The organism is Thioalkalivibrio sp. AKL9, from assembly GCF_000377825.1.
GTDB classification, from domain to species: domain Bacteria; phylum Pseudomonadota; class Gammaproteobacteria; order Ectothiorhodospirales; family Ectothiorhodospiraceae; genus Thioalkalivibrio; species Thioalkalivibrio versutus.
In genome coordinates, this window is record NZ_KB905109.1 from 1 (window position 1) to 55,818 (window position 55,818).

At 67.1% G+C, this 55,818-nt stretch carries 52 protein-coding genes, 1 other RNA gene, 2 pseudogenes and 2 riboswitches (1 of these 57 only partly in view); of the genes and pseudogenes, 27 read left to right on the top strand and 28 right to left on the bottom strand.

Features of this window, described 5'->3' with window-relative positions:
• Together D573_RS14970 and D573_RS0107690 are read right to left on the bottom strand one after the other, a co-directional pair.
• On the bottom strand, nt 1-185 hold a 185-nt coding region (locus D573_RS14970), incomplete at its 3' end, for a DUF4372 domain-containing protein (protein ID WP_038039778.1).
• Between the two features lie 363 nt (nt 186-548).
• Nucleotides 549-1,133 carry an ion transporter gene (locus D573_RS0107690; RefSeq protein ID WP_018176430.1) on the bottom strand — a complete coding sequence of 195 codons (585 nt, stop codon included), beginning with the start codon at nt 1,131-1,133 and terminating at the stop codon, nt 549-551.
• 476 nt (nt 1,134-1,609) lie between these two features.
• On the opposite strand from D573_RS0107690, the gene D573_RS0107695 reads away from it, so the two are divergent.
• On the top strand, nt 1,610-2,257 hold the full coding sequence (locus tag D573_RS0107695) for an HD domain-containing protein (protein WP_018938424.1): 648 nt from the start codon (nt 1,610-1,612) through the stop codon (nt 2,255-2,257).
• A gap of 430 nt (nt 2,258-2,687) precedes the next feature.
• Here D573_RS0107695 and D573_RS0107700 read toward each other — a convergent pair whose 3' ends face one another.
• Both D573_RS0107700 and D573_RS0107705 read right to left on the bottom strand, forming a co-directional pair.
• Nucleotides 2,688-3,794 (bottom strand): SEL1-like repeat protein, encoded by a 1,107-nt coding sequence (locus D573_RS0107700; protein WP_018938425.1) that lies wholly within the window; start codon nt 3,792-3,794, stop codon nt 2,688-2,690.
• Nucleotides 3,795-4,061: 267 nt separating this feature from the next.
• Entirely contained in the window at nt 4,062-5,858 is a 1,797-nt protein-coding gene (locus tag D573_RS0107705) for an SLC13 family permease (protein ID WP_038039781.1), read from the bottom strand.
• A gap of 94 nt (nt 5,859-5,952) precedes the next feature.
• On the opposite strand from D573_RS0107705, the gene D573_RS14205 reads away from it, so the two are divergent.
• Complete coding sequence (locus D573_RS14205) at nt 5,953-6,102, top strand: integrase core domain-containing protein (RefSeq protein ID WP_081618745.1); 150 nt, start codon at nt 5,953-5,955, stop codon at nt 6,100-6,102.
• A gap of 48 nt (nt 6,103-6,150) precedes the next feature.
• Here the strand turns inward: D573_RS14205 and modC are convergent, their stop codons facing one another.
• The 11 genes from modC to D573_RS0107760 all read right to left on the bottom strand — a co-directional run bounded on the left by modC (nt 6,151) and on the right by D573_RS0107760 (nt 18,790).
• Entirely contained in the window at nt 6,151-7,257 is a 1,107-nt protein-coding gene (modC, locus tag D573_RS0107710; RefSeq protein WP_018938427.1) for a molybdenum ABC transporter ATP-binding protein, read from the bottom strand.
• The gene (gene modB, locus D573_RS0107715; RefSeq protein ID WP_018146161.1) at nt 7,254-7,946 is read right to left on the bottom strand and encodes a molybdate ABC transporter permease subunit; all 693 of its coding nucleotides are present in this window, start codon (nt 7,944-7,946) and stop codon (nt 7,254-7,256) included. The genes modC and modB overlap by 4 nt, the downstream gene beginning before the upstream one ends.
• 6 nt (nt 7,947-7,952) lie before the next feature.
• Nucleotides 7,953-8,732 carry a molybdate ABC transporter substrate-binding protein gene (gene modA, locus D573_RS0107720; protein WP_018938428.1) on the bottom strand — a complete coding sequence of 260 codons (780 nt, stop codon included), beginning with the start codon at nt 8,730-8,732 and terminating at the stop codon, nt 7,953-7,955.
• Between the two features lie 192 nt (nt 8,733-8,924).
• A complete protein-coding gene (locus tag D573_RS0107725; RefSeq protein WP_018169352.1) occupies nt 8,925-9,311 on the bottom strand; it encodes a winged helix-turn-helix domain-containing protein in 387 nt (128 codons plus the stop codon).
• 309 nt (nt 9,312-9,620) lie between these two features.
• Nucleotides 9,621-11,579: an acetate--CoA ligase gene (acs, locus tag D573_RS0107730; protein ID WP_018938429.1), complete on the bottom strand. Its 1,959-nt coding sequence runs from the start codon at nt 11,577-11,579 to the stop codon at nt 9,621-9,623.
• Between the two features lie 102 nt (nt 11,580-11,681).
• Complete coding sequence (locus D573_RS0107735; protein WP_018938430.1) at nt 11,682-12,293, bottom strand: 3'-5' exonuclease; 612 nt, start codon at nt 12,291-12,293, stop codon at nt 11,682-11,684.
• A 125-nt stretch (nt 12,294-12,418) separates the two neighbouring features.
• Nucleotides 12,419-14,245, bottom strand: a complete 1,827-nt coding sequence (locus D573_RS0107740) for a putative nucleotidyltransferase substrate binding domain-containing protein (RefSeq protein WP_018938431.1) — start codon at nt 14,243-14,245, stop codon at nt 12,419-12,421.
• A gap of 195 nt (nt 14,246-14,440) precedes the next feature.
• Nucleotides 14,441-16,210, bottom strand: a complete 1,770-nt coding sequence (locus tag D573_RS0107745; protein ID WP_018169356.1) for a sodium:solute symporter family protein — start codon at nt 16,208-16,210, stop codon at nt 14,441-14,443.
• 7 nt (nt 16,211-16,217) lie between these two features.
• Entirely contained in the window at nt 16,218-16,481 is a 264-nt protein-coding gene (locus D573_RS0107750; RefSeq protein WP_018146154.1) for a DUF4212 domain-containing protein, read from the bottom strand.
• A 43-nt stretch (nt 16,482-16,524) separates the two neighbouring features.
• Nucleotides 16,525-18,399, bottom strand: coding sequence for a DUF294 nucleotidyltransferase-like domain-containing protein (locus D573_RS0107755; protein WP_018938432.1), 1,875 nt, complete (start codon nt 18,397-18,399; stop codon nt 16,525-16,527).
• A 211-nt stretch (nt 18,400-18,610) separates the two neighbouring features.
• A complete protein-coding gene (locus D573_RS0107760) occupies nt 18,611-18,790 on the bottom strand; it encodes a DUF1328 domain-containing protein (RefSeq protein WP_018938433.1) in 180 nt (59 codons plus the stop codon).
• A 369-nt stretch (nt 18,791-19,159) separates the two neighbouring features.
• On the opposite strand from D573_RS0107760, the gene D573_RS13795 reads away from it, so the two are divergent.
• Nucleotides 19,160-19,384 carry a hypothetical protein gene (locus tag D573_RS13795; protein ID WP_038039782.1) on the top strand — a complete coding sequence of 75 codons (225 nt, stop codon included), beginning with the start codon at nt 19,160-19,162 and terminating at the stop codon, nt 19,382-19,384.
• Nucleotides 19,385-19,829: 445 nt separating this feature from the next.
• Here the strand turns inward: D573_RS13795 and gorA are convergent, their stop codons facing one another.
• Together gorA and D573_RS0107775 are read right to left on the bottom strand one after the other, a co-directional pair.
• Nucleotides 19,830-21,224 carry a glutathione-disulfide reductase gene (gene gorA / locus D573_RS0107770; protein WP_018938435.1) on the bottom strand — a complete coding sequence of 465 codons (1,395 nt, stop codon included), beginning with the start codon at nt 21,222-21,224 and terminating at the stop codon, nt 19,830-19,832.
• 195 nt (nt 21,225-21,419) lie between these two features.
• Entirely contained in the window at nt 21,420-22,169 is a 750-nt protein-coding gene (locus D573_RS0107775; RefSeq protein ID WP_018938436.1) for a glutathione peroxidase, read from the bottom strand.
• A gap of 264 nt (nt 22,170-22,433) precedes the next feature.
• On the opposite strand from D573_RS0107775, the gene ffs reads away from it, so the two are divergent.
• From ffs to D573_RS0107800, 6 genes are all read left to right on the top strand, one after another.
• An RNA gene (ffs, locus tag D573_RS14210) (signal recognition particle sRNA small type) lies at nt 22,434-22,530 on the top strand.
• 86 nt (nt 22,531-22,616) lie between these two features.
• Complete coding sequence (gene dnaX, locus D573_RS0107780) at nt 22,617-24,461, top strand: DNA polymerase III subunit gamma/tau (protein ID WP_018938437.1); 1,845 nt, start codon at nt 22,617-22,619, stop codon at nt 24,459-24,461.
• A gap of 51 nt (nt 24,462-24,512) precedes the next feature.
• Entirely contained in the window at nt 24,513-24,839 is a 327-nt protein-coding gene (locus D573_RS0107785) for a YbaB/EbfC family nucleoid-associated protein (protein WP_018146146.1), read from the top strand.
• Between the two features lie 22 nt (nt 24,840-24,861).
• A complete protein-coding gene (recR, locus tag D573_RS0107790; RefSeq protein WP_018146145.1) occupies nt 24,862-25,452 on the top strand; it encodes a recombination mediator RecR in 591 nt (196 codons plus the stop codon).
• Nucleotides 25,453-25,485: 33 nt separating this feature from the next.
• Nucleotides 25,486-25,830 (top strand): histidine triad nucleotide-binding protein, encoded by a 345-nt coding sequence (locus tag D573_RS0107795; RefSeq protein WP_018938438.1) that lies wholly within the window; start codon nt 25,486-25,488, stop codon nt 25,828-25,830.
• 30 nt (nt 25,831-25,860) lie between these two features.
• Nucleotides 25,861-26,655, top strand: coding sequence for a hypothetical protein (locus tag D573_RS0107800; protein WP_018938439.1), 795 nt, complete (start codon nt 25,861-25,863; stop codon nt 26,653-26,655).
• A gap of 310 nt (nt 26,656-26,965) precedes the next feature.
• Here the strand turns inward: D573_RS0107800 and rsgA are convergent, their stop codons facing one another.
• From rsgA to D573_RS0107815, 3 genes are read right to left on the bottom strand one after another with little or no spacing between them, the layout of a single operon-like run.
• Nucleotides 26,966-27,862 carry a ribosome small subunit-dependent GTPase A gene (gene rsgA, locus D573_RS0107805; protein WP_018938440.1) on the bottom strand — a complete coding sequence of 299 codons (897 nt, stop codon included), beginning with the start codon at nt 27,860-27,862 and terminating at the stop codon, nt 26,966-26,968.
• A 27-nt stretch (nt 27,863-27,889) separates the two neighbouring features.
• Nucleotides 27,890-28,225, bottom strand: coding sequence for a 4a-hydroxytetrahydrobiopterin dehydratase (locus D573_RS0107810; RefSeq protein WP_018169366.1), 336 nt, complete (start codon nt 28,223-28,225; stop codon nt 27,890-27,892).
• On the bottom strand, nt 28,218-28,538 hold the full coding sequence (locus tag D573_RS0107815) for a cytochrome c (RefSeq protein WP_018169367.1): 321 nt from the start codon (nt 28,536-28,538) through the stop codon (nt 28,218-28,220). Before D573_RS0107815 ends, D573_RS0107810 begins: the two co-directional genes overlap by 8 nt.
• 128 nt (nt 28,539-28,666) lie before the next feature.
• Between D573_RS0107815 and orn the strand changes: the two genes are divergently transcribed.
• Nucleotides 28,667-29,230: an oligoribonuclease gene (gene orn / locus D573_RS0107820; protein ID WP_018938441.1), complete on the top strand. Its 564-nt coding sequence runs from the start codon at nt 28,667-28,669 to the stop codon at nt 29,228-29,230.
• Nucleotides 29,231-29,679: 449 nt separating this feature from the next.
• Nucleotides 29,680-29,933 (top strand): annotated as a pseudogene (locus tag D573_RS14975) (hypothetical protein).
• Between the two features lie 310 nt (nt 29,934-30,243).
• Here the strand turns inward: D573_RS14975 and nadC are convergent.
• Nucleotides 30,244-31,077, bottom strand: a complete 834-nt coding sequence (nadC, locus tag D573_RS0107825) for a carboxylating nicotinate-nucleotide diphosphorylase (RefSeq protein WP_155984861.1) — start codon at nt 31,075-31,077, stop codon at nt 30,244-30,246.
• A gap of 64 nt (nt 31,078-31,141) precedes the next feature.
• Nucleotides 31,142-32,533, bottom strand: coding sequence for a sodium:alanine symporter family protein (locus D573_RS0107830; protein ID WP_018938443.1), 1,392 nt, complete (start codon nt 32,531-32,533; stop codon nt 31,142-31,144).
• A gap of 158 nt (nt 32,534-32,691) precedes the next feature.
• Between D573_RS0107830 and D573_RS0107835 the strand changes: the two genes are divergently transcribed.
• The 8 genes from D573_RS0107835 to D573_RS0107870 all read left to right on the top strand — a co-directional run bounded on the left by D573_RS0107835 (nt 32,692) and on the right by D573_RS0107870 (nt 42,515).
• Nucleotides 32,692-33,612, top strand: coding sequence for a ZIP family metal transporter (locus D573_RS0107835; protein WP_018938444.1), 921 nt, complete (start codon nt 32,692-32,694; stop codon nt 33,610-33,612).
• Between the two features lie 360 nt (nt 33,613-33,972).
• A riboswitch (glycine riboswitch) is annotated at nt 33,973-34,074 on the top strand.
• A gap of 1 nt (nt 34,075) precedes the next feature.
• Nucleotides 34,076-34,187, top strand: a riboswitch (glycine riboswitch).
• A gap of 120 nt (nt 34,188-34,307) precedes the next feature.
• A complete protein-coding gene (gene gcvT / locus D573_RS0107840; protein WP_018938445.1) occupies nt 34,308-35,411 on the top strand; it encodes a glycine cleavage system aminomethyltransferase GcvT in 1,104 nt (367 codons plus the stop codon).
• A 75-nt stretch (nt 35,412-35,486) separates the two neighbouring features.
• Nucleotides 35,487-35,879: a glycine cleavage system protein GcvH gene (gene gcvH / locus D573_RS0107845; RefSeq protein WP_018176402.1), complete on the top strand. Its 393-nt coding sequence runs from the start codon at nt 35,487-35,489 to the stop codon at nt 35,877-35,879.
• Nucleotides 35,880-35,963: 84 nt separating this feature from the next.
• Nucleotides 35,964-37,316: an aminomethyl-transferring glycine dehydrogenase subunit GcvPA gene (gcvPA, locus tag D573_RS0107850; RefSeq protein ID WP_018938446.1), complete on the top strand. Its 1,353-nt coding sequence runs from the start codon at nt 35,964-35,966 to the stop codon at nt 37,314-37,316.
• 65 nt (nt 37,317-37,381) lie between these two features.
• Nucleotides 37,382-37,909: a thiol peroxidase gene (tpx, locus tag D573_RS0107855; protein ID WP_018938447.1), complete on the top strand. Its 528-nt coding sequence runs from the start codon at nt 37,382-37,384 to the stop codon at nt 37,907-37,909.
• 81 nt (nt 37,910-37,990) lie between these two features.
• Nucleotides 37,991-39,499, top strand: coding sequence for an aminomethyl-transferring glycine dehydrogenase subunit GcvPB (gene gcvPB / locus D573_RS0107860; protein WP_018938448.1), 1,509 nt, complete (start codon nt 37,991-37,993; stop codon nt 39,497-39,499).
• A gap of 247 nt (nt 39,500-39,746) precedes the next feature.
• Complete coding sequence (locus D573_RS0107865; RefSeq protein WP_018938449.1) at nt 39,747-42,119, top strand: PAS domain S-box protein; 2,373 nt, start codon at nt 39,747-39,749, stop codon at nt 42,117-42,119.
• 36 nt (nt 42,120-42,155) lie between these two features.
• A complete protein-coding gene (locus D573_RS0107870; RefSeq protein WP_026287962.1) occupies nt 42,156-42,515 on the top strand; it encodes a diacylglycerol kinase in 360 nt (119 codons plus the stop codon).
• Nucleotides 42,516-42,705: 190 nt separating this feature from the next.
• On the opposite strand, the gene D573_RS0107875 is transcribed toward D573_RS0107870, so the two are convergent.
• Complete coding sequence (locus D573_RS0107875; RefSeq protein ID WP_018938451.1) at nt 42,706-43,806, bottom strand: zinc ABC transporter substrate-binding protein; 1,101 nt, start codon at nt 43,804-43,806, stop codon at nt 42,706-42,708.
• A gap of 44 nt (nt 43,807-43,850) precedes the next feature.
• Here D573_RS0107875 and znuC point away from each other — a divergent pair, with 44 nt between their 5' ends.
• Both znuC and znuB read left to right on the top strand, forming a co-directional pair.
• The gene (gene znuC / locus D573_RS0107880; RefSeq protein ID WP_018146126.1) at nt 43,851-44,684 is read left to right on the top strand and encodes a zinc ABC transporter ATP-binding protein ZnuC; all 834 of its coding nucleotides are present in this window, start codon (nt 43,851-43,853) and stop codon (nt 44,682-44,684) included.
• Entirely contained in the window at nt 44,681-45,502 is an 822-nt protein-coding gene (gene znuB / locus D573_RS0107885; protein WP_026287963.1) for a zinc ABC transporter permease subunit ZnuB, read from the top strand. The genes znuC and znuB overlap by 4 nt, the downstream gene beginning before the upstream one ends.
• A 429-nt stretch (nt 45,503-45,931) precedes the next feature.
• Here the strand turns inward: znuB and D573_RS0107890 are convergent, their stop codons facing one another.
• From D573_RS0107890 to lgt, 3 genes are read right to left on the bottom strand one after another with little or no spacing between them, the layout of a single operon-like run.
• The gene (locus D573_RS0107890) at nt 45,932-46,426 is read right to left on the bottom strand and encodes a dihydrofolate reductase (protein WP_018938452.1); all 495 of its coding nucleotides are present in this window, start codon (nt 46,424-46,426) and stop codon (nt 45,932-45,934) included.
• Nucleotides 46,427-46,443: 17 nt separating this feature from the next.
• On the bottom strand, nt 46,444-47,262 hold the full coding sequence (locus D573_RS0107895) for a thymidylate synthase (protein ID WP_018146123.1): 819 nt from the start codon (nt 47,260-47,262) through the stop codon (nt 46,444-46,446).
• 1 nt (nt 47,263) lies between these two features.
• A complete protein-coding gene (gene lgt / locus D573_RS0107900; protein ID WP_018146122.1) occupies nt 47,264-48,079 on the bottom strand; it encodes a prolipoprotein diacylglyceryl transferase in 816 nt (271 codons plus the stop codon).
• A gap of 101 nt (nt 48,080-48,180) precedes the next feature.
• On the opposite strand from lgt, the gene D573_RS0107905 reads away from it, so the two are divergent.
• The 6 genes and pseudogenes from D573_RS0107905 (at nt 48,181) to D573_RS0107930 (ending at nt 54,213) form a co-directional block, all read left to right on the top strand.
• Nucleotides 48,181-50,214 (top strand): thioredoxin domain-containing protein, encoded by a 2,034-nt coding sequence (locus D573_RS0107905; RefSeq protein WP_018938453.1) that lies wholly within the window; start codon nt 48,181-48,183, stop codon nt 50,212-50,214.
• 105 nt (nt 50,215-50,319) lie between these two features.
• Complete coding sequence (locus D573_RS0107910; protein ID WP_018146120.1) at nt 50,320-50,733, top strand: rhodanese-like domain-containing protein; 414 nt, start codon at nt 50,320-50,322, stop codon at nt 50,731-50,733.
• 157 nt (nt 50,734-50,890) lie between these two features.
• A pseudogene (locus tag D573_RS0107915) lies at nt 50,891-51,706 on the top strand (GNAT family N-acetyltransferase).
• Nucleotides 51,707-51,710: 4 nt separating this feature from the next.
• A complete protein-coding gene (locus D573_RS0107920; protein ID WP_018169386.1) occupies nt 51,711-52,451 on the top strand; it encodes a 1-acyl-sn-glycerol-3-phosphate acyltransferase in 741 nt (246 codons plus the stop codon).
• 24 nt (nt 52,452-52,475) lie between these two features.
• On the top strand, nt 52,476-53,708 hold the full coding sequence (locus D573_RS0107925; protein WP_018938455.1) for a glycosyltransferase family 1 protein: 1,233 nt from the start codon (nt 52,476-52,478) through the stop codon (nt 53,706-53,708).
• Complete coding sequence (locus D573_RS0107930; RefSeq protein ID WP_018176389.1) at nt 53,683-54,213, top strand: phosphatase PAP2 family protein; 531 nt, start codon at nt 53,683-53,685, stop codon at nt 54,211-54,213. Before D573_RS0107925 ends, D573_RS0107930 begins: the two co-directional genes overlap by 26 nt.
• A 284-nt stretch (nt 54,214-54,497) precedes the next feature.
• On the opposite strand, the gene D573_RS0107935 is transcribed toward D573_RS0107930, so the two are convergent.
• On the bottom strand, nt 54,498-54,827 hold the full coding sequence (locus D573_RS0107935) for a hypothetical protein (RefSeq protein ID WP_018169389.1): 330 nt from the start codon (nt 54,825-54,827) through the stop codon (nt 54,498-54,500).
• Between the two features lie 70 nt (nt 54,828-54,897).
• Nucleotides 54,898-55,818: the 3' portion of an alanine--glyoxylate aminotransferase family protein gene (locus tag D573_RS0107940; protein WP_018938456.1), read on the bottom strand. The gene runs 264 nt beyond the window's last position; only the last 921 of its 1,185 coding nucleotides appear in the window; its start codon lies off the right edge, out of view; its stop codon occupies nt 54,898-54,900.

Sequence of the window (55,818 nt, forward strand, 5' to 3'; positions counted from 1 at the left end):
GCGGACTCGATATCACGCAGGCTGTGCCGCTGGCCCACATGCCCAACCACCAGAGCCAGAAACTGGCTCCAGCGGGACAAGGCGTCGCTGCGCCGCGGCCCATCCAGCTTCGTCGCCAGTCGCTCAAATTCAAGTCGCGGCACGGATTGGAGAAGCTGACGAAGTACAGTAGCATGGTAGGCCATAGCCCGATTCCTCGTTTCGATTCAACGTTTTGTGGTGAAACCATTGTATCGAAAACGGCCCAGGAATCGGGCTATCTCGTTGAATTAAGTGGGACAGCAGTGGGGTAGACCGTACCGCGGATACCTGTCGCCGTGTCCGTGGCGTGTCCATGTGCGGCCGCTGGAATCGGTAGACGGCCTTCGTAGACGACCCTCAGTGCGATGCGTCCGCTTTAATCGTGGCGTAACCCTGTCGGAGCAGTGATAGCGGCCCGTTGAGTCGAACGTTCGGACCATCGGAACAACATGGGTGTCCTCTTATTCCTGGTCCTGGAGCAAGAAGGATGAGCGAGATAACAGCACAACCAATCGAGCGGTTTCCGTTTATTCGTTCATGTCTTCGCGCTTTGAGCGCTCCTCCTGACGTCGCTTGCGAATGGTGCTGGACTTTATGAATGGCAGGAGTTTCAGCAGCCCCGTAACAAGGCGTGAACGATAGTACTCGACCCGCACGATGAAGCGGACAGCCCAGTGTTCCTTACCCAGCTTTTCCTTGGCCTCCGTCATCGCGGCACTGCTGCCGGCATTGCGGACGCTGGCCAGGCGGAACAGTTCAATCTGTCGGAGCAGGGCCGTGTGTCGCAGCAGCGGCAGGGGGCGGAGAAGTCGGATCAGGCGAGTGGATTTGAGTATCTCGTGAAGCAGTGGAAAGGAGAAGATGATAATCAACACCGACAGCCAGTTTTCTTTGGTCGTCTTCCAGCGGTCATGCGAGATGGCCATGTAAAAAGCATACTCGACCACGAACACTGCCCAGATCAGCCAATCGGCGACCGTGATCAGGGGGTGTTCCACGTCTAACCAGTAAGTGATCGTCAGCGGTGCGGTCAGTATGGCGGCAATGATGACGGCAGCGGTCAGGTAATTGCTGAGCGATTCTTCAAGCGCCGATTCAAGCTTCAGTCGCACCGGCTCCCTCCCGCTACCCTGAGTGGCCGCCTTCCAGCGCACGAATGGCAATGGATAACGTCACGCCAGGGATTCGTGCCTTTGCATGGCGCGTTCGTCATCAACACAGACTGTTCGCCACCATAGGCCGAGGTCAGGCTGGCGTCGGTACGGTGCCAAACAGAAGGGTTCTGAGGCTCTTTGCGGCGGAAAATCCGGCCTTTTCCAGCAGGGCGAGCGCCGCGGCTGACGCCAGGAGCCCGTATTGCTGGGGCCGGTGAAGGCCGGCTGCAAGAAGATGGGGATCTCTTCTTCCGGCTGAGGGGGTACCACTAGCTCCGCCATGATCGGAAGGAGGGGCAACAGGCAAGGTCGACCCCATGCCATGCGCGCACCCAATAGCGTGACGCACTTGACTGAGACCGGCGCCGTAACGTGGAGCCCTTCTGATTCGGTTTCTCTACAATACCCGGCATCACACCCTTCCGGATCAACCCATGCAGCTGGAACAACGCGCCCGTTCCTTCGCCATTGCCGCGCATGCGCGCGTCGAGCACGTCTGCCGGTATACCGGCGAGCCCTATATCGTGCATCCGGCGCGGGTTGTGGAACTGCTGCGTTCAGTGCAGCACACCGAGTGCATGCGGGCGGCCGTCTGGCTGCAGGACACCATTCGGGATACCGGGGTAAAACCGGAGACCCTGGAGCGGCTGTTTGGCGCGGAGGTCGCAGAAATGGTGGTGATGATCAGCGACGTGAGTCATCCGGAGGACGGCAACCGTGCCCAGCGCAAGGCGATCGACCGGGCGCATCTGGCGCGGGCGACGGCCCAGGCCAAGACCGTGAAACTGGCCCAGCTGATCGATCTGGCCTGTACCGTATTCATGCATGATCGTGCCTTCACCCCGGTGTTTGTTCGCGAGAAGGCGGCCTGGCTGGAGGTGCTGGAGGGCGGCGACCTGTTGCTCTGGCGCCAGTTGCGGGATCTGACACCGACCATGCACCCGGAAATGGCGGACAAGGACGCCGACTGGCGTCGAAACTGCCCCTTCGCACGGCGCTCTCCCCTGCGCCGGTACGATGTCGCAGTGGGGCGTGGTATTCGGGAAGGATCCAGCAACCAGGACACGGCTGCGGCCGGGTGAAGCGACAGTCCGAACCGCGCAGGAACAGGAACCGGTCCCCATTATCGCGGTCGGCGGCGGATTGTTTCTAGCGCGAGTCTTACACCGTCCCCAGCAGCGTTGGCCTCACTCGCCGGGGACACTCGCGGTGCTCGTGCCGAACGGGTGATGGACTAACTAACTGGAGGCTCGGCCTTGCGCGCCTCGGGAAGTAAGGGGTCAGACCTGGTCTTTTTCTCTGCCTTCACCACAGGGGCAAAAGGCAAGGTGTGACCCCATGCCATAGCGGGAGATGCCGCATTGCCGTCTGTCTGCGAGCAAGTTGGCCATTTTCGTCCCTAAATTGTCCGTTTAAGGCCATCTGTGGGCCTGGAAACCGCTATAACCGAAAGTATTTCAGGCTCTTGTCGTGGTCCGACCCCGTCGCGCTTGTCGGCGCGTGCGCGCTCGCCTATCGAGTGATGGGCGGACCGAAGGGTTCGGTCTTGCGCGTCTCGGCCTCCGCGCGTTGTTCCGGGGTGAGTTGCTGGTGGATGTAGTCGCGCGCCTCGGCCGCCGGCTTGTGGCCCTGATCGGCGGCGCGCGCGAACCAGACCCAGGCGGCGACATAGTCGACCTCCACACCATGGCCGTCGGCCAGCACGATGCCCAGGTTGTACTGCGCCGGGGCCAGGCCCTGCCGGGCAGAGGCTTCATACCAGCGCGCCGCCGCCGACTGGTCCCGGGGTACCCCCAGGCCCCGATCCAGCAGGACCCCAAGATTGGCCTGGGCCTGGGGGTGGCCCGCTTCGGCCGCCGCCCGATACCAGTGAGCGGCAGCTTCCATGTCTTCCTTTGTGCCCTTGCCATCGCGGCAGAGATTCCCCAATTTCGCCGCGGCGTCGGGGTCCCCGGCCTCGGCGGCCTGGCGATACCAGCGGGCGGCGGCGGTCAGGTCCGCGTCCACTCCATCGCCCTGTTCCAGGGCGAGGGCAAGGTTGAAGGCCGCGTCCCGGTGGCCCGCGCTGGCGGCCTGGGCGTAGTACTCCGCTGCGGCGGTTCGATCCCGCTCGCAGCCACTGCCTTGTTGGTGGGCGACCCCAAGGCTGTTCAGGGCATCGGGATCGCCGCGTTCCGCGGAGCGTTTCCACCACTGGACGGCCTCGGTGGCGGCGGCGTCGCCGCCCTGGTTGAGCAGCAGAACCGCCAGATTGTTCTGTGCCGCGACGTGTCCTGACTCGGCCGCGCGGCGATACCAATGCCGGGCCATCTCGGTATCCGCCGGATCTGCCTTTTCGGCCATCACGCCCAGGTTGAAGCTGGCATCGCTCAGCCCCTGTTCCGCGGCCTTTGTCCAATACTCGCGTGCACGCGCCGGGTCCGCCTCCAGTCCCAGTCCCTCCGCGTAGAGGATTCCCATGCCGAGCTGCGCCCAGGCCGAGCCACCATCGGCGCGGGCCTCCCAGATATTCCGGGCGGCCCGGTAGTCGCCCCGTTCGAAGGCGAAAAAACCGTCGCGGTCGGCGCCGCCCGGACTGTCGGGGGGCAAGGGGTTGGCAGATGAGGTGGGCGTGTCCATGGCTGATGCGCTCGGTGGCAGGTGACAGCCCGAGGATACAGCCCCCGATGCCTACCGCAAGGCACAGCACGGAACATCGTCGGGGTTGCACGGCTCGCCACCCATTCGCCCGGCCGAGCCGTTCGGTCATGGCCCGTCTCCAGCCCGGACCTTGGCTCTTGAGGAAGCTTTACAGGCCACGATCCGGCAGCGACCGCTCGATGCTCAGTACCTTGTCGAGGTCCGCACGGGCAATGCGTGGCTGGCCCCGCTAGCCTCTACAACCTTTTAGGGCGGCCAAATCCACAGGATCAGCGGCACGGCAGTCACGATGACGATCAGCGACAGTGGCAGGCCCATGCGCCAGTAGTCGCGGAATTCGTAGCCACCGGGGGCCATGACCAGGGTGTTCGACTGGTGCCCGATCGGCGTCAGGAAGGCGCAGGACGCGCCCACGGCGACCGCCATCAGAAACGGATCCGGGGCGGCCTCCATCGACCGGGCCAGCGCGATCCCCACTGGCGCCGCCAGCACTGCCGCGGCGGCGTTGTTGACTACGTTCGACAGCAGCATCACCACGACCATTAGCAACGCCAGCATCACGGCGGGGGAGGCGGCTTCGCCCAGCGCGAACAGGCCATCGGCGATCAGCTGCGAGCCGCCGGTCGTCTCCAGCGCCCGACCCACCGGCAGCAGCGCCGCCAGCAGTACGATCACCGGCCACTCGATCCCGCGATACACCTCGCTCGGCCCGATCAGCCCGACCAGCACCATCGCCACCGCGGCCCCGACCAGCGCGGGCGCCGCCGGTACCCAGCCCAGCGCCACCGCGCCCAGCGCCAGCGCAAACAGGCTGCTGGCGAGGATCACCTTGCGCGGCTGGGTGATGCGCAGCCCGCGCGAGGCCAGCGGCAGGCAGCCGAGCTCGCTCAGCGCGGCGGGCAGTTCCTTCTCGCCGCCCTGCACCAGCAGGATGTCCCCGGCGCGGAACTGCACCTTGTCCAGGCGCTCGCTCAGGCGCACGCCCTGGCGCGCAACGGCCAGCACATTCACCGCGTAGCGCTGGCGCAGTTCCAGGGCGCTGGCCGTGGTCCCGACCAGACGCGAGCCGGGCGTGACGATCGCTTCCTCCAGTGCCAGTTTGCCCAGCGCGTTCTCGCGCTTTTCACCGTTGCCTTCCTGCTCGGCTTGCTCTTCCGCCTCCTCGACCCGCGCCTCCAGCTCCATCTCGGTCACGTCCAGCAGCGTCTTCAGGCTGTCGGAGTCCGCCTCGACCAGCAGGATGTCGTCCGCGCGCAGCACCTCGTAGATGGCGGGCATGGGCTCGCGGCGTTCCCCGCGGACGAGTCCCACCACGACCACCTCGGCCTCGCCGCGCAGCTCGCGCATCAGCTCGTAGACAGTGTGGCCGACATACCGGTTGCCCTCCGGCACCCGCACCTCGGTCAGGTAGGCGCTGATCTCGAACAGCTCGCCGCTGGCGGCCGGGCGCTCCCGCCGCGGCGTCAGCCGCCAGCCGATCAGTGCGATGAAGATCACGCCGACCACCGCGATCCCGAACCCCACCGGGAGGAAATCGAACATCGCAAACGCGGTGCCCGTCGCCTCCGCGCGGTACTCGGCGATGATGATATTCGGCGGCGTGCCGATCATGGTCAGCATCCCGCCCAGCAGCGAGCCGAACGCCAGCGGCATCAGCAGGAAGGCGGGCGAACGCCCGCTCTGGCGTGCCATCCAGATGGCCACGGGCATCAGCAGGGCCAGCGCGCCCACGTTGTTCATGAACCCCGAGGCCAGTGCCACGACCCCCGTGAGGGCCGCCACCTGCACCCAGGGCTGGTCACCCACACGGGTGAGCTGGCGCGCCACCGTGTCCACGACCCCGGCGTTCAACAAGCCCCGGCTCAGCACCAGCACTGCAGCGACCGTGATCACCGCCGGGTGGCCGAAGCCGGAGAACATCTCGCGAAACGGGACCAGTCCGAGAAAGGCCGCTGCCAGCAGCGCCCCGATCGCCACGATGTCGTAGCGACAGCGGTTCCAGACGAACAACACCAGGGTCACCGCCAGCAACCCGAAGATCATCCACTGCTCGGCCGTCACTCACCGCTCCCTCGGGTGTCCCTTTCACCCAATGTAGGGCCTTCGCGGCTCACGTGCACCGTTTTCGGCGGCAAGCGTGCGGTGCATTAGAAACGGCCAATGGCACACCGAGCAGTGGCTGCAGGACTACAACGAAACCATCCCCCACGATTCGCTGGGGGACCTGACGCCGGTCGAATGCCGGCAGCTACACCACCCGGAAACCTCTGGTTATGCGTGGACCTAATCCGGGGAAGTGGACAGGATGGCCCGGCACGCAGGGCACCCGCTGTGATCAGTCGAGAAAGGCGACGGATTTGACGAGTGCGTGGGCGCGGGCGCCGGGCTGGAGGGCAAGGCGTTTGGTGGAGAGGCGGGTGAGTTCGGCCATCAGGGTCTGGCCGTCTTGCTGGCGGCAGGTGGCGAGGATGCGGGCGGGGCCATGGTGGCCGGGCGCCTCGTCCAGGGACTGGATGGTGACGGGGATGATGTTGAGGATGGAGACGTCCTGGGGTGGGGTCAGGGCGATGGAGACGTCGCGGGCGTCGATGCGCAGGCGGGCCTCGCTCCCGGCGCTGTTGGTGGAGCCGGGGGTGGCGGGGACGCGATAGCGTGCGTCCGGGGGGCCGAAGGTGTGCAGGCCGTGTTCGTCAGCCGGGCCGAGTTCGCCCTGGAGGACGGAGACGGCGCCTTCATCCCGGAATAGTGGGGAGTCGGCGCGGGCGAGGGCGTCGCGCAGGGGTTCCAGGCGTTCGAGCTGGCCGTCGTGCATGAAGGCGACGCGGTGGGCCAGGCGTTCGACTTCTTCCGGGGCGTGGGTCACCAGCAGCGTGGGGATGCCGGTCCTGTCGGACAGGCGCGCGAGGAAGGGCATGATCTCGCGCTTGGTCTGGGTGTCCAGCGCATTCAACGGCTCGTCGAGCAGTAGCAGGTCGGGGCTGATGAGCAGGGCCCGGCCCAGCGCCACGCGCTGGCGTTGGCCGCCGGAGAGCTGGTCGGCGCGGCGGTCCAGCAGTTCGGTGATGCCGAGCAGGTCGGCGACCTCGTCCAGGTGCAGGCGGCGTAGGGGTTCTGGCGTGCGCTTGTAGCCGTAGAGCAGGTTGCCGCGCACGGAGAGGTGCGGGAGGAGGGTGGACTCCTGGAACACCAGTCCGACGCGGCGGCGGTGCAGCGGGACGAAGGTCTTGCCGGACTGCCAGGGCGTGTCGCCGAAGTGCACCTCGGCGCCGGGCGGGTGTTCCAGCCCGGCGATGATGCGCAGCAGCGTGGTCTTGCCGCAGCCGGAGCGGCCGAACAGCGCGGTGACGCCCTCCAGCGGGATCGCCGTGTCCACGTCCAGCGCAAAGCCGGAGCGCTCCAGGCGCGCCTGGATGCGCAGTGTTTCGCTCGTGGGTCGGCTCACAGGCGCACCGTGTCGAAGCGGCGGTTGATGGCGTAGACCACGAACAGCACCACGAAGGCGAAGATCAGCAGGCCTAGCGATAGGCGATGGGCGGAGGCGAAGTCCATCGCCTCGGCGTGGTCGTAGATCAGGATGGACAGCACCTGGGTCTCGCCGGGGATGGCGCCGCCGAGCATCAGGATCACGCCGAACTCGCCGAGGGTGTGGGCGAAGGCGAGCGTGGCGGCGACGATGAAGCCACCGCGCGACATCGGCAGGACCACGGTGAAGAAGCGATCCATGCGCCCGGCGCCCAGCGAGCCGGCGATCTCGGTGGGCCGGCGGCCGAGGTTGGCGAAGGCCTGCTGCAGGGGCTGCACGGCGAACGGCAGGGAGTAGATCACCGAGGCGATCAGGATGCCCTGGAAGGTGAAGGCCAGGTGGTTCAGGCCCAGGTTCTCCAGCGTGCTGCCGACCGGGCCGGCCGGGCCCAGCAGGACCAGCAGATAGAAGCCGAGCACGGTGGGCGGCAGGACCAGCGGCAGGGCGACCAGTGCCTGGACCGTCGTGCGCAGGCCGCCGGGGGCGCGGCCGTTGGCCAGCCACCAGGCGATGGGGGTGGCGATCACCAGCAGGATCAGCGTGGTGTACAGCGCGAGCTTGAGGGTGACCTCGATCGCCATCCAGTCCGTGGGGCTCAGCTCGAACATGTCGGGTTACGGGGTGGCGTCGTCGGGCAGCTCTTCGCCGGGCATCACGAAGCCGTAGCGGCGCATGATGTCGCGGGCGGTGTCGCCGTTCATGTAGTCCGAGAAGCGGTGGGCCGTGTCGTTGTGTTCACCGCGTCGGGTGATGATGAAGCCCTGGGTGAGGGGTTCGTGCAGGGCGTCGTCGATCAGGTGGTAGTTGTGCTCGGCGAGGTCCGGGAACTCGGCCAGCGACAGGGCGATGATGCCGATCTCGGCACCGCCGGCCTGGATCATGCGCGCGGTCTGGGCGATGTTGTCGCCGTTGACGATCTTGGACTGCAGATCTTCCCAGACGCCGACGGACTTGAGCGCCTCCATCGCGCGCACGCCGTAGGGCGCGTGGGTGGGCGAGGCGATGGCGACGCGGCGGATATCGTCGCGCAGCAGGTCTTCCAGCGTCATCGTGGAGGCATCCATGCGGTTGCTCCACAGCACGATGCGGCCAATGGCGTAGACCTCCGGCTCGGTCACCGCGTGGCCCTCGGCGCGCAGTTTCTGCGGGTAGGCGATGTCGGCGGAGAAGAACACGTCGTAGGGGGCGCCGTTCATGATCTGCGTGGTCATGCGGCCGGAGGAGCCGTAGGTGACGCGTACCGTGTCGTCCGGGTGCGCCTCGCGGTAGGCGTCCAGGATCTCGTCCAGGGCGAAGCGCAGGTCGGAGGCGGCCGCGATGGTCAGCGGGCCGTTGGCGGTGGTCAGGCCGGGTAGCAGGAGCAGCAGGGTCAGGAGGAGGGCGCGCAGGTGCATGGTGTGGGTCTTCCCTGTGGCTGGGTCTTGTAGGGCTCGGATGGTTCCGTTGGGAGACTGCTTCGTCGCGCTGCTCCTCGCAGTGACGCGGCGCTTGTCTGGGTGGATATGCGTTTCGTTATATTTCGATTTGCATATCGGTAGGCGCAATGATGCGGGGGCCAGGGAGACCCGTCAAGGCTGGGGTCGGGGTTACGGCTTGGGGTCGTCGGCGAGGAAGTCGGCGAAGGCGTGCAGCTCGTCGCGCAGGGCCTCGCAGGCCTGGCGTTCCATGTCGCGGTAGCGCGCCAGTACGGTCTCGCCGAAGGCGGTGACCTGGGCCCCGCCGCCGCCGGAGCCGCCCTTGGCGGTGGCCACCATGGGCTCGCGGAAGCTCTGGTTCATGGTCTCGACCAGGTCCCAGGCGCGGCGGTACGACATGCCGACACTGCGCGCGGCCGCGGAGATCGAGCCCTTGTCGCGGATGGCCTCCAGCAGCATGGCCTTGCCCGGGCCCATGGCCGTGACCTCGCCCAGCAGCACGCGCAGGCGCGGGGCCTGGGGGTGGTCCTTGGGGTTGCCGGAGTGGTGGGTGCTCATGCGTTGTGGGGCCTGGGGTTTGCCGGTGATGGTGCCGGGGAGGGGTTGTGGGTGCGAATGATAACCCCCGCCCCCGTCATTGCGAGGAGTGCAACGACGAAGCACGAAAGCAGCGAAGCTGCGTTGAACGGCCAAAGGCCGGCCCGAAGGGCGAGCGCAGCAAGTAATCTCCTGATGCTGGCACTGCGCGAGTGGTCAGATTCCGGTGGTTACGGACGGAGATTGCCGCGTCGCCTTCGGCTCCTCGCAATGACGCGGAGAGGAGCGGAGGGACGGAAGAGGCCGGGGCGCGGGGCCCCGGCCCGGGGCTCAGGCCTTGCCCTGGAGCTGCGGGATGACGGCCTCGTTCTCCAGCGTGGAGGTGTCGGAGGTGATCTCCTCGCCCTTGGCGATGGAGCGCAGCAGGCGGCGCATGATCTTGCCGGAGCGGGTCTTGGGCAGGCCGTCGGCAAAGCGGATGTCGTCCGGCTTGGCGATCGGACCGATCTGGTCGGCGACCCAGTTGCGCAGTTCCTTGACCATCTCGTCGGCCTCCTCGCCCGTCAGGCGATCGCCCTGCAGGATCACGAAGGCGACGATGGCCTCGCCCTTCACGTCATGCGGGCGGCCGACCACGGCGGCCTCGGCGACCGCCTTGTGCGCGACCAGAGCGGATTCGACCTCCATGGTGCCCATGCGGTGGCCGGAGACGTTCAGCACGTCGTCGATGCGCCCCATGATCCAGAAGTTGCCTTCGGAGTCGCGGCGCGCGGAGTCGCCGGCCAGGTAGTACTTGCCGCCGAACTTCGGCCAGTAGGTGTCCTTGTAGCGCTGGTCGTCGCCCCAGACGGTGCGCAGCATATGCGGCCAGGGCTTCTTGATGACCAGGTAGCCGCCCTCGTCGGCGCCCAGGCTCTTGCCGTCCTCGTCCACCACGTCGGCGGCAATGCCGGGCAGGGCCTGGGTGCAGGAGCCGGGGACCAGCGTGGTCGCGCCCGGGATCGGGGCGATCATGTTGGCGCCGGTCTCGGTCTGCCACCAGGTATCGACGATCGGGCAGCGCTCTTCGCCAACGGTGGTGTAGTACCACATCCAGGCCTCGGGGTTGATCGGCTCGCCCACGGTGCCCAGAAGGCGCAGTTTGGACAGGTCGTACTGCTTGGGCAGGTCCGGGCCGGCCTTCATCAGCGCGCGGATCGCGGTGGGGGCGGTGTAGAACACGGTCACGCCGTGGTCCTGGCACATCTTCCACCAGCGTCCGGCGTCGGGCACGGTCGGGGTACCCTCGTAGACCACCTGGGTGGCACCCACGGCCAGCGGGCCGTAGGCGACATAGGTGTGGCCGGTGATCCAGCCGACATCCGCGGTGCACCAGTAGACGTCGTCGCCCTGCAGGTCGAACACCCACTCGTTGGTGACGATCGCGCCCAGCAGGTAACCGGCACTGGAGTGCTGGATGCCCTTGGGCTTGCCGGTGGAGCCGGAGGTGTAGAGCAGGAATAGCGGGTGCTCGGCCTCCACCCATTCCGGCTCGCAGTCGACGGATTCGCCGTCCACGGCGTCTTCCCACCAGACGTCGCGGTCGGCGTGCATGGTCACGTCGTTGCCGGCCCGCTTGCAGACGACCACTTTCTCGACGTCGCCCGGGTTGGAGTCCAGCGCCTTGTCGACGTTGGCCTTGAGCCCCACGACCTTGCCGCCGCGCTCGCCGCCGTCGGCGGTGATCACGACCTTGGAGCCGGAGTCCACCACGCGGTCACGCAGGGCGTCCGCGGAGAAGCCGCCGAACACCACCGAGTGGATCGCGCCGATGCGGGCGCAGGCCTGCATGGCGATCACGGCCTCGGCGTTCATCGGCATGTAGATGATGACGCGGTCGCCCTTCACTACGCCCATGCCCTTGAGGGCGTTGGCGAGCTTGCCGACCTCGTTGTAGAGGTCACGGTAGGTGAGGTGGCGGGTGTCGCCGTTCTCCGCCTCGAAGACGATCGCGGTCTTGTTGCCGCGGACTTCGAGGTGGCGGTCGATGCAGTTGTAGGAGACGTTCATGCGCCCGTCGGCGAACCACTGGTAATGCGGCGCCTTGGACTCGTCGAGACCCTGGGTGAACTCGGTCTGCCAGTTGATCTTCTCGCGCGCGACATCGCACCAGAAGCCCTCGTAGTCGGCCTCGGCCTTCTGGTGCAGGGCCTCGAGATCGGCCGGCTTCAGGCGGGCGTTTTCGGTGAACTCCGCCGACGGCGCAAAGTGGCGCGTCTCGGTGAGGGTGGACTCGATGTTGTCACTCATCAGGGCCTCCAGATCGGTTTTTGGTATGGGGTATGGGAGTGGCCAACCGCCAGCCCCTTTGGTGGGTGCGAGGATAGCATGCGAACCGGGCGCTGGCCGCGCTTACCAGAGCCACGCGGGGCGGAACAGCACGCGCCCCAGTGGCAGTTTTCCATCCGGCGATTGCCGACTCAGCAGTGCGGCGAACAGTTCGCCCGCGGCGATGGCGTCGAACAACGCGTCGTGCGCGCGATAGGCCGGCAGGTTGTAGCGCGCGCGCAGGGTATGCAGGCGCAGCCCGTGGGCCGGGATCGGCTGGCCGGCGCGGCGCAGGGCCGTCTCCGCCAGGCGCAGCGTGTCCACGATGGCCAGCGGGGCGCGCACGCCGTACAGGCGCTGGCAGGCCTGCTCGAGGAAGCCGATCTCCAGGGCCGCGTGGTGCGCCACCATGACGCGCCCGGCGAGCGCGTGGAACAGGGCGTTCAGGGCCTCGTCCAGCGGTACCCCGCCGGCGGCGCGCTGATCGGTGATGCGGTGGATGACGGCGCTGGCCTCCGGCACGGGCCCTTCGGCGCGCACCAGGCGCTGGTCCGCGGTGGCGAGGTCGATGCGCGGGCCCTCCATCGCCACCCAGCCCATGCTCAGGATGCGGTCGTGTTCCGGGTCCAGGCCGGTGGTTTCCAGATCCACTGCGAGAAAGCGGCTGGCGGCCACCGGCTGGCCGGCGGGCGGCATGGGGGCCTCGAGGAGCTCGCGCAGCGGGCCCGGCGGGGCGCGGCGCGCAGCCCGACGCCGGGCGCGGCAGAAGCGCCAGTGGCCAGGCGGCCGGAGCCATGCGGCAGCGTGCAGAGGGCAGACCATCAGAGGGCCGTCTTGCGGGCGTCGTTCACCAGGCGGAAGGCGGTCTTCAGGTGACTGCGCTCCAGGGTGGACAGTCCGGCCGGGTCCAGCGCGTTGTCCGGGGGCTGGCCGTTGCGGATCTGGCGAGCCTGATGGCGGGCGCGCAGGTTAGCGATGTACAGCCAGGCATCGGCCAGGTTGTCGGCCGTACTCTCGTGGATAACCCCCGCCCGGGCCGCGGCGCTCAGGCGTTCCACCGTGCTGCGGGCCGCGCTGCCAGCGTGCAGGGCAAAGACCCGTGCCATGGCGACGATCGGCAGCAGCCCACGCATCTTCAGGTCGAGGGTGTCGGCGTGTGCGCCGCTGTCTTCCAGCACGAACTGGCGGAAGAAGCCGAGCGGCGGGGGCAGGTTGCGCGCCTGGTCGGCCAGGGTGCTCAGCAGGGCCTCGTGGCGCGCACCAACCTCCAATGCTTGTTGGCGCAATGGTTCGAACAGTTCGGCTGCACCGAGGATCACGCGCATGTCGAGGTAGTGGGTGGCCAGCATCGCATCGCGTGGGGCCGGGTGGTGCAGCACGCGTTCCATCTCGCGCGCCCAGTCGGCCGCGGGTCGGCGCCAGTCGGGATGGGTGGGATCGACATCACCGGGGCAGGCGCGGATGCCGCAGGCGTCGAGGCCGGCGGTTACCCCGCGGGCAAGCTCCGCGAACCAGACGTCGACGTCCGGCGAGGCGTCATCGGCAATGATGAGAGCGGTGTCCTGGTCAGTGAACACGGTCTGCTCGTGGCGGCCCTGGCTGCCGCTCGCAAGCCAGGCAAAGGCGCAGGGGGCTGGGCCGCGGTCGCGTTCGTCCAGCTCGATCAGGCGCTGGGTGAGTGTGTCGATCACCGTGGTAACAGTCTGGGTGAGTTGGGCGGCGTCGGCGCCGGCCTCCACCAGTTGCACCTGCAACTGGGGCAGGGCCTGCATTACGCCCTGCAGGCCGGCAAGGTCGTCGGCACGGCGCAGGTCGCGCACCAGGTAGATGGCGCTGGTGCCCTGGTGGCGGATCAGGTCGGTGCTGGAGAGGATGCCGGCCAGGGTCCCGTCGGCCTCGTGGACGACCGGGAGGTGGTGGATGTCGTGGCGCGCCATGCGCAGCAGGGCCTCGAAGGCGGGGGTGCCGCGCTCAACCGTGGTCAGCGGGCTGGCCATGGATTCGGCAACGGGCTGGCCGGGGTCCACGCCGTTGGCGACCGCACGGCGCAGGTCGGTGTCGGTGAGGATGCCGCAGGGTTCGCCCGGGCGCTCGGGCGTGTGCAGCAGCAGCGCGGAAATGTCGCCGCGGTCCATCAGGCGCGCGGCCTCGCGCAGGCTGAGCGTGCTGACCGCCAGTATCGGGTCGCAGGTCATCAGGGCGCGCACTGGCGTGGTTAGCAGGCTGCGGTCCCCGTGCCCGCCCTGTGCTGTGCGGTCGGTGGCCAGTGGGCGCGGGGCGTCGGCGTCGAGGAACTGGGCGATGGCGTCGTCGCGCGCGGCCAGCTCAAGGGCGCGACCCAGCGGCAGGTGGTAGACCAGGGCGTCCTCGGTGACCGGGCCCAGCGGGCGCGCCGGGGTGTTGGGGATGTGCACCAGATCGCCCTCGCCCAGGCGGTCGTGCAGGGTGTCCTGCGCGTCGCGGATCTCCAGCGTGCCGGTGCGCACGATCCACAGGCCGGGTTCGGCGTCCGGGGGAAAGCTGGTGCCCTCGCGCAGGTAGCGCAGAGTGAGCTGGCGCAGAAAGGCATCCCGGCTGGCCTTTGGCAGGGGGGCCAGATCGGGGCAGTGGTCGAGAAACTCGCGGATCTCTTCGAGTTCGCCGTTCATGCGTGGGTCCGTGTGGGGTGGGGCAACCGGCAATCGACCGGGGTGGGGTCGATTGCCGCTTGGCCCGCAGACACTGTGCCAGATAAAAGGGGCCGACCCGGTGCACCCGAGCCGACCCCGTCTTTTCTCCTGTCGAATGACCATCCAGTCATGGTGGCAGGGGTCCCGCCATGTCCGTCATGGCGGGACCGTCCATCAGCCTTCGGTACGCGGTACGCGCACGCTTTCCACCAGATCCTGGATGTCCTTCGGCGGCTCCTTGGTCAGCTTCATCACGATGTAGGCGGTGACGAAGTTGAAGACCGCGCCGATGGCGCCGAAGCCGGTCGGGTTCACGCCCAGCAGCCAGCCGTCCGGGTTGTCCGGGAGCATGGCGGTGCCGGAGAAGAAGAACCAGCCCTTGTACGTGAAGATGTACAGAAGGGTGGTCAGCAGACCCACCAGCATGCCGGCGATCGCGCCTTCCTTGTTCATCTTCTTCATGAAGATGCCCATCATCAGGGTCGGGAACAGCGAGGCCGCGGCGAGACCGAAGGCCAGTGCCACCACCTCGGCCGCGAAGCCGGGTGGATTCAGCCCCAGATAACCGGCGAACAGGATGGCGACACCCATGGCGATACGTCCGGCCATGAGCTCTCTCTTCTCGCTGATCCTTGGCATGAACACGCCCTTCAGCAAGTCATGCGAGATGGCCGATGCAATGGCCAGCAGCAGTCCCGCTGCAGTCGACAGTGCGGCGGCGATACCGCCCGCTGCGACCAGTGCGATGACCCAGCCAGGAAGCCCGGCGATCTCGGGGTTGGCCAGCACCATGATGTCGCGGTCGAGGGTGACGATCTCGGAACCTTCCCAGCCGTATTCCTCTTCGGCGAAAGCCGCGAACTCTTCGTTGCCGTCGTTGTAGTACTGGATCACGCCGTCGTCGTTCTTGTCCTCGAAGGCGAGCAGGCCGGTCTGTTCCCAGCGCTCCATCCACGCCGGCCGGTCCGCATGGGCCAGGTGCCCCTCTTCGGTGCCGATCTCGCCCGGGTGGACGGTGTTCACCAGGTTCCAGATGGCCATCGCGCCGACTGCCGGGGCGGTGGTGTAGAGGATGCCGATGAACACCAGCGCCCAGCCGGCGGACTTGCGGGCATCACGCACGCGCGGAACGGTGAAGAAGCGGATGATCACGTGCGGCAGGCCCGCGGTACCGATCATCAGCGCCAGCGTCAGCAGGAACATGTTGAGCATGCTCATGCCGCCCACTTCGGTGTAGGCGTGGAAGCCCAGATCGACCATGGTCTGGTCCAGCGCCTCCAGCAGGTAGGTATCCGTCCCCTGCAGGGTGGAGCCCAGTCCCAGCTGCGGGACCGGATTGCCGGTCAGGGTGATGGCAATGAAGATCGCCGGCACCGTGTAGGCAAAGATCATGATCACGTACTGCGCGATCTGGGTGTAGGTGATGCCTTTCATCCCGCCGAGTACGGCGTAGATGAACACCACGGTCATGCCGGCGATCAGGCCGGTGGCCAGTGGCACTTCCAGGATGTTGGAGAAGGCGATCCCGACCCCGCGCATCTGCCCGATCACGTAGGTCACGGACATCACGATCAGGGAGATCACCGCGATAATGCGCGCGGTCTTCGAGTAGAAGCGGTCACCGATGAATTCCGGCACCGTGAACTTCCCGAACTTGCGCAGGTACGGGGCCAGCAGCAGTGCCATCAGCACGTAGCCGCCGGTCCAGCCCATCAGGTACGCACCCCCGGTGAAGCCGAGGAACGCGATCAGGCCGGCCATGGAGATGAACGACGCGGCGGACATCCAGTCCGCGGCCGTGGCCATGCCGTTGGCGATCGGGTTAATGCCGCGCCCGGCGACGTAGAACTCGCTGGTCGAACCGGCGCGCGCCCAGATGGCGATGCCGATGTACAGGGCGAAGGTCGCCCCGACCACGAGCAGGCTTAGAGTCTGTTGATCCATGACAGGCTTACTCCTCGTGGACGTTGAACTTGCGATCCAGGACGTTCATGCGCCAGGCATAAACGAAGATCAGGATGATGAAGGTGTAGATCGAGCCCTGTTGCGCGAACCAGAAGCCCAGCGGATAGCCCCCCAGCTGGAACGCGTTCAGCGGCTGGGAGACCAGAATGCCCAGCACGAACGACACCAGGAACCAGATGGCCAGGCAGATGCCCAGCAGACGCAGATGCGCCCGCCAGTAGGCCTGCCGGCTCAGGTCTTCTTGTGACATGACGATGCTCCTCTCGTAAGGTTTTGTTGTTTGCCGTGTTCCATCACAGCTGGTATTGCACCTCAAGCTGTCCCTGCAGCTTGCGGGCCTGCCGGAAACTCTCCTTGAGCACCCGTCCCTCCAGGGCACCCAGCTCTTCCGGCCGGATTCGGTTGTCGTCGTCGCGTCCCTCGCGCAGCGCCTTTTGCTGGGCGCGCAGGCGCAGCATCTGCAGGTAGCGCAGTGCGGCGTGGTAGTCCTGGGCATCGGCGGCGCGCATTACGTCGGCCGCAACGGCCTGGTCCAGACGTTCGTGGGTGCGTGTGGCCGGCAACTCGGCCGCCAGCGCGATCACCCGTGCGCCGTCGACGAAGGGCGTGAGCCCCTGTTTCTTGATATCGATCCCGTTGGACCCGCTCTTGATCTCGCCGAACAGACCCAGCGGTGGGCGGAACATCTGCTGGTTGGCGGCCATCTGGCGGCGGAAGCGGCTGTTGAAGGCGGTCTTCTGCAGCAGGCGGGTGCGCAGCGCCTCGACGGGTCCGGCATCGCCGTCCACCGCGCGCAGATCGAAGAAGATGCTGCTCTTGAGCAGGTGCTCCGGCGTGCCCTGCTCGATCCAGCGGGTGAAACGCTGATCCCACTCCGGGCCGCTCAGGCAGCACTCCGGGTTGCCGGCCATGATGTTGCCGGGGCACAGCATGAACCCGCACTCGGCCAGCGCCTGGTTCACGTCCTTCGCGTACGGCAGCAGGCGCTCGCGGATCGCGTCCGCGTCGCCTGCCTCGGCGTCGAACAGGATGCCGTTGTCCTGGTCCGTGACCAGGGCCTGCTCCTCGCGCGCCTGGGAGCCGAACGCCAGCCAAGTGAAGTCGATGCCCTCGATGGCCTCGTGCTGCGGCCGCAACAGGGCCAGCACCCGGCGGGTGGCGTGTTCGTTGAGACGCGTGATCAGGCGCAGGACCTGATCGGCTTCTGCGCCCTGGCCGGCCACGGCCTCGATCAGGCGTGGCACCTGGCGCAGGCGCTCGGCGACGGCGGTGACAGAGTCGGCGCGGCGGATCGCGCGCACCAGACCGTCCAGGGTCAGCGGCTGACTGGTCAGCAGGTCGCGCTCGCCCAGCACGCCGACCAGGCGGCCGTCGCGCACCACACACAGGTGGGTCATCCCGTGCTCGGTCATCGCCTCGATACCCTCGAAGCCCGGGGTGCTCTCCTCCAGCGCCACCGGGTCGGGGGTCATCACGGCCGCGACCGGGGTGTCGAGGTCGACATCCGCCAGCGCCACGCGCGAGAGCAGGTCATGCAGGGTGAAGATGCCCACCGGCCGCTGGTTGTCGTCGACCGCGACGATGGAGCCGACCCGTTCGTCGCGCATGGTGGTCAGGACCTCGCGCAGCCGGGTGTCCGGGCGGCAGGTAACCGGGCTGCGCGCCAGGCGCAGGACCAGCGGCGTATTGAGTTGTCCGGCGCCACCGTCGCGGGCGGACAGGGTGTCCAGGCCCTGCTGCAGGCGGTCTAGCAGGTTGGCCAGGCGGCGCGTGCAGAAGTCGTTAAAGACCCGCGAACGGGCGCGTAGGCGGTCGAAGTCCTCCAGGCTCAGTTCCAGGCAGACGGTGTCCTCCGCTGCGCGATGCACGGTATGTACCGCGCGGCGGCCGAGGAGGGCGCCGATCGGGAAGCATTCGCCGGGGATCAGCTCCCAGGCCTTGCCGGAGAGCTGTTCGTCCTCGCTCGGGGTCTCGCCGCGGATGCGGCCCTGGCGGATGATGTGGAAACGCTGGGCCGGACCGGCCTCGGGGTCGGTGATGCGCGCGCCACGCGCGTAGAAGCGGCTCTCCAGGCGGGGCAGCAGGAACTCCAGCGCATCCGCCTCGAGCTGGTCGAACGGGGCGTGGGCGCCGAGGAACTCCCGGGTGCTGTCGAGCGCGTCGGACATGGCGGTAGCGGCATCCCCAAAGTGATGGTGTTCACGTCTCGGGGGTCTACTGCAAGTTGCACGCCAATTCTTTGGCCCCCGCGAATCAGCAGGTTGTGGCCAAGCGGTCTGTTCCGTGCGTTACGTTGCGTAACGTGCGTGTTTCTTCTCGTTACACCGGCCCGCGGCGTAACGGGGGCGAATGCCGACCTGTTCGCATTCGCCCCGGTCGTCAGCAAGCCTTCGTTACACCGGGGGGGCGCCTCCCGGTGACGAAGAACACCACCGCCAGGATCAGGCCCACGACAAACAGGATCCAGGCGATTTGCGTGGCGGCCCCGGCAATCCCGCTCAGCCCCAGCGCGCCCGCGACGATCGCAACGATCAGAAATAGCAATGCCCATCCCAGCATGATGTCACTCCTTGCAAATCTATTGAATGATCAAGTGTAGGCCGGATTTCGTGTTCTGGGTCTATGCTTTGATTGTGCTTGGCGAACTCGTTCTCAGTTCTGGAATGCAATTCAAGACTGGATCGCTTGGGGAGGGACAAACTGAGCGTGCTGATCGACGCGTTTTAACCCCTTCAGGATAACGTCCGGGTGCTGGCAAGAGTGGCGATTCAATTCGCATGTTCGATAGGTAGTGCATTGGGGTTTTGCGGGCCGAGTGCCGAGTGTCCGAGACAATCCATGGAGAAACGCGAGATGACTGGCGCAATGCGAAAAACCCACAGGACCCGTAAGGGTGGGATCGGTTTCGCGGGCTTTCCGCTGTACCGGATGGCCCTGTTGCTGGTGGCTGCAGGGCTGCTGGCCGCGTGTTCCGACTCGGGTCCGGCGGAGGAGGCCGGCGAGGCGGTCGACGAGACCGTAGAAGAGGTGGAGGACGACCTGCGTGGCTGGGTTGAGGACCTGCGCGAGGACGAGCCGCAAGACGGCGGACGCAGTCCCCAGGGGTATGACGACGAGTTCGACGAGGAGGGTCCGGCGCGCGATATGGATTGATCAAGTGCGCCATGTGCCTGAGCCGTTTCGGCAAGGCATTCGTTCAATCGGACACCGCGATCAGGAAACAAAAGGCTGGTGGGTGGGTTGCCATGAGCGGATGGCGGCTCGCCCATCAGCCTTTTTCGGTTCCGCGGGTGCGCGCGGTTTCCAAGTAATCGAACATGAACCACGCATGTTTCTTTGCTGATCCCGGGTGTTTCGGGAGAATCGCGGGCGTCTTCAGGGTAGTCAGTAAATTTTACATTCTGATTCGTTCCGAATAAGAACGCCGTGCCTTCGATAGCGTCTCCCAAGGTCGACGCGTTCACCGCATCGGTCGGCTAGCGATCCTGGTCACACGGGCCTGAACAAGCGGGCACAGAGGGCCCGCGAGGAAAGCTGGTGAAGCCGCCCCGGTGGAGTTCCCCGGGGCGGTTTTTGCGTGGTGCGGGCGCGGCGCCCTTCAGGCGGCCTTGGCGATGCCTTCCTGGCGGCCCGGGCGGCCTTCCTTCAGGGTGACCAGTTCCTCGGCGCTGGTCGGGTGCAGCGGGATGGTCAGGTCCAGATCGCGCTTGGTCGCGCCCATGCGCACGGCCACCGCGAAACCCTGCAGCATCTCGTCGACATTGGCGCCGATCATGTGGATGCCCACCACCTTTTCGTTGTCCCCGGCGCAGACCAGCTTCATCGCCACCGGCGGCACCTCGCCCTCGGCGAAGGCGCGGTTCAGGCCACCGAACTGGGTCTCGTAGATACGCACCTTGTCTCCGTGCTTCTTCACTGCCTGCGGCTCGGTGAGGCCCACCATGCCCGCGGTCGGGTGCGTAAAGGTGACCGTGGGGATCTGGTCGTAGTCCACCGGCACGGGGTTCGTCTCCGGGGCATACCAGTGCGCGGCCAGGCGGCGACCGGCGGCGATGGCCACGGGGGTCAGTGGCCCCTTGCCGATGATATCGCCCAGGGCGTAGATGCCCTCGACGTTGGTTGCCTGCCACTCGTCTACCGGGATGGTGCCGCCGCGGGCGATCTCGACGCCGACCTCTTCCAGACCCATGTCCTGGGTGGCCGGCTTGCGGCCGACGGCCCACAGCACCTTCTCGTACGGGCCCAGTTCCTTGCCGCCTTCCAGTTTGACGGTGACCGCGCCGGGCTTGCCGCCCAGACCCGCGGCCTTCATGCCCAGATGACGGCCGATGCCCTGGTGCTCCATGTGCTGGTCCAGCGTCTGCGAGATCATCGGGTCGGCAATCTCCAGCACGCGGTCCTCCATGGCGACCACGTCGGTCTTCACACCCATGGAGCGCAGCATGCCGGCCATTTCCAGTCCGATGTAGCCTCCGCCGATTACGGCGATGGATTCCGGCAGCTCGGTCCACTCGAAGAAGTCGTCGGAGGTGGCACCCAGCTCGGCGCCCTCGAGCGGCGGTACCAGCGGGGCGCCGCCCATGGCCAACACGATGCGCTCGGCGGTGTACTCGGTGCCGCTCTCGCTGACCACCTTGTTCGTGTCGGCCAGGCGGGCCCGTTCCGGGATGTGGGTCACGCCCAGCTTCTCCAGGTGCCCGGACCAGAAGTTGTTCAGGTCCTTCAGCATTGCCTGGCGTTTGTTCGCCAGGTCGGCATAGCGGATGCCCTTGATCTCGACGTCCACACCGAACTCGCCGGCCTCACGGGCGTGCGACAGGTGCTCCGCGGCGTACCAGGTGAGCTTTTTCGGGACGCAGCCCTCGTTCACGCAGGTGCCGCCCAGGGGCTTGGGATCGAACACGGCGACGCGGGCGCCGTGCGGGGCGGCACGTTCCGCAACGGCCAGGCCGCCGCTGCCGCCGCCGATCACGATGATGTCGTAGTGTTCCATGTCGGTTCCTCGAAGGATTCGGTCAACGTTGGGTTTAGTCGAAGTTTCGCATAACGACCGCCGTCGTTACGGTCGTCAGGGTTTGCCATCCGTGTCCGGACGTCCGGATTCGACGTCCGGACACGGATGGCCACCTGTGGGAGCAGATGGCCATCCGGGGCGGGCCATGGACCCGCCCCGGGTGGTGGTGACGAGTTACGCCGCCTTTTTCTCGCGGGAGATCCACTCCTGCAGATCTTCCGCGCCGCCGATGCGGTGCCCGCCGACGAACACCTGCGGCACGGTCATCGCACCGGTAGCCGCCCGCAGGCTGCGCAGGCTGGCGTCGCGACCCAGCACGATCTCCTCGTAGTCGAGACCGGCGTTCTCCAGCATCTCCTTGGCGCTGGCGCAGTACGGGCAGCCCGGCTTGGTGAAGACCACGACGTCTTCGGGGCAGGCTGCGTCCGGGGCGACGTGGGCGAGCATCGTGTCGGCGTCGGAGACGACGAAGGGGTCGCCCGGCTCGTCCGGCTCGATGAACTGCTTCTCGATCACGCCGTCGCGCACCAGCATGGAGTAGCGCCAGGAGCGGTGACCAAAGCCAAGGTCGCTCTTGTCGACCAGCATGCCCATCTGTTCGGTGAATTCGCCGTTACCGTCGGCGATGAAAGTCACCCGGTCGGCCTGCTGATCGGCCTGCCAGGCTTCCATCACGAAGCCGTCATTGACCGAGATGCAGACGATCTCGTCGATGCCGTGCTGCTTGAGAAGCGGTGCCAGCTCGTTGTAACGCGGCACGTGGGCGGACGAGCAGGTCGGGGTGAATGCGCCCGGCAGGGCGAACACGACCACGTTGCGACCCTTGAACAGGTCTTCGCTGCGGACGTCATTCCAGTCGTTGTCCTTGCGGCAGCGGAAGGTGACTTCCGGGACGCGCTGACCTTCGCGATTTTCGAGTTCCATGTTTCGTACTCCTGTTTGGGTGTTAATTGCAGTAGACCAGAAAGAAAATTTGGGTTCGGTCGAGGCGATGCCCGACTGCGAGACTCAAGATAAGGGCTGGCCTCTCATTGATCCAGTTTTCGTTCTCTATACGGTTGTTAGTTTCGGGCTATCGTCAGTTCCGGCCCTTGGTGGCGTCTCAAGGTTGACGCGTCCGCCGGAAATGCGGAAGCTTGCCGCCCGGATTCGGAAAGCCCGAATCGCGGTCCGCGTTATGGTGGTCCGTATCAGTCCCCTCGCGACGACAGGTTGTGAACCCCGCCAGGCCCGGAAGGGAGCAACGGTAGCAGCTGCGTCGGGCGCCGGGGTGTGGCGGGTGCGGGCCACCACCCTTTTCCTTGCGGCCCAGATTCCTGCGGTGATTGCCCCGCACCCGGGCACGCAACAGACTCCACTGACGGGGGAGGCATGAGTCACCAGGTTCTAGCCCGCAAGTGGCGCCCCTCGCGCTTCGAGGACCTGGTCGGGCAGCCGCATGTGGTGCGCGCCCTGGCCAATGCCCTGAGCGGCGAACGCCTGCACCACGCCTACCTGTTTGCCGGTACCCGCGGGGTGGGCAAGACCTCCATTGCCCGGATTCTTGCGCGCTGTCTCAATTGCGAGACCGGCGTTACGGCCACGCCCTGCGGCGAGTGCCGTTCCTGCGTGGAGATCGCCGAGGGTCGTCACCTCGACTTGATCGAAGTGGATGCCGCCTCGCGCACCCGGGTGGACGATACCCGCGAGCTGCTGGACAACGTCTCCTATGCCCCGACCACCGGGCGCTTCAAGGTGTACCTGATCGACGAGGTACACATGCTCTCCGAGAAGAGCTTCAACGCCCTGTTGAAGACCCTGGAGGAGCCGCCGGAACACGTGAAGTTCCTGCTGGCGACGACCGATCCGCAGAAGCTGCCGGTCACCGTGCTGTCGCGCTGCCTGCAGTTCAACCTGAAACCGATGCCGCCGGCGATGATCGCCGAGCACCTGACCCGGATCCTGGCCGCCGAAGGCGTCGAGGCGGAGCCGGGTGCCCTGCTGCGTCTGGGCGAGGCGGCCGAGGGCTCGATGCGCGATGCCCTGAGTCTGACCGACCAGGCGATTGCCTATGGCGGCGACCGTCTGAGCGAATCCGACGCCTGCGACATGCTTGGATTGCTCCCGCGCACGCGACTGGCCGCGCTGCTGGATGCGGTGTTTGCCGGGGACGGCCCGGCCCTGCTGGCGGGGCTGGCGGAGCTGGAGACGCTGGGACCCGACTGGTCGCGCCTGCTGGACGAGCTCGCCGCGCTGGTGCACCAGGTGGCGGTGCAGCAGGTGGCCGGTGCCACACCGGCGGCGGGCGAGGAGGCGCTGGTCTGGGCACACGAGGCCGCCGGCCGGGTCGACCCGGAAACGATTCAGCTGACCTATCAGATCCTGATCCACGGGGTGCGTGATCTGCCCTACGCGCCGGACGCGCGCATGGGCGTGGAGATGACCCTGCTGCGCCTGCTGGCCTTTCGCCCGGAGCCAGCCCCGGGGTCTGGGGAGGACGAGGGCCAGGCCGAACGCCGGCCGGCCACGGTGCGCGGGGAAGCGTCTGCGCCGCGCGCCGCGCCCTCCCGTAATGCCGCACCCGCGGTGCAACCCGCTGCAATCGAACCGGCCGAGCCGAAACCGGCCGCGCAGGCGGCCTCGCGCAGTGGTGAAAACTCGCCGCCGCCCCGCGAGCGGGTGAGCGAGCCGCCACCTCCGCGGGAGGCACCCACACCGCCGGTGCACGCCGATGAGCCCACGCACGGCGAGGCGTCGCCGCGACAGGCCACGCCGGCGGCATCTTCGACGGCGGAACCGGTGGCACCTGCCGTGGCCGCAGACGGGATGTTTGACTGGCACCGTTTTGCCGAGGGTCTGCCCATGGGGACGGTGCGCGAACTCGCCCTGCACGCGGAGCTGCGCAAGCATGATCAGGAGTGCGTGGTGATTGCGGTGGCTCCGGGTACGTTATGTACCGACCGGGCCAGGACCCGCCTGAAGGAAGCGCTGGAGAAGACGCTGGGCCACTCGCTGCGCCTGGAGATCGTCAACCAGTCCGAACCGTCGGAGACGACGCCCGCGGCGCGGCTTGCGGCCGCCTCGGCAGAGCGTCAGGCTAGCGCCGAGACGACCATGCGCGAGGACCCGGTGGTTCAGGCCCTGGGGCAGGAATTTGGCGCCGAACTGGGCGCGGTGCGCATTCGCGAAACCAACGAAGACAACTCCGCGGGCGACGCGTCGTCGGCCCCGCGCTAACCCGTCGAATACGGACAAACCCGCCTTTGTGCGGGGCAGGAGATCGAACCGATGATGAAAGGTGGCATGGGTGGCCTGATGAAGCAGGCCCAGAAGATGCAGGAAGACATGCAGAAGGTGCAGGCCGAGCTGGCCGAGATGGAGATCGAGGGCCAGGCCGGCGGCGGGCTGGTCAGCGTGGTGTTGACCGGCAAGTACGCCGCGCGCCGCGTGAAGATCGACCCCAGCCTGTTCGACGATGATCGCGACATGCTCGAAGACCTGGTGGCCGCCGCGATTAACGATGCGGTGCAGAAGGTCGAGTCCACCACGCAGGAGCGCATGGGCAGCCTGACCGAGGGCATGGGCCTGCCGGCCGGCATGAAGCTGCCGTTCTGAACCGGCGGAGCGGGCGCGCCTGATGGAAGCGGAACTGGACGAGCTGGTCCAGGCGCTGCGCTGCCTCCCCGGGGTCGGGGCGAAGTCGGCGCGGCGCATGGCGCTGCACTTGCTGGAGCGCGACCGCGAGGGCGCGCGGCGCCTGTCGCGGGCGGTGGACGAGGCCGTGGCGCGCATCGGGCATTGCTCGGTATGCCGCACGCTGACCTCGGCCGAGACCTGTTCGCGCTGCGCGGACCCGGAGCGCGATTCGCGGGTGGTTTGCGTGGTAGAGAGCCCCGGCGACGTGCTGGCGATCGAGTCGGCCACGGATTTCGGCGGTCGTTTTCACGTTTTGCTGGGCCGGTTGTCGCCGCTGGACGGGATTGGCCCGGAGGAGCTGGGGCTCGACCGACTGGAGGCCCGCTTGCAGGCGGAGGGTGTGGAGGAGCTGATCCTGGCGACGAACACGTCGGTAGAGGGCGAGGTGACCGCGCATTACCTCGCGGAGATGGCCGCACGTCACGGGATTCGTACCACGCGTATCGCCCAGGGTATCCCCAGCGGCGGCGAGCTGGAGTACATCGATGCCGGCACCCTGGCGCATGCACTTTCGGGTCGGCGCGAATATTGATGCGTGGTAATATTTCGATACAGGAGTAGCGGCATGACGGATTGCCTGTTCTGCAAGATCGTGGCGGGCGAGATCCCGGCCCGGGTGGTGTTCGAGGACGACGCGGTGCTGGCCTTCGAGGATCTCAACCCGCAGGCGCCCGAACATGTGCTGGTGATCCCGAAAACGCACATTGCCACGCTGAACGATTTGAGCGCTGCGGAGGCCCCGGTGATCGGGCAGATGGCCCGGGCCGCGGCGGAGATCGCACGCGATCGCGGATTTGCGGAGAACGGTTATCGAACCGTGATGAATTGCAACGACCACGGTGGGCAAACGGTCTACCATATACACATGCATGTCCTCGCTGGGCGTGCACTGAGCTGGCCCCCCGGCTAGCGACCAGGAACGACAACACGGATTGCTGGTGTGACGCGACAAGGATCGAACGGTGCAGCCCTGAAGCGGCCGCAGGCACAATGCCTGCGGCCGCTTCGTGCGCGCGCGTGGCGCTCGGGCTGGTTCGTGGTTTCGCTGGTGGTTGCGGGGCTCGCACTGGGCACGGGCGCTGCCAGCGCCGCCGACCGTTACTCGCTGGTTGCGCCACCCCAGACCCAGGGGATCGGTGGGGCGGGGGTGACGTTGCGCGACGAGCCGGAAACGGGTCGCGACACCGAATCGCGCTACCGCCTGTCGGTGCGCAGTACCGGCGATGCCTCGGCCCTGGACGAGGCCGACAATGCCTTTGGCGGGACACGCCTGTTCGAGGCGGTGGGTGGCTATCACCAGGAACTGGGTGGGGGCTTCGGCTACGGCCTGAATCTTGGGGTGGGCATGGAGACGCGTCCGGACTGGAACGAACTCGGGCCGTCCGGTGAGTCCACCGCGTACTTCACCGATTTCAGCTTCGGGCCGACCTTCGCCTCCGGGCGTTTCGACAGCCAGTTCCGGGTGGGCGTGCGCCAGCCGCTGTCCAGCGAGGATCGGGATCTGGGCTTCAGCTACGGTGATCGCAGTCGCGAGACGGGCCGCACCGCCGGTTACCTGAGCCTGGATGGCCGCCTGCGTCTGCAGAACCAGTCCGAGCTGTCCCTGAGCCTGTACTACGACGACTATTCGCTGAACTCCGCGGATAACTGGCTGGCTGATCGCCTCGAGTTTGAAGGCGTGAGCCGCGAGCCGGCCTCCTCGGTCATCGGCGTCGAGCTGGGCCTGACCTTCTGATCCCGGCCCCTCGCCGCGACACCTGCCACACGTTCCGCCGCAACTCTCACTGCACGCCACCGTGCGGCCTCCCCGAACTCGTCTGGCGCAACCACGACGTACACGAAGGCACGAAGAAGGGCCGGAAAAGCGATTCACAGGGCATTGGGAGGTTGGGAGAAATCCCGGCTGGAATTCGCTGACTCGCACGGATCGTCCCGGGGCGCCACCGAACACGCGCATTTCCAATGCCTTTCTTCGTCCAGGCTTCCCCTTCCCGTTAATCGCTTGGTAACCCTGGGTGTTCTTCGTGCGCTTCGTCGAGGAAAAGTTACCCGCGCGCGCGGTTCTGGGCGGGGATCTCGGCGGCGAGGGCGTGCCAGGCCTGCAGGCGTGCGGCGGGGAGTTCGCCGGCCTCGATCGCGGCCAGTACCGCACAACCGGGCTCGCTCTGGTGGCGGCAGTCACGGAAGCGGCATTGATCACCGCGCTCAGCGATGTCCGGGAAGCCGCGCTCCAGGGTGTCCAGGGACGGGATTTCGGGCGTGAAATCGCGCACGCCGGGCGAGTCAATCCAGGCGCCGCCGTTGGCCAGTGGAAACCACTGGGCTGTGACCGTGGTGTGGCGTCCCTCGCCGGAGGCGGCCAGGTCGCCAGTGGTTGGCGCGATCGCGTCGACGATCCCGTACTGCTCGAGCAGCGCGGCGACCAGCGAGGACTTTCCGACACCGGACTGCCCGACCAGGATGTTGGTCTGGCCGGCCGCAGCCGCCGCCAGGTCGTCCAGTCCGAACCCGCTTTTGGCGCTGACGAATAGCGGATCCAGGTCCAGCTGGCGGTAGGCGTCCAGCCATTCGGGCCGGGCCGCGGGCCCCTCGTCCTGCTTGTTGATCAGCAGGCGGGGGCGGGCGGGCAGGTTGAGGATTGCCACCAGAAAGCGGTCGATCAGGTTGCGCGAGGGTGCCGGTTCCGGCGCGATCACAATCCACACGCAGTCGATATTGGCCGCGATGACCTTGCGCCGGCCGAAGCCGTCGCGGCGCACGAGCACGTTGTTGCGATCCAGCTGGCGGGCCACCTCGTCGCCGGTGGCATCCAGCTCGACCAGGTCGCCGCAGGCGAGGTCGCGGAAGCGGCGGTGCAGGCGTAACCGACGCGGGGCCGCGTCGGGCCCCGCGATGTCGGCCATCTGGTTGTGGCGGGCGAAGACCCGGGCGATCTGCGTCAAGCTCGTACTCGGCCGTGGCGGGAAGGGTTAGTCGAACAGGGCATCGACGCGCGCGGCACAGATAAAGTCATTCTCGCTCAGCCCGCCGATGGCATGGGTCGAGAACTCCACCGCACAGCGGTTGAAGCCGACCGCCATGTCGGGGTGATGATCCTCGCCATGCGCGATCCAGGCGACGGCGTTCACGAACGCCATGGTCTCGTGGAAGTTCTTGAACTTGAAGCTGCGCTGGATACTCTTGCCGGTTTCGTCGATACCCCAGGCATCGTGCAGCTGTCCCAGGGCGCGCTGGGCATCGTCCCGTGGCATCGGGTTGGTAAAGCCTTCGCAGGACTGGCAGTGCTTGGTCTTCAGATCAGTCATCGAACTGGTAGTACTCCGCGTTGAGGTAGGCGACCACGGCATTGACCTCGTCGTCGAACCAGTTGGTGCCGAGATTCACGTTGCAGTTGTTAACCTGGGCCACCAGTTCGTCGTGCGAGCCGACCATGCGGTTTGATCGCGTGTAGAGGTCGGAGCCATCGCCTCCGACCATGTCGGCGTGACAGCTGATGCAGTTGTCGCTGTGCAGCTCCTGTCCCATGCGGATGTCATCCGCCAGCGCGATGTTCGCGCCGCCAAGGCTCAGGGCCAGCGCGGCAGTGCCGGCGGCGATACGTGCGTTGGTATGTCGCATTGTTCCCTCCTGATCACGGGGGTTGGAGTCCGGGGCCACAGGCCCCGCAACCATGATGATAGACTCCTGCGGCATATGAAAGGGCCGTGGTCGTCACACGACGGCCTCCCCGCGAAGGAGTACGCGACATGGCCGTGAATGCCGAAAACCTGATCTGGATCGATCTCGAGATGACCGGTCTGGAGCCGCAAACCGACCGGATCCTGGAGGTGGCGACCATCGTCACCGACAAGGACCTTAACATCCTGGCCGAAGGGCCAGTCGTCGCCCTGTACCAGCCGGCCGAGGTGCTGGAGGGGATGGACGAATGGAACCAGCGCACCCATGGAACATCGGGGCTGATCGAACGGGTGCGCAACAGCTCGTCGGACACCCGCGATGCGGAGCAGGCGACCCTGGAGTTCCTGGCGCAGTATGTGCCGAAGGGGGCCTCGCCGATGTGTGGCAATTCCATCTGCCAGGACCGGCGCTTCATGGCGCGCCTGATGCCGGAGTTGGAGCAGTACTTCCACTACCGCAATCTGGATGTCTCCACCTTGAAGGAGCTGGCGCGGCGCTGGGCCCCGGACGTGATCGCGCAGTTGCGCAAGAACGCGTCGCACCAGGCCATGCAGGATATCCGCGATTCCATCGACGAACTGCGCCTGTACCGCGAACGCTTCATCCAGATGCCGCCGGCGTCGCAGCACTAGCCTCCCGTCCTTCCCGGCCCCATGGTGCACTTGGGGTGTGTGTGCTGTGCTCGCCTTGGTTGGGTCCCGTTCGACATACTGGTGTTTCTGGTGGCCTCTGTGCGGCGCCGATCCCAGAAGGCTGGTCCCGGTTCATCGTCCGGTGTTTACGGTGGCTTCGTCTGGCCGCCTGCCACGCGCTCTCTCGCGAGCGCACCGCGAGGTACTTCTTTGCTCGTGCAAAGAAGTACCCAAGAAACACGCCCGACTGCCGCGACCCCAGCCCGCTGCGCGGGCCGGGGTTTCCCTCGCTCCGAGGCTTTTCGCGGGCGGCGCTGAACTCGCTACGCCTTCGGCTCCGCTCAGACATCCAGCGCCTTGAATCCCGCGAAAAGCCTCTCCACTCGGCGCGACGACAACGGGGAGGTAGGTCAAGACAACGGCGATCCCAGTGTTCCTGCCAGTGGACGATGGCTAGGTCTTCGAACATCTTCGGCACGCTCGGCCTTTGGCCGTTGCGTGCCGCGCCCGCGAAGCGGGCGCCGGGGGCGTAGGATGTGATGAGCGCAGCGAATCGCATCAGGGTTTCGCACGGCGTGGGGAACGGTGCGTTTCGCCGCGCTCAACCGCACGCTACGGGATACCGTCTGTTTTGACCTTCTCCTCCCGTATGGAGCCCCTTGCGGAAGGGTTCTCGGGCCGGGAGAAGGCGCTGGATGTCTGAGCGGAGCCGAAGGCGCAGCGAGTTCAGCGCCGCCGGCCCGAGGGCCCTGGAGCAAGGTTCCCGGGCGGAATCCGGGTGCCCTTCTTTGGGCACTTTCTTGGGCAAGCAAGAAAGTGCCTCGGGGCGCGCTGGCGAGTCAGCGCGTGGCAGGCGGCCGGACGCAGCCACCGTAAACACCGGATGGCGAACCGTGGCCAGCCACAACCAGGCAGGCGGCGGACCGAAGCCCTCCTAAACACCAGTGGATGAACCAGGCCCGGCCCCAGGCGGTGAGTGGAGCCCCGTAATCGTCGGGATCGCAACCGTAGGGCTAGTCCAGGCGCAGGGAGTAGTCGATGGCGTGGAGGTGCTTGGTCAGCGCGCCGACCGAGATGTAGTCCACGCCGGTGGCGGCGATGGCCGCAAGGGTATCCGGTGTGACCCCGCCGGAGGCCTCGGAGATCGCGCGGCCGCGAATGCGCTGCACGGCCGTGGCCAGATCTGCCAGCGACAGCTCGTCGAGCATGATCACGTCTGCCCCCGCGGCCAGGGCCTGATCGACCTCGTCGAGGTTCTCGGTCTCGACCTCTACCCAGCGCCCGGCGCCCAGGGTGCGGGCCCGTTCCACTGCGGCCGCGATGGAGCCGCAGGCGGCGATGTGGTTTTCCTTGATCAGCACGGCATCCCACAGGGCGAGGCGATGGTTGTGGCCGCCGCCGCAGCGCACGGCGTACTTCTGCCCGTGGCGCAGGCCCGGGAGGGTCTTGCGGGTATCGAGGATGCGGCTGTCCGTGCCCTCCAGGCGGGCGACCCAGCGGGCGGTCTCGGTGGCCGTTCCGGAGAGGGTCTGGAGCAGGTTGAGGGCCGCGCGTTCGGCCGCCAGAACGGCCCGTGCGGGGGCTTCCAGGGTAGCGATCACGCGCGGTTCGTCGTCCACTTCCACGTGGGTGCCTTCGGCCACCTGCCAGTCGATCCGGGTTTCCGGCGCGAGGCTGGCGAACACGCGGTCGAACCAGGGCTGGCCACAAACGATCGCGCTCTCCTTCAATAGCAGCGTGGCGCGCGCCACCCGTTCAGCCGGGACCAGGGCGGCGGTCAGGTCGCCGTCGACACCATCGGGGCCCAGATCCTCCGCGAGGGCGCCTTCGACCTCGCGCACCAGCATGGCCGCGTCCGGACGTGCGGGGCCCTGTGCGAACGGGTCGGATGGACCGCCCGCAAAGCTGTGCTCATCCTTCATGGCGATCCGGCATCGGGCGATGCGCCACGTAGTCATCGCGCAGCTTCTTGACCAGGCCGGCCAGCAGGATCAGCGCGATCAGGTTGGGTGCGGCCATCAGGATGTTGGCGATGTCGGAGAAGTTCCAGACCACGCCCAGCGGGATGGTCGCGCCGATCACGATGAGGATGACGAACACGACGCGGTAGGGCATCACCGCGCGTTCGCCGAACAGGAAGTAGGCCGAGCGGTCGCCGTAGTAGGACCAGGCGATCATGGTGGAGAAGGCGAACAGCATCAGGCTGATGCCGACCACCATGGCGCCGAACGGGCCCAGCGTGGAGCTGAAGGCGGTGGCCGTCAGCGAGGCCCCGACCACGTCGTCGGCGCGGTCGATATAGGCCCCGGTGACGACAATGGCCAGGCCGGTCAGGGTGCAGACCACGATAGTGTCGATGAACGGCTCGAGCATGGCCACCGAGCCCTCGCGCGGCGGATCGCCGTTCTTGGCTGCGGCGTGCGCCATGGCCGAGGAGCCGAGGCCCGCCTCGTTGGAGAACATGCCGCGCGCAACGCCGTACTGGATGGCGAGGCCGATGGCACCGCCGCCGGCGGCCCAGGGGTTGAGCGCGAGATTCAGGATGGTGCCGATCGCGGCCGGGACGGCCTCGATGTTGGCGGCAATCACCACGAAGGCGCCCAGCATGTAGATCACGGCCATGAACGGGACGATGGTCGAGGCGATCATGGCGATGCGCTTGACCCCGCCGATTATTACCAGCGCCACCAGCACGGCCATGGTCAGGCCGATGATCAGGGCCATCCAGCCCATGATGTCGTCGTCGGCGCGCAGATCCGGCACGATGAAGGTCAGGCCGTCGACCACCGAGTTGGCCTGCACCATGTTGCCGATGCCGAACGAGGCGATCAGGGTGAAGGCGGCGAACAGGATCGCCAGCTTCTTCATCTTGAGGCCGTGGAGCAGGGTGAACATTGGCCCGCCGGCGATGCTGCCGTCCGGGGCGATCTCGCGGTAGCGAACGGCCAGGGTGGTCTCGGCGAACTTGGTGGCCATGCCGAAGAAGGCCGTCACCCACATCCAGAACAGCGCCCCGGGGCCACCCAGCGCGATGGCGGTGGCGACGCCGGCGATGTTCCCGGTTCCGATGGTGCCGGACAGCGCGGTCGACAGCGCCTGGAACGGCGAGATCTGCCCGGTGCCGCCGCCGCGTCCATCTGACCCGCGCAGGGCGCGCCAGCCCTCGCGGAATGCGACGACCTGGACCAGCCCCAGGCGAATGGTGAGGTAGAGCCCGGTGCCCAGCAGCAGGATCAGGGTGAGCGGGTTGCCCCAAAGCAGGCCGGCGGTGTCGCCGAGGAACTGGTCGATGGTGTCGAGCATCGGTGGGTCCTTGTGGTCCGGAGCGGCTTTGGCTGAAAACTCTACCGCGCACAACGGGTGTTGACGATAGCTTTTGTCGAACCCGGGCATTGGGCGCGTCTGTGGAACGCCGCGATGGACCCTGTTTCAATGGCGGCTTCGACTCTCAAGGACGACGCATGACCGAACCCTCTCCCGCGGCTTCCGAGCCGGATCACGGCAAACCGGTACCCCGGATCTTCCTCGTCGGATCGCTGATCGCACTGGCGGTCTTCATCTGGCTGGTCAGCCTGCTGTGGCCGATGCTGGAAGAGCGCATTGCCGATCTGAATACGCTGCAGATCGGCTTGCTGGCGAGTTTCGTCGCCGGTCTGATGACCGCGGTGGGGGCGATCCCGATCTTCTTCCTGCGCCGCATCAGTCAGTCGGTCGAGGACGCGATGATGGGCTTCGGCGCCGGCGTGATGCTGTCGGCCACGGCCTTCGAACTGGTGCTCCCCTCGGTGGAGCAGGCCGAGGCCCAGTACGGCGGCGTGGGCATGGCCATTGTCGTGCTGGCGGTGGGGATCGGGCTGGGTGGTGGTGCATTGCTGGCGCTGCACAAGCTGGTGCCGCACGAGCATTTCTTCATCGGGCCGCAAAGCGGGGCCGACCCGCAGAAGATTCGCCGCGTCTGGTTGTTCATCTTTGCAATCGCACTGCACAACCTGCCGGAAGGCCTGGCGGTGGGGGTCGGCTTCGGCGGCGATGACGTGAGCGACGGGATCGCGCTGGCCATCGGGATCGGGCTGCAGAATATGCCCGAGGGGCTGGTGGTCGCCATCGCCCTGCTGTCGCTGGGCTACAGCAAGTGGGCGGCATTCGGGGTGACGTTGCTGACGGGCCTGGTGCAGCCGATCGGCGGACTGATCGGGGCCGGAGCGATCACGCTGATGGAGTTCCTGCTGCCCTGGGGGCTGGCGTTCGCGGCCGGAGCGATGCTGTTCGTGATCAGTCACGAGATCATCCCCGAGTCGCACCGCAAGGGCCACGAGGCCCAGGCCACGGTCGGGGTGCTGGTTGGCTTCGTCGTCCTGCTTGCGATCGACATGGCGTTGTAGGGCGCGCCCAGAGTGTCGCCCGCGCAGAGTGTCGCCACTGGCACCGTCATTGCGAGGAGCGCAGCGACGCGGCACAAAAGCGCGCAGCGCGTTGAACGGCCGCAGGCCGGCCCGAAGGGCGAGCGCAGCGAGTAACCTCCGTCCGAAACCACCGGATGCTGATCGTGACGCACTGCCAGCTTTCGGAGGTTGCTTCGTCGCCTGCGGCTCCTCGCAATGACGGTGCTTTTTGGATGCATGCGGGGGCAGGTGACGGGGCAGGTCGGGGCGTCGGAATAGTGGCGCGGCCCGTCCGGGCTTTCGCAGCGAGGGTATTTTGGTCTACAATTACTTTCGTCTGTGGGCGCTCGACAATGCCCGCACACCGTTCTGGAAGAGATCTGCGATCGCCAGTCGATTGGCAGACGCCGAAGGCGCAACATCCGCCCGGAATCGCTCAGGCTACAGGACCGGAACGGTGCAGGAGACACACTCTGGAGAGCGGCCGGAAACGGCCCACCGAAGGGGGCGGTCACGCAGTCCGACAACGGACTGACGCGACGCAAACTCTCAGGTTTCAGGACAGAGGGGCGGCTGGCAGATTCATTCTGCCGGCCGCCCCTTTTTTTATGCCCGGAGCGCGGCGGCCGGGCCTCGCGGTTCCACCGGCGGATGCCGGCGAGCCGACCACGACACGCAAGCAAGGCGAGAACTAGATGACGACGTTGAAGACAACTCCGCTCCATGCCGCGCATCAGCGCGCGGGGGCCAAGCTGGTCGATTTCGCCGGTTGGGAGATGCCGCTGCATTACGGCTCCCAGATGGAGGAGCACAAGCGGGTGCGCGAATCCGCCGGCATGTTTGATGTCTCGCACATGCAGGTCGTGGATATCCACGGCCCGCAGGCCCAGGCCTTCCTGCGCTATCTGCTGGCCAATGACGTGGCCAAGCTGAAGACCGAGGGTCGCGCGCTGTACAGCTGCATGCTGAACGAGGCCGGCGGCGTGATCGACGACCTGATCATCTACTGGACCGGTGGCGATACCTACCGCGCCGTGGTCAATGCCGCCACCGCCGAGGGCGACATCGCTCACATGCAGGCGGTCGCGAAGGACTTCGACGTGAACGTGGAGCCGCGCCCGGAGTTCGCCCTGATTGCGATTCAGGGGCCGCAGGCGGTGGAGAAGACCCTGCCGCTGTTGCCGGCCGATTTGCGCAATGCGGGGGATCTCAAGCCGTTTTCCGCGGTCTGGAATGACAAGTGGTTTGTCGCCCGCACGGGCTACACCGGCGAAGACGGCTTCGAGGTGATGCTGCCGGCGGAGGAGGCCGACGGTCTCTGGGAACAGCTGAAGGATGCCGGCGTGCACCCCATCGGCCTCGGCGCGCGCGACACCCTGCGCCTGGAGGCCGGCATGAATCTCTACGGCACGGACATGGACGACCAGACCAATCCGCTGACCGCCAACCTGGGCTGGACCATCGCGCTGAAGGATGCCGAGCGCGACTTCATCGGCCGCGCGCCGATCGAGCAGTCGAAGGCCGAGGGCGTGAAGGAACGCATGGTGGGGCTGGTGCTGGATGGTCGCGGGGTGCTGCGTGGCGGCACCCGCATCGAAACTGAGGCCGGCGACGGCGTGGTCACCTCCGGCAGTTTCGCGCCCAGTCTGGGCGTGTCGGTCGCGTTCGCGCGTATCCCGGCCGGGGTCGAGGCCGAGCAGCTGCACGCGGACATCCGCGGCCGCAAGCTGCCGGTGCGCGTGGTCAAGCCGGTGTTCGTCCGCAACGGCGAGCCGCAGATCGATCTGCCGAAAAACTGAAGCGAGGATTGCCTCATCCCGCGTGCACCGGACTACACTGCGCAGGCGGGATCTAACAAGCAAAAGGAAGATGTCATGAGCGAAGCACCGAAGGATCTGAAGTACACCAAAAGCCACGAGTGGGTGCGCAGCGAGGCCGACGGCAGCGTGACCGTGGGTATCACCGATCACGCGCAGGAACTGCTGGGCGATCTGGTGTTTGTCGAGGCCCCGGAAGCGGGTAGCACCATCGAGGCCGGCACGGCCTGCGCCACGGTGGAGTCGGTCAAGGCCGCCTCGGATATCTATGCGCCGATCTCCGGTGAGGTGACCGCGGTCAACGAGGACCTGGCCGACAGCCCCGAGAAGGTCAACGAGTCGCCCTTCGAGGATGGCTGGCTGTTCAAGGTGGAGCCCTCCGATGCCGGCCAGCTGGATGCACTGATGGATGCGGATGCCTATGCCGCGCACGTCGAGGCGGAATCCTGAGCGTAGCCGCGTATCACCGGTCCCGGCCGCGTCCGGCCGGGACCCAACCGAACTTCGCCGCAATCGGCGAAAGCGAGACCTGACATGCCGTTTATCCCGCATACCGAAGAAGACATCCGTGCCATGCTCGACAGCATTGGCGCCGAATCCGTCGAGGACCTGTTCGACGAGATTCCCGCCGACCTGCGTGCGCCGCCACTCACGGGGATCCCCGAGGGCGAGAGCGAAATGGGCATCACCCGCCTGATGCAGGAGCGGGCTGCGAAGGACGGCACGCCATCGAATTTCATCGGGGCCGGTGCCTACGAGCACCACATCCCGGCCGCCGTGTGGCAGATCGCTACGCGCGGCGAGTTCTACAGCGCCTACACGCCGTACCAGGCGGAGGCCAGCCAGGGCACGCTGCAGCTGATCTACGAATACCAGACGATGATCAGCCGCCTGACCGGGATGGAGGTCTCCAACGCCTCCCTGTATGACGGGGCCTCCGCCCTGGCCGAGGCCGTGCTGATGGCGGTGCGCGTGAATCGCCGCTCCAAGGCCAAGCGCGTGCTGCTGCCGGGGGCGCTGCACCCCGACTATCGCAAGGTGGTGAAGACGCTGATCGGCAACCAGGGCATCGAACTGGTCGAACTGCCGTTCGACGAAACCACCGGCCAGACCCCGGTGGAGGCGCTGGCGCCGTATGCGGACGACGACGTCACCGCCATGGTGATCAGCCAGCCCAACTTCTTCGGCATCCTGGAGGACGTGGATGCCCTGACCGGGTGGGCCGAGGAACGCGGCATCCCGGTTATCGCCGTGGTGAACCCGGTCTCGCTGGCGCTGCTGAAGCCGCCGGGCGAGTGGGGCGCCAATGGCGTGGACATCGTGGTCGGCGAGGGCCAGCCGCTGGGTGCGCCGCTGTCGTCCGGCGGGCCGTACTACGGCTTCATGACCACGCTGAAAAAGCATATCCGGCAGATGCCGGGGCGCATTGTCGGCCGCGCCGAGGACGCTGACGGCAAGCCCGGTTTCGTGCTGACCCTGCAGGCGCGCGAGCAGCATATCCGCCGCTCCAAGGCGACCTCGAACATCTGCACCAACCAGGGACTGGTGGTGACGGCGTCGACGATCCATATGTCGTTGCTGGGTGACGAGGGCCTGACCCGCGTGGCCGAGGCCTGCTACGCCAACACCCATGCGCTGGTGGAAAAACTGGCCGCCAAGGGCATCAAGCCGCGCTTTACCGGCGAGTACTTCCACGAAGTCGCGCTGGACTTCGGCGGCGATGCCGCGACCCGCGTGCAGACCATGGCCGATGCCGGCGTGCTGGCGGGCCTCGAGCTGAGCCGGGACTATCCGCAGCTGGATGGCTGCGTGCTCGCCTGCGCCACCGAGACCAAGACCGAATCCGACCTGGAGCAGTACGTGACCACTTGGGAGCAGGCCGCCTGAGGCGGTTATCGGCTTCCCACGGTCAACGACACCAAGCGCCATACACATCAAGCCGGGAGGCAACCATGGCCGAAATCAAGCTGCAAGGTAATCCGATCAACACCAACGGCGATCTGCCGCATGTGGGCTCGCCGGCCCCGGACTTCAAGCTGACCAACAAGGATCTGCAGGATGTCTCGCTGGCCGACTTCGGCGACAAGCGCAAGCTGATCTCCATCGTGCCCAGCCTGGATACCCCGGTCTGCGCCGACTCCACCAAGAAGTTCAACGAGATGGTCGCCAGCCGTCCGGATCTCGAGATCCTGATCGTCTCCGCCGACCTGCCGTTCGCGATGAGCCGCTTCTGCGCCGCCGAGAACCTGGAACGCGTGACCGTGCTGTCGATGATGCGCGATCGCAACTTCGCCAAGGACTACGGCGTACTGATCCAGGACGGCCCGCTGGCCGGAATCACCGCGCGCGGTGTGGTCGTGCTGGATACCGACAACCTGGTGATGCACGCCCAGCTGGTCTCCGAGATCGGCGACGAGCCGGACTACGACGCCGCGTTCGCGGCCCTGGATGATCGGGCCAACCTGAGCCCGACCCAGTAATCGGCCGGAGTCCCTCCGTGCCGCCGGTGGCCGGGCCTGTGCCCGGTCGCCGTCACCCGAATACGCAAGCGAGAAACCGCTATGAGCACCACTGAAGCCAATCTGATCTTCGAACGTTCCCGCGCCGGCCGCTCGGCCGTGGCCCAGGCGCCGCGCGACCACGCCGCGACCCGCATCCCGGCGAACCTGCAGCGCAAGTCCGCCCCGGGTCTGCCGGCGGCCTCGGAACTGGACGTGGTGCGGCACTACACGCGGTTGTCGCAGAAGAATTTCTCCATCGACACCGAGTTCTATCCGCTGGGCTCGTGCACGATGAAGTACAACCCGCGCGCCTGTAACAGCCTCGCGATGCTGCCCGGGTTCCTGAACCGGCATCCGCTTGCCCCGGCGAGCCACAGCCAGGGCTTCCTGCAGACGATGTTCGAGCTGCAGGAGATGCTGAAGGAAGTGACCGGCATGAAGGCCGTGTCGCTGGCGCCGATGGCCGGCGCCCAGGGCGAGTACACCGGTGTCGCCATGATCCGCGCCTACCACGATGCCCGCGGCGATACCGAGCGCCGCGAGATCATCGTCCCGGATGCCGCCCACGGTACCAACCCGGCGACCGCGATCATGTGCGGCTACGAGGTGCGCGAGATCCCCACCGACGATACCGGTGACGTGGATATCGAGGCCCTGAAGGCCGCCGTGGGTCCGCACACCGCCGGGATCATGCTGACCAATCCGTCCACCGTGGGCGTGTTCGAACGGCGCATCAAGCAGATTGCCGGCATCGTGCACGAGGCCGGCGGCCTGCTGTACTACGACGGCGCCAACCTGAACGCGATCCTCGGCAAGGTGCGCCCGGGCGACATGGGCTTCGACGTGATCCACATGAACCTGCACAAGACCTTCTCCACGCCGCATGGTGGCGGTGGACCGGGTTCCGGTGCCGTGGGCGTGGCCGAACGGCTGCTGCCGTTCATGCCGATCCCGCACGTGGTCGAGGCGGAGCAGGGCGGCTACCGCTTTGCCGAGGAGTCCGATCGTCCGCAGAGCATCGGGCGCCTGTCCGCGTTTGCCGGGAACGCCGGTGTGCTCCTGCGGGCCTATATCTACATGCGCATGCTGGGGCGCGAGGGCATGGTGCGGGTCTCCGAATTCTCGACCCTGAATGCCAACTACCTGGCGCGCGAACTGGCCGCAGCCGGGTTCGACCTGGCCTATCCCAAGCGCCGTGCCACCCACGAGTTCATCGTGACCATGAAGAAGCAGGCCAAGGAACGTGGACTGACTGCGGGCGATGTGGCCAAGCGCCTGCTCGACCACGGCTACCATGCGCCGACCACCTACTTCCCGCTGCTGGTGCCGGAGTGCCTGCTGGTGGAGCCGACCGAGACCGAGTCGAAAGAGACCCTGGACGGCTTTGTCGAGGCGATGGCCTGCATCCTGGCCGAGTCGGAGAACGACATGGAAACGATCAAGAGCGCGCCACACACGCTACCGAACCGGCGCTTCAACGAAGTGGCCGCCGCCAAGGCGCTGGATGTCGTGTTCCAGCCCGCCGAGGACGGGGACGCCAGCGCGCCGCGCACCGGTACGCACGGCTGACGGGATTCCCGGGGGCCGGCCCCGGGCTTCCTGGTTCGTTCGGAAACGCCCCCGCTTGTCGGGGGCGTTTCCGTTTTTCGCGGCAGTAAACGCCTTTTTGTGGGGTCAAGCGGAAACCAGACTCGTTATCTGGTAGTTTTCTGGATTCAGTCTATCAATCCACTGCCAGGTCCGAGGGCAGAAGACACGCCGGGCGTGTCTTTGACGAAGTCTCCGCAAAGAGAGACACAGACGGGCAAGGAACCCGATGAGCGAGATTTGTGCCATCCACGGCTATGCGGCGCTGTTCGAGCATGCGCCGGTGGGGCTGGCCGAGATGGATACCGAGGGGCGCATCCTGCGCGCCAATCCCCACTTGGGCGCCTTGCTGGCCTGCGATCCGGCGGATCTGACCGCCGCGATCCTGCAAGACTACGTGTGCCCGGACGACCGGGAGCGTTGCGCGGCGCGGCGTCACGCCCTGCTGAACGGGGATTGCAGCACCAGCAGCTTCGAGGCGCGTCTGCTGGAAGCCACCGGCCAGACGCGCTGGGTGGAAATGACCACGAGTCGAATCCCGGCCACCGAGGACTGTCCCGAGGCGCTGCTGGTCGTGATTGCCGACATCGCCGCGCGCAAGGAGGCCCAGCAGCGTACCGAGACCCTGCTGCGTGCCAGTCCCGCGGTGATCTACACCATGGACCCGTCGGACTTCGGCACCATGACCTGGCTCAGCCGCAACGTGCAGGCGGTCACTGGCTGGACACCGGAACAGATCACGACCCAGCCGGACTGGCTGCGGACCCATCTGGCTCCCGAGGATTTTCGTCGCTGTGTCGGCCAGGTGAAGCGCTGGCTGGCCGAGGGCGCGCGCGGATTCTGTCGTCTGAGCTATCGCCAGCGCATGCCCAGTGGGCACTGGCAATGGCTGGAGGATCAGGTGACCGCGATCCGCGACGGTCAGGGCGCGGTCGTCGAACTGGTGGGTGCCTTCCAGGACGTGGGGGCGCGGGTGGAGACCGAGCGCCATCTGGAAAAGATTGCGCACAACATGCCCGGGGTGATCTACCAGTACCGCCAGCACCCGGATGGCCGGGCGTCGTTCCCGTATGCCAGTGAGGGCATGGTCGATGTGTACAGCGTGACGCCCGAAGCCGTAATGCTCGATGCCCGCCGCGTCTTCGACGTGATCCATCCGGATGATGTCGACCGTGTCGCCGCCAGTATCGAGGCCTCCATGCGCTGCCTGGAATCGTGGCGTCAACGCTATCGCGTGGGCCACCCCGAGCGCGGCGAGATCTGGGTGGAAGGGCACGCCAGTCCCGAGGCACTGGAGGATGGCAGTGTGCTCTGGTTCGGGGTGATCCTGGACATCACCGAACGGGTGCAAGCCGAAGAGGTCCTGCATCTGCGCGAGCGCGAGCTGGCCGAGGCCCAGCGCATCGCGCATATCGGCAACTGGGTGTCGGACTTTGTCCGCAACGAGGTTCGCTGGTCGGACGAGGTCTTCCGGATTTTCGGGATGTCCCGCGGTGAATGGGGCGGGACGCACGAGGCCTTTATGCATGCGGTGCATCCGGACGATCGCGAACGGGTCCAGGCCGAGGTGGATGCCTCGCTGGGTGGGGACGGGGCGCTTGATATCGTGCACCGGGTTCTGCGCCCGGACGGCGAAGAGCGTGTGGTGCACGAACGCGGTTATGTAGAGTTCGATGCCGACGGACGCGTCCAACGGATGATCGGCACGGTCCAGGACATCACCGAACGCCATCATCTGGAGCAGGAGCAGCGTCTGCTGGCGGCGACCTTCGACAGCAGCCAGGCCATCTTCATCACCGATGTCGAGGGTACGATCCAGCGCGTCAATGCGACCTTTACCGAGCTCACGGGATTCACCGAGGAAGACGCGGTGGGCCAGAATCCGCGCATCATGAATTCGGGCCGTCAGGACCGCGGCTTTTATGAGGAGATGTTCCAGTCGGTGCGTGCAAACGGCCACTGGTCCGGCGAGGTGTGGAACCGGCGCAAGGATGGCCGGATCTTCCCCCTGCACGAGATCGTGACCGCGATCCGGGATGCCAGTGGTGTGATCGAGTATTACATCGCCATGTTCCACGACATCTCGCGGCAGAAGGAGCTGGAGGCTGCGCTGGAATATCAGGCCTTCTACGACACACTGACCGATGCCGCCAATCGGGGCCATTTCGAGGCATTGCTGGAGCAGGAGGCCCGGCGGGCGGAGCGCTATGCGGACCCCTGTTCGCTGGTGATGCTGGATCTGGACCACTTCAAGCGGATCAACGACACCCATGGCCACGACATCGGCGACGAGGTCCTGCGCCGGGTGGTGGCGACGGCCGGCGAACGCTTGCGCCAGTCCGATGTGCTGGGTCGTTGGGGCGGCGAGGAATTCATGGTCATGCTGCCCAGTACCCGGGCCGAAGATGCCTGCCGCCTGGCCGAGGATCTGCGCCGGCAGGTGGCCGCGCTGGATCTGCCCCGGGTCGGGCGGGTGACCATCAGTCTGGGGGTGGCCGAGTGTCGTCGTGGCGAGGCGATCAAGGACTGGATCAAGCGTGCGGACGATGCGATGTACCGGGCCAAGAGAGAGGGTCGCAATCGGGTAGAAGTGCAACTGTGAGCGGTTGGTCTGGCGTGGCGCGCGATAGGGGATTCCGTGGCGCATAGTGGTCGGCGGGGGCTGAGCCGGGTGCTGCACGCCTGCGGGTATTCGTGGCGCGGGCTGCGCGAGGCGTATCAACACGAGTCGGCGTTTCGTCAGGAGCTGGCGCTGCTCGCGGTATTGCTGCCGCTGGCGATCTGGTTGGGCGAGAGCGGGGTGGAGCGGGCACTGCTGGCCGGCAGTGCCTTGTTGATCCTGGTGGTGGAACTGCTGAACTCGGCGGTGGAGGCGGCAATCGACCGGTTTGGCGACGAGCGCCATCCGCTGTCGGCGCGCGCCAAGGACATGGCCTCGGCCGCGGTGCTGGTCAGCTTCCTCCTGGCGGCACTGGTGTGGGGGCTGATCCTGCTCTGACCGCGGTGGGGCATCCGGGCCTTTTCCCTTCGGTCACCCCGGCCGAAGCGAAGCGCAGAGCCGGGATATCCGGCCTTGGGGGCTGTCCCGGCGTGGGAGATCCCGGATAACCGCTACGCGGTTTCCGGGGTGACGGCACAGGAGGGTGGGGTGGCGATGCGCGGCTTCCGGAGGTGGGGCCGCGTGTCCGTCAGGAGCCGTTATGTGCCATGCAGTCGGTGAAGCCGTCCGCCATACCCTGCATCAGCAGGAACCAGGCATCGGGGCCAGGCTCCAGCTCCGCGCCGATGGGGTCGAGCATGCCGAGCCGGGTGCCGGTACCCTCGGCCACGGTTTCCGCCAGCGCCGGGCGAAACTGCGGTTCGGTGAACAGGCAGGCGACATCGCCCTCGGCCAGGCGGCCGCGTAGTTCGGACAGCCGGCGGGCCCCGGGCATGCGCGAGGGATCGACGCTGATGGAGCCGGCCGCGTTCAGGCCATAGTGCTGCTCGAAGTACTGGTAGGCGTCGTGAAACACCATGAAGCGCTGGTCGCGTACCGGCGCCAGTTGCTCGGCGATCCTGGCGTCCAGCTCGTCGATGCGCTGGAGCAGGCCGTCCCGGTTGTCCCGGATCGTTGCGGCCTGTTCCGGATCGAGTTCCGCGAGGCGCTCCGCGAGTTGTTCGACGATGGCCCGTGCGACGGCCGGCGACAGCCACAGGTGACTGTCGTAATCGCCATGTGCATGCCCGTGCCCGTCGTCATGCGCGGCGTGTCCATGATCATCGGAGCCGTGAGCATCGTGGTCATGCGCGTGGTCCGCGTGTCCGTTGTGATCGTCGTGGGGATCATGGTCATGTCCATGATCGCCGTGATCGTCATGCCCATGGCCGCCATCGTCGCCGTGGTCATGATGGCCTTCCCATACGCCCCCGGTGCGGCCCTCCAGAAGGTCGAGATCGAGGTCGTGCATCAGGCTGATGACCGTCGCGCGGTCGGCGATCCCGTGCAGCGAGCGCTCCAGAAAGCCCTCGAGCTCCGGACCGACCCAGACCACCAGGTCGGCCTGCTGCAGGCGCCGTGCCTCGGAGGGACGCATGGAATAGCCGTGGGGCGAGGCGCTGGCCGGCACCAGCAGTTCCACCTCGTGGGTGTCGCCGGCCAGCGCGGCAACCAGACTGTGAATCGGTAGAATCGATGCGACGATGCGCGGGCTGTCGGCCTGCGCGGGCGTGGCCACCGTCACCAGAAACGCCAGGGCCAGGGCCAGGAGCAGGGCGAGGAAGGTCGGGCGGCGGGCAGCAAAGCGCATGGGCGGATTCTCCATCGGATTCAATAACGTTATAGTATACCAATATGAATCGCGAAACCCCTTCCCCGCACGCGCAACCGGCGACGGACGCCTCGCCGTTGCTGGCCGCCCGCGACGTCTCCCTGGAACGCGGCGGGCGGGTGATCCTGGATCATGTCTCGGTCCAGGTGCGGCCGGCCGAGGTGACCGTGGTGATCGGCCCCAACGGGGCGGGCAAGACCTCGCTGTTGCGAGTGCTGCTGGGACTGTGGAAGCCGGGACAGGGCCGGGTACAACGCCGGCGCGGGCTGCGCATCGGCTACATGCCCCAGCGCCTGCAGATCGAGCCGGTGCTGCCATTGTCGGTGCGGCGTTTCCTGACGCTGCGCCAGCGGGCCCCGGAGGCCGTCCTGCGCGAAGGCCTGGAGCGGGTCGGCGTGCCGCATCTGCTGCACAAGCCGGTGCAGTCGCTCTCCGGCGGCGAGATGCAGCGGGTGCTGCTGGCGCGCGCCCTGCTCAATCGCCCGAACCTTCTGGTGCTGGACGAGCCCGCCCAGGGGGTGGATATCGTCGGCCAGGGCGAGGTGTTCAAGCTGATCGATGACATCCGCCACGAGACCGGCTGCGGGGTGCTGATGGTGTCGCACGACCTGCACCTGGTGATGGCCGGGGCCGATGCGGTGATCTGCCTGAACCAGCATGTATGCTGCACGGGTCGGCCGGAGGAGGTTTCGCGGCATCCCGAGTACCAGCGCCTGTTCCCGGAGACGGACATGCAGGGGATTGGCGTCTACCGGCACGATCACGACCATGTGCACGATGTGGCCGGGGATGTGCACGAACATCACGCCGGCTGCGGCCATGCCCACCGGCCCGGTCCCGGGGGCGATTCCCGATGATGGATGGCCTGCTCGACGATTTCCTGATTCGTGCCCTGCTGGCGGGGCTGATGGTGGCCGCCGTCGCGGGGCCGCTGGGGGCCTTCGTGGTCTGGCGCCGCATGGCCTATTTCGGCGATACCGTGTCCCATTCGGCGCTGCTGGGCGTCGCCCTCGGGGTGCTCCTGGGGCTGAACCTGAACCTGATGGTCACGATCGTGTGCGTGGCCATCGCCATCCTGCTGGTACTGCTGCAGCGGCGCCAGGAACTGGCCTCGGACACCCTGCTCGGTATTCTCGCGCACAGTTCGCTGTCGCTGGGGATCGTCGCCGTTACCTTTATCGAGGGGTTGCGGGTGGATCTGATGGCCTACCTGTTCGGTGACATCCTCGCGGTGGGCACCAACGACTTGATGTCCATCGCGATCGGCGGTGGCGTGGCGTTGCTGCTGCTGATCCTGCTGTGGCGCCCGTTGCTGGCGCTGACGGTGCACGAGGAGCTCGCCCAGGTGGAGGGTGTGCCAGTGCTGCTGGTGCGGCTGGGCCTGATGCTGCTGATCGCACTGGTGATCGCGGCGGCGATGCAGGTGGTCGGCGTGCTGCTGATCACGGCACTGATGATCATCCCGGCGGCCAGTGCCCGGCGCTTTGCGGCCACCCCCGAGCAGATGGCGATCCTCGCCGGCATCATCGGCATGCTGGCCGTGGGGGCCGGGCTGTGGGGCTCCTTCCAGTACGACACCCCGACCGGCCCGACCATCGTGGTCGCCGCGATGCTGGGCTTCATCCTGGTCCACCTGCTGCCCGGCCGCCTGATCCCCCACTTTGGCGGGCGCTGACAACACCTTTCTTCACCACGAAGCGCACGAAGGCACGAAGAACGGGCTAAGGATCCGGGCGATTGTGCACCCTAGGGGGCACAGAGAAAGATTGTTCCTGATTAGCCACGAGGGGCAGCCAGTCAGGGGGATCGTCCAGGGGCGCAAATAGCCCGCCGCAGGTCGCTTTAATCCGGGCCTTTCTGGAATGTCACCGTCCCCGGCCCTTGCCCCTGTACTGTCATCCCGGCCGCAGCGAAGCGAAGTGCCGGGATCTCCCTCGTCGGGGCAACCCCGGCCGCCGAGGTCCCGGATAACCGCTACGCGGTTTCCGGGATGACGAAGCAGGAGGGGCGTGGAGTCCTGGGGCGTGTACCACTGCGCTCCGGGGCCACCTTCGGCCGCCGGGTGCTGTACATACCCGGGTCCCTGGACGGCGCCGGGTCGCGTTCAGCGGCGGCGTTCGAGGCGTTCGAAGGTGAAGGGGCAGGCGTGGCGTTCGTCGGCTTCGTGGTGCTCGGACCAGACGACATCCCAGTCCGCGGGGTCGAGGGCGGGGAAGAAGGTGTCGCCGGCATGGCACTCGTGCACCCGGGTCAGGTGCAGCACGTCGGCGTGCGGCAGGGCCTCCTCGAACAGGCCGGCGCCGCCGATCACGAAGGCGGGGCCGGCCTCGATGGTGGCCAGCGCCGCATCCAGATCGCGATAGACCTCGACACCCTCCGCTTGCCAGTCCGCCTGGCGCGTCAGCACAAGGTTGCGGCGTTTCGGCAGCGGCCGTCCGATGGATTCGAAGGTGCGCCGACCCATGATCATCGGGTGACCGGCAGTCATTCGCTTGAAGTGCTGCAGGTCCTTCGGCAGGTGCCAGGGCAGGTCGTTGTCGCGCCCGATCACGTGATCCGGATCGAGCGCGACCATCAGATGAATCTCGGGCTGGGGCATGGGGACTCCGGTAACGCTCAGATCGCGATGGGGGCCTTGATCGGGGGGTGCGACTGGTAGTCGCGCACCTCGATGTCGTCGAAGGTGAAGGCGAACAGGTCGGTGACGTCCGGGTTCAGGTGCAGGGTTGGCAGCGGCAGCGGTTCGCGCCCGAGCAGTTCTTCGACCTGCTCCTGGTGGTTGCGGTAGAGGTGGGCGTCGCCGAAGGTATGGACGAACTCGCCGGGCTTCAGGCCCACCACCTGCGCGAGCATGTGGGTCAGCAGGGCGTAGCTGGCGATGTTGAACGGCACCCCGAGAAACACATCCGCGCTGCGCTGGTAGAGCTGGCAGGACAGGCGATCGTCGGCCACGTAGAACTGGAACAGGGTGTGGCAGGGCGCCAGGGCCATGCGCCCGGCCTCCGCGTTGGCCTGTGGCGAGATGGATTCGTCCGGCAGGTCGGCCACGTTCCAGGCACTGATGATGTGGCGCCGGGAGTGGGGGCGGTTCCTCAGGTTGTCGATCAGTTCGGCAAGCTGGTCGTGGCCGGCCCAGTTGCGCCACTGCGCGCCGTAGACGGGACCCAGGTCGCCGGCCGCGGTGGCCCACTCGTCCCAGATGCGGACCTTGTGCTCGCGCAGGTAGCCGACATTGGTATCACCGGCGATGAACCACAGCAGTTCGTGGATTACCGAGCGCAGATGGGTGCGCTTGGTGGTGACCAGCGGGAAGCCGTCCGCCAGGTCGAAGCGCATCTGGTAGCCGAATACCGAGCGCGTGCCGGTACCGGTGCGGTCCGGGCGGTCCGTGCCGTGGTCGCGGATGTGCCGCACCAGGTCCAGGTATTGCTGCATCTCAGGCGGTCTCCGGGGCCGGGCGGGGTGCGGGCAGGGGGTTGCGCCGCGACCAGACGATCAGGGCAACGCCGAACAGGATCACCGGCAGGGTCAGGACCTGTCCCATGGTGAGCCAGTCGAAAGCGAGGTAGCCGAGATGGGCGTCGGGCACGCGCACGAACTCGACCGCGAAACGGAAGCTGCCGTAAAGCGTCAGGAACAGCCCGGAGATCAGTCCGGTACGCCGCGGCTGGCGCGAGACGACCCACAACACCACGAACAGCACGAGCCCTTCGAGAAAGGCCTGGTACAGCTGCGACGGATGACGGGGGATGTAGTCCGCGGCCGGGAAGACCATGGCCCAGGGCAGGTCGGTGGGTTTGCCCCACAGCTCGCCGTTGATCCAGTTGCCGATGCGCCCGGCGCCCAGGCCGATCGGGATCAGGGGGGCGATGAAGTCGGTCAGACGGAAGAACGGCTGGCCGATCTTGCGGGCGTATAGCCAGCAGGTGACCAGCACGCCGGCCAGCCCGCCGTGGAAGGCCATGCCGCCCTCCCAGATGCGGAACAGGCTCAGCGGGTCGGCCAGCGTCGTGTCGAGGTTGTAGAACAGTGCATAGCCGAGCCGCCCGCCGACGACGACCCCGAGTACGCCCCAGAACAGCAGGTCACCGACCTGCCAGGGGTGCAGGGGGTCCCAGTTGCGGCTGCGTGTGCGCCATACGCCCAGCGCCCAGAAGGCGACAAATCCGACCAGGTATGTCAGGCCGTACCAATACAGGGTCAGTGGGCCGATGGACAGGGCGACGGGGTCGATAAACGGGTGTGTGGGCATGGGCGCTTGCGGATGAAAAACCGGCTGCACATGCTACTCGCCCGGGCCCCGGCATGCACCTGTATGCCGCTAGCCCGATCCACCTGCAAGGAGGCCGCGCGATGAATCGACTGGCCGGGGCCAGCAGCCCGTATCTGCTGCAGCACGCCGACAATCCTGTGGACTGGTACCCCTGGGGCGAGGAGGCGCTGGAGCGCGCCCGCCGCGAGGACAAGCCGATCCTGCTCTCGATTGGCTACTCTGCCTGCCACTGGTGCCACGTGATGGCGCACGAGTCCTTTGAGCACTCGGACACCGCCGCGGTGATGAACGAACGCTTCGTCAACATCAAGGTGGACCGCGAGGAGCGCCCGGACCTCGACCGCATCTACCAGAACGCGCACATGCTGCTGTCGCAGCGCCCCGGAGGCTGGCCGCTGACCGTCTTCCTGACCCCGGACCAGGTGCCGTTTTTTGCCGGGACCTACTTCCCGAACACCCCGCGCCACGGCCTGCCATCGTTCGTGGACCTGATGACCCGGGTGTCCGATTTCCTCGCCGAGCACCCCGAGGAGATCCAGCGCCAGAACGACTCGTTGCAGCAGGCACTGGGGCGGATCTACAGCCCGGCCGGTGGCGCGATCCCGGCCCTCAGTGTCATCGACAAGGGGCGCGCCGAACTGGCGAAGACCTTCGACGAGCAGTTCGGCGGTTTCGGGGACGCCCCCAAGTTCCCGCACCCAGCCTCGCTCGAGTGGCTGGCCTGGCACTCGGCGCGCCATGGCGATGCCGAGGCGGAGCGTATGCTGGCCCGTACCCTGGGTGCGATGGCCGCCGGCGGGATCTTCGATCAGGTGGGCGGTGGCTTCTGCCGCTACTCGGTGGATGCCCGCTGGATGATCCCGCACTTCGAGAAGATGCTCTACGACAACGGGCCGTTGCTGGGGCTGTACGCCGAGCGCGCCGCGCACGGCGACGAACGCGCGCGGCGGGTGGTGGAGCCGACGGTCGCCTGGCTGGAACGCGAGATGCGGGATCCCTCCGGGGCCTTTTATTCGAGCCTGGACGCGGACTCCGAGGGCGAGGAAGGACGCTTTTATGTCTGGGACCCGGAGACGGTCCAGGCGCTCCTGACGGAGGACGAGTGGGCCGTCGCCAGCCGGGTCTGGGGACTCAACGGCCCGGCCAATTTCGAGGGGCGCTGGCATCTGCACGAGGTGGCGCCAGCGGCGACCGTCGCGGATGCGCTGGGGATCGACGAGGCGGAGGCGAACACGCGTCTGGACCGTGCCCGCGAACGCCTGCTCGCGGCACGCGAGGACCGGGTCCGACCGCATCGCGACGAGAAGATCCTGGGCGCCTGGAATGCCCTGATGATCGCGGGCCTGGCGCGTGCCGCGCGCGCCCTGGAGCGCCCGGAATGGTTGCGCCTGGCACGCGAGGCGATGACCGCCGTGCGCGAGCGTCTGTGGCGCGACGGGCGGTTGTACGCCAGCGTGCGCGAGGGGGCGACCGGCGCGATGCCGCGCGCCTACCTGGACGATCACGCCCTGTTGCTGGAGGCCACGCTGGCGCTGCTGGAGGCCGAGTGGGACAGCGACCTGCTGGCCTGGGCCATCACGCTGGCCGACACCCTGCTGGAGGAATTCGAGGACCGCGAACAGGGCGGTTTCTTCTTCACCGCCCGGGATCACGAGGCACTGATCCAGCGCCCGAAGGTCTATGCCGATGATGCCATGGCGGCCGGCAACGGGACCGCCGCTCAGGTATTGCAGAAACTCGGGTTCCTGCTGTCCGAACCCCGCTACCTGGAGGCGGCCGAGCGCACGCTGGCGAACGCCGGCCCGATGGTCGAGCAGGCGCCACTGGGCCACATGAGCCTGCTGACCGCGCTGGACATCCATTACCAGGCGCCGGCCCTGGTCGTGCTGCGGGGGCCAGCCGACGAACTTCCCGCGTGGCAGCAGCGACTGCGGGCGCAGGATGCTCCGGTGTGGGCCTTCGCGATTCCCGCGCAGGCCGGCGATCTGCCCGCCGCGCTCGCGGAGAAAGCCGCCCCGGAGACGGGCGTGCGGGCCTATGTCTGTCGCGGGTTGCAGTGCGCGGCCCCGGTGACCGATCCCGTTGCGCTGGAAGGTGCGCTCGACGAGGGTTGAATCGCCCGGACTCGCACCCACGGTAGAATGAGAGCCCGTGTGTAGGAGCCTGCAAGCAAGCTCCTACGGGGGGTAGTCCGATTCATTGCAAAAGGGAATGTTCGAATGAGCGAGAAGAAGCTGATGGATTTCGTCGCCGAGGCGCGGAAGAACGTGAAGGAGATCGCCCCGGCGGATCTTGCCGAGAAGATGGAGAACGGCGAGGACTGGCTGGTGGTGGATGTGCGCGAGCCCTACGAGTTCGAAAAGATGCACGCGCCGAATTCCATCCTGGTTCCGCGTGGCCTGCTGGAGGGTGCGGCCGACCCGAACACCCCGCACCGCATCGATGCGCTGGTGAACGCGCGCGAGAAGCCGGTGGCCGTGATGTGCGCAACCGGCGGCCGTGCCGCGATGTCCGTGCAGCGACTGCAGGACATGGGCTTTACCAACGTGGTGAACATCGCCGGCGGTATCAAGAGCTGGGAAGGCGAGGACCTGCCGGTGGAATCCGGCGCCTACACGGGCCCGCTGCCGTAGCAGGGGCTGGCGGGGCGGGGGCAGGGGCCTCCGCCCCGAACGGTGCCGTATTCGGGCACGGGTCCGGCGGCGGGTTCATCCGACCGTCATCGTTCCTACACGGGGCGGTCAACCACGCGGCGTAGTCTCCGGGACAGTTCAACCGGAGGTCGCCACCATGAGCGAACCGCAGCTGTCCCCAGCTACACCGATCGCGGCGAACGAAACCGCCTACCGCGTCCACCTCGCGTCCAGCCCGTCGGACCTCGAGGCGGCCCAGCGCCTGCGCCACGAGGTCTTCGCTGGCGAGATGGGGGCTGCGCTTCCGGATACTGGATCCGGTCTGGACCGGGATCCCCTGGACCCCTTCTGTCATCACCTGCTGGTGCGCGAACGGCGCTCCGGTACGGTGGTTGCCTGCACACGCATCCTCACCGAGGAGAGCGCCAGCACGGCCGGTGGCTTCTACTCGCTGTCCGAATTCGAACTGGGCCCGTTGATGAATCTCCCGGGGAAGACCCTGGAGATCGGCCGCACCTGCGTGCGCGCGGATCATCGTCAGGGGGCCGCGATCAACGCGCTGTGGACCGGCCTGGCGCGGTTCATGAACGCCCATCGTTACGACTACCTGATGGGCTGTGCGAGCCTGCCATTGAGCGAGCAGACGCCGGCCCAGCTGGCCTGGCTACGCCTGTTCCATCGAGCCCCGTCACGTCTGCGGGTGACGCCGCGTCGGCCGCTGCCCAATTCCCTGACCATCTGACATGGCACACCCAGCCGTACCGGGCTGCCGCCGTTGCTGAAAGCCTACCTTCGCCTGGGTGCCCGGGTCTGCGGCGAGGCCTGTTTCGATCCCGATTTCAATGTGGCCGACGTGCTTGTCCTGCTGGATGTGCGCGCCATGCCGGACCGTTACCATCGGCACTTCATGGGCGCTATGACGCCCGCAAGCCGAGGAACGGAGCATGACCGGAACACTGCGGGCACTGGGTAGGCTGATGCGCATCGTGCTGCACATGCTGGCGGGGGTCTGGCTGACCTGGCGGATGGTCCGCCGGGGGGCCGACTTCGCGGAACGCAGCCGCATCCGCCGCGCCTGGTACGACCGCGCGCTGTGGATCGTGGGGGTGCGGCTCCGGATCCATGGCGAGGAACCCCGGCGTACATCACTGGTGGTGGCCAACCATGTCTCCTGGCTGGATATCCCGCTGATCGGCGCCGCGATGGACACCTGTTTCCTCTCCAAGGCGGAGATCGCACGTTGGCCGATTATCGGCTGGCTCGGTCGTCAGCATGACACCCGCTTCATCGAACGCGGGGCCAATCAGGCGTCGGCCCACTTCGAGGCGATGCGGGCCGGGCTCGACGAGGGCCTGCAGTTCGTGGTGTTCCCGGAAGGCACGACCAGCCGTGGCGAGTTCGTGCGCCGGTTCCACCCGCGACTGTTTGCGGCCGTGGCCGGCACCCAGCACCCGGTACAGCCGGTGGCGCTGGCCTACGAAGGCATGCCGAACGGCCCGGTGCCGGTGTCCTACGCGGAAGACGATCGCCTGATCTCGAATGTCTGGAAGCTGTTGTGTCGGCGCGAGACGCACGTGGAGCTGCATCTTCTGGCCCCGCTGGAATCCGCCAACCAGGATCGGCGCAGTCTGGCCGACGGCGCCCGCAGCGCCATTGTCGATGTGCTCGGCCTGCCGGTCGATCCGCCTTCGGGGCGCGCAAGCGCCCGCGCCTCGTAGCGGCGGGCGGGGAGGGGGTTCACCATGTCGTCGCCGCTACACACGGAATCCCGCCGCCCCTCCCGCCCATGTCTGAACCTGGCCCTGGTGACCGAGACCTGGCCACCGGAGGTCAATGGTGTGGCCCATACCCTCGCGCGCCTGGTTGAGGGGATGCGCAGCCGCGGCCATCGCGTGCAGGTGCTGCGTCCGTGCCAGCCGGGCGAATCGAAGGCCGTCGTCGTGGCCCCGCTGGAGACGGACGGTTCAATGGAGGAGCGGCCACTGCCGGGGTTGCCGCTTCCGGGCTACAGCGGTTTGCGCATGGGATTGCCGGCTCGCCGGCGCTTGACGGCGCTGTGGACCGAACACCGTCCCGACGCTGTGTATGTCGCGACCGAAGGGCCGCTTGGCCACTCGGCCCTGCGCGCGGCACGGCGCCTCGGGATCCCCGTCGCATCGGGGTTTCACACCCATTTCGATGGCTATGCCCGCTACTACGGCGTGGGCTGGCTGACACCTCTGGTGCGGGCCGTCCTGCGCCGTTTCCACAATCGCTGCGACGTAACCCTGGCCCCCACGCAGGCACTGGCCACAAGCCTTGCAGGCCATGGCTTCGAGCGCGTGCGGGTGATGGCGCGCGGCGTGGATACCCGGCACTTCACGCCGGCACGGCGATCCTCGCGCCTGCGTCGGCAATGGGGGCCCGGGCCGGTGGTCCTGTACGTCGGCCGACTGGCGCCAGAGAAGAATCTGGGTCTGGTGGTGGAGGCCTTTCGTGTGTTGCAGGAGCGCGTGCCCGAGGCCCGCCTGGTACTGGTAGGCGACGGACCCTCCCGTGTCGCGCTTGAGCGGGCACACCCGGACCTGATCTTTACCGGGCAGCAGGTGGGGCAGGCCCTGGCCCAGCACTACGCCAGCGCCGACCTGTTCCTGTTCCCATCCACCTCCGAGACCTTCGGCAACGTGGTGATCGAGGCCATGGCCAGCGGGCTCCCGGTGCTGGCCTTCGATACCGCGGCGGCTCACGAGCACGTGATCAGCGGCGTGAACGGCGCCCGGGTGCGCTTTACCGGAGACGTCACCATGGATGCGGCCGCTTTCCTCATGGTCGCTGCGGAACTCGCACAGGCCCGGGAGGGGTGGAGCGAGATGGGGCGCCACGCCCGGGCGTGCGCCCGGGGCCTTGATTGGGTCGAGGTGGTCGCCGAGTTCGAAACGGTTTGTCTGGAACTGCTAGGAGAGGCGCGCGATGCGAGTCCTGCACTGGATGGATGAGTTCGAGCTGGCGGTCTGCCAGCGGTTCAATCACTACAATCGCCGTCGCGCCGTCAGCGGGTTCTTCGGCTGGATCAGTCGCCTGGGCGATGGGGCCATCTGGTATGCGCTGATGCTTGCCCTGCCACTGATCCATGGGCCGCAGGCGGCCTGGGTCAGTCTGCAGATGGCGGTAGTGGGGCTGGCCTCGCTGCCGCTCTACAAGTGGCTGAAGCGGCGCACCAGCCGGCGTCGTCCCTGCCATCGTGGTCGTCCGTTCGCGCGCACCGTGGATCCGCTGGACGAGTTCAGTTTCCCCTCCGGCCATACGATGCACGCGGTGGGGTTTACGGTGATCCTGGTGGCCTGGTTCCCGGTGTGGGCGTGGCTGGTCGTGCCGTTCGCGGTGCTGGTGGCCGCCTCGCGGCTGGTGCTGGCCCTGCACTACCCGAGCGATGTCGCCATGGGCGCCTTGATCGGCGCAACGGTGGCTGCGACCGTTCTTGGACTGGTCAGCCTGCTCTGACAGCGAACCTGCGTCACCCACTTTGTAATCCCGGAAACCGCGCAGCGGTTATCCGGGATCTCGTTGAACGGCCCGGGGCGTTCCCGGAGATCCCGGCTCTCCGCTTCGCTGCGGCCGGGATGACGGGGAGAGGTTTGCTCCGGCCGGGGGGCGGTGACAGCTTCGCTCCGGCCGGGATGACGAGGAGGGTTTCACTCCGGCCGGGATGGCGGGGCATTCAGGCCTTTCCGGGGTGATGGCCCACGAAATGCCCCGCCGGCTGTGTCCGGGGGCAGGGCGCGGTGTCAGCCGCGCAGGGCGAGCGCTTCCTCGTTGTAGGCGGCGTCGATGGTGACGATGGTCTTTTCCACCAGGCGGAAGCCCTCGACCGGGGCGTCGTCGCCCATGTACTTCAGGCGGGTCGGGCCGATGGACTTGACCGCCTCGGCCCGTTCCATGGTGGCGTCGGGGCTGTCGGAACCGGCGCCGTCCATCAGGGCGACCAGGACCTCGGCCGCGATGGGGTTGCGGTGGTCTCCGCTGCGCGCCTTTTCCAGTGACGCGGCGGGGTCGCCGTCCAGGAACACGCCGTCCATGTGTTCGTCCAGATACTGCAGCAGTTGACTTAGCGTCATGGGGTAGGTCTCCCGTTGGGTCTCGAAGCGCCGTCATCGCCTGCGGGCGATGACGGCGGCCGGTAATGGTTCAGCCTTGCTGCGCGTAGGTGGCGCGGGCGGCGGACAGCGCACGGCCAGGGGTGACCGCGCCCATGTCGGCCAGCACGGCCTCCAGCGCGGACAGGCACAGCAGCACGTTCTTCTCGTTGGCGCCATGGCCCATCAGGCCGATGCGCCAGACCTTGCCGGCGTACGGGCCGAGGCCCGCGCCGATCTCCAGGCCGTAGCGGTTCAGTAGTTCGCCACGCACCGCGGCTTCGTCGACACCTTCCGGCACGTGGATGGTGTTCAGCTGCGGCAGGCGATGCTCGGCGTCCACCAGGAAGCTCAGGCCCATGGCCTCGAGGCCGGCGCGCAGGGCTGCGTGATGACGATCGTGGCGCGACCAGCTGTTTTCCAGGCCTTCCTCGGCGAGGATCACCAGCGATTCGTGCAGGGCGTACAGGGCGTTGATCGGCGCGGTGTGGTGGTAGGCACGCTTGCCGCCGCCGCCCCAGTAGCCCATGACCAGGTTGAGGTCGAGGAACCAGCTCTGCACCTTGTGGCTGCGTGCCTGGATGCGTTCCACCGCGCGTTCGCTGAAGCTGACCGGCGACAGCCCCGGGGTGCAGGACAGACACTTCTGCGAGCCGGAGTAGATCGCGTCCACGCCCCAGTCGTCCACGTACAGCGGGCTGCCGGCGAGGCCGGTGACCGAGTCGACGATGCTCAGGCAGTCATGCTCGCGGGCCAGGCGGCACAGCGTCTCGACATCCGAGCGCGCCCCGGTGGAGGTCTCGGCGTGCACGAAGGCCAGGATCTTCGCGTCCGGGTTGCCCTTCAGCGCGTCCTCGACCTTCTCGGGGGAGACCGGGGCGCCCCAGTCGTCCTCGACCAGGACGGCGGTGCCGCCGCAGCGCTCGACGTTCTCCTTCATCCGGGTGCCGAAGACACCGTTGACGCAGACGAT

What these genes read in the sequence shown, in the direction of transcription:
- D573_RS0107695 (WP_018938424.1), top strand. Translation starts at nt 1,610, where the DNA reads ATGCAGCTGGAACAACGCGCCCGTTCCTTCGCCATTGCCGCGCATGCG.
- D573_RS0107700 (WP_018938425.1), bottom strand. Translation starts at nt 3,794, where the DNA reads ATGGACACGCCCACCTCATCTGCCAACCCCTTGCCCCCCGACAGTCCG.
- D573_RS0107705 (WP_038039781.1), bottom strand. Translation starts at nt 5,858, where the DNA reads ATGATCTTCGGGTTGCTGGCGGTGACCCTGGTGTTGTTCGTCTGGAAC.
- modB (WP_018146161.1), bottom strand. Translation starts at nt 7,946, where the DNA reads ATGTTCGAGCTGAGCCCCACGGACTGGATGGCGATCGAGGTCACCCTC.
- modA (WP_018938428.1), bottom strand. Translation starts at nt 8,732, where the DNA reads ATGCACCTGCGCGCCCTCCTCCTGACCCTGCTGCTCCTGCTACCCGGC.
- D573_RS0107725 (WP_018169352.1), bottom strand. Translation starts at nt 9,311, where the DNA reads ATGAGCACCCACCACTCCGGCAACCCCAAGGACCACCCCCAGGCCCCG.
- acs (WP_018938429.1), bottom strand. Translation starts at nt 11,579, where the DNA reads ATGAGTGACAACATCGAGTCCACCCTCACCGAGACGCGCCACTTTGCG.
- D573_RS0107735 (WP_018938430.1), bottom strand. Translation starts at nt 12,293, where the DNA reads ATGCCGCCCGCCGGCCAGCCGGTGGCCGCCAGCCGCTTTCTCGCAGTG.
- D573_RS0107740 (WP_018938431.1), bottom strand. Translation starts at nt 14,245, where the DNA reads ATGAACGGCGAACTCGAAGAGATCCGCGAGTTTCTCGACCACTGCCCC.
- D573_RS0107745 (WP_018169356.1), bottom strand. Translation starts at nt 16,210, where the DNA reads ATGGATCAACAGACTCTAAGCCTGCTCGTGGTCGGGGCGACCTTCGCC.
- D573_RS0107750 (WP_018146154.1), bottom strand. Translation starts at nt 16,481, where the DNA reads ATGTCACAAGAAGACCTGAGCCGGCAGGCCTACTGGCGGGCGCATCTG.
- D573_RS0107755 (WP_018938432.1), bottom strand. Translation starts at nt 18,399, where the DNA reads ATGTCCGACGCGCTCGACAGCACCCGGGAGTTCCTCGGCGCCCACGCC.
- D573_RS0107760 (WP_018938433.1), bottom strand. Translation starts at nt 18,790, where the DNA reads ATGCTGGGATGGGCATTGCTATTTCTGATCGTTGCGATCGTCGCGGGC.
- D573_RS13795 (WP_038039782.1), top strand. Translation starts at nt 19,160, where the DNA reads ATGGCCCTGTTGCTGGTGGCTGCAGGGCTGCTGGCCGCGTGTTCCGAC.
- gorA (WP_018938435.1), bottom strand. Translation starts at nt 21,224, where the DNA reads ATGGAACACTACGACATCATCGTGATCGGCGGCGGCAGCGGCGGCCTG.
- D573_RS0107775 (WP_018938436.1), bottom strand. Translation starts at nt 22,169, where the DNA reads ATGGAACTCGAAAATCGCGAAGGTCAGCGCGTCCCGGAAGTCACCTTC.
- dnaX (WP_018938437.1), top strand. Translation starts at nt 22,617, where the DNA reads ATGAGTCACCAGGTTCTAGCCCGCAAGTGGCGCCCCTCGCGCTTCGAG.
- D573_RS0107785 (WP_018146146.1), top strand. Translation starts at nt 24,513, where the DNA reads ATGATGAAAGGTGGCATGGGTGGCCTGATGAAGCAGGCCCAGAAGATG.
- recR (WP_018146145.1), top strand. Translation starts at nt 24,862, where the DNA reads ATGGAAGCGGAACTGGACGAGCTGGTCCAGGCGCTGCGCTGCCTCCCC.
- D573_RS0107795 (WP_018938438.1), top strand. Translation starts at nt 25,486, where the DNA reads ATGACGGATTGCCTGTTCTGCAAGATCGTGGCGGGCGAGATCCCGGCC.
- D573_RS0107810 (WP_018169366.1), bottom strand. Translation starts at nt 28,225, where the DNA reads ATGACTGATCTGAAGACCAAGCACTGCCAGTCCTGCGAAGGCTTTACC.
- D573_RS0107815 (WP_018169367.1), bottom strand. Translation starts at nt 28,538, where the DNA reads ATGCGACATACCAACGCACGTATCGCCGCCGGCACTGCCGCGCTGGCC.
- orn (WP_018938441.1), top strand. Translation starts at nt 28,667, where the DNA reads ATGGCCGTGAATGCCGAAAACCTGATCTGGATCGATCTCGAGATGACC.
- nadC (WP_155984861.1), bottom strand. Translation starts at nt 31,077, where the DNA reads ATGCTGGTGCGCGAGGTCGAAGGCGCCCTCGCGGAGGATCTGGGCCCC.
- D573_RS0107830 (WP_018938443.1), bottom strand. Translation starts at nt 32,533, where the DNA reads ATGCTCGACACCATCGACCAGTTCCTCGGCGACACCGCCGGCCTGCTT.
- D573_RS0107835 (WP_018938444.1), top strand. Translation starts at nt 32,692, where the DNA reads ATGACCGAACCCTCTCCCGCGGCTTCCGAGCCGGATCACGGCAAACCG.
- gcvT (WP_018938445.1), top strand. Translation starts at nt 34,308, where the DNA reads ATGACGACGTTGAAGACAACTCCGCTCCATGCCGCGCATCAGCGCGCG.
- gcvH (WP_018176402.1), top strand. Translation starts at nt 35,487, where the DNA reads ATGAGCGAAGCACCGAAGGATCTGAAGTACACCAAAAGCCACGAGTGG.
- gcvPA (WP_018938446.1), top strand. Translation starts at nt 35,964, where the DNA reads ATGCCGTTTATCCCGCATACCGAAGAAGACATCCGTGCCATGCTCGAC.
- tpx (WP_018938447.1), top strand. Translation starts at nt 37,382, where the DNA reads ATGGCCGAAATCAAGCTGCAAGGTAATCCGATCAACACCAACGGCGAT.
- gcvPB (WP_018938448.1), top strand. Translation starts at nt 37,991, where the DNA reads ATGAGCACCACTGAAGCCAATCTGATCTTCGAACGTTCCCGCGCCGGC.
- D573_RS0107865 (WP_018938449.1), top strand. Translation starts at nt 39,747, where the DNA reads ATGAGCGAGATTTGTGCCATCCACGGCTATGCGGCGCTGTTCGAGCAT.
- D573_RS0107875 (WP_018938451.1), bottom strand. Translation starts at nt 43,806, where the DNA reads ATGCGCTTTGCTGCCCGCCGCCCGACCTTCCTCGCCCTGCTCCTGGCC.
- znuC (WP_018146126.1), top strand. Translation starts at nt 43,851, where the DNA reads ATGAATCGCGAAACCCCTTCCCCGCACGCGCAACCGGCGACGGACGCC.
- znuB (WP_026287963.1), top strand. Translation starts at nt 44,681, where the DNA reads ATGATGGATGGCCTGCTCGACGATTTCCTGATTCGTGCCCTGCTGGCG.
- D573_RS0107890 (WP_018938452.1), bottom strand. Translation starts at nt 46,426, where the DNA reads ATGCCCCAGCCCGAGATTCATCTGATGGTCGCGCTCGATCCGGATCAC.
- D573_RS0107895 (WP_018146123.1), bottom strand. Translation starts at nt 47,262, where the DNA reads ATGCAGCAATACCTGGACCTGGTGCGGCACATCCGCGACCACGGCACG.
- lgt (WP_018146122.1), bottom strand. Translation starts at nt 48,079, where the DNA reads ATGCCCACACACCCGTTTATCGACCCCGTCGCCCTGTCCATCGGCCCA.
- D573_RS0107905 (WP_018938453.1), top strand. Translation starts at nt 48,181, where the DNA reads ATGAATCGACTGGCCGGGGCCAGCAGCCCGTATCTGCTGCAGCACGCC.
- D573_RS0107910 (WP_018146120.1), top strand. Translation starts at nt 50,320, where the DNA reads ATGAGCGAGAAGAAGCTGATGGATTTCGTCGCCGAGGCGCGGAAGAAC.
- D573_RS0107920 (WP_018169386.1), top strand. Translation starts at nt 51,711, where the DNA reads ATGCGCATCGTGCTGCACATGCTGGCGGGGGTCTGGCTGACCTGGCGG.
- D573_RS0107925 (WP_018938455.1), top strand. Translation starts at nt 52,476, where the DNA reads ATGTCGTCGCCGCTACACACGGAATCCCGCCGCCCCTCCCGCCCATGT.
- D573_RS0107930 (WP_018176389.1), top strand. Translation starts at nt 53,683, where the DNA reads ATGCGAGTCCTGCACTGGATGGATGAGTTCGAGCTGGCGGTCTGCCAG.
- D573_RS0107935 (WP_018169389.1), bottom strand. Translation starts at nt 54,827, where the DNA reads ATGACGCTAAGTCAACTGCTGCAGTATCTGGACGAACACATGGACGGC.